Genomic DNA, 57,671 nt, shown 5'->3' with positions numbered 1-57,671 from the left:
CGGGTTCGCGATCATCAGGTGCGACTGCGCCGTGAGCCGCGGGTCCGGAGGCAGTGGGGCGGCCGCGGTGCCGTACTTGAGCTTGTGCAGCGCCGAGGCCAGGCCCAACGGGTCCCCGGTGAGCTCGGCCCCCGAGGCGTCGGCCTGGTACTCCCGCGACCGGCTGACGGCCATCTGCACCACGCCGGCCGCGATCGGGCCGAGGAGCGCGACCAGGATGATCGCGATCGGGTTCGGGCGGTCCTCGTCGTTGCCGCCGAAGATCGAGGCGAACATCGCGAAGTTCGCGAGGAACGACACCGCCGAGGCGAGCGCTCCGGCGATCGACGAGATCAGGATGTCGCGGTTGTAGACGTGGCTGAGCTCGTGGCCGATGACCGCGCGCAGCTCGCGCTCGTCGAGGAGGTGCAGCAGACCGGTGGTCACGCACACCGCTGCGTGCCGGGGGTTGCGGCCGGTGGCGAACGCGTTGGGTGCGTCGGTCGGGCTGATGTGCAGCGACGGCATGGGCTGGCGGGCCCGCTGGCTCAGCTCGCGGACGATCCGGAACAGCTGGGGGTACTCGGCCTCGGTGATCGGCTGGGCGTGCATCGACCGCAGCGCCATCTTCGCCGAGTTGAAGTAGGCCCACCCGTTCACCGCGAACGCGACGACCAGGGCGATGACCAGTCCGCCGCGGCCGCCGAGGACCCCGCCGATCGCGAGGATCAGGGCGCTCATCGCGCCGAGGAGGACGGCCGTCTTCAGACCGTTCATGTGGCTGTGCACGCCGGCGTCACCTTTCCGTGCGGTCCTGCTGGGGTCACCCTTCTCAACGGACGAACCGGGCAGCGCGTTCCCGGGTGTGACCCGGGCCCGGCCCGGGGCACCCGTCACGTGCGGGAGGCCGACCCGGCGTGGAAGAGTCGGGCCCATGAGCGACGGCGATGTCACGACAGAGGTCCGGACCGAGGTCACCGACGGTGTCGCGGTGCTCACCGTGTCGAACCCGGCACGACGCAACGCGCTGAACCTGGACCTGTCGCAGAAGCTCGTCGCCGCCGTCGAGACCGCGAACGCCGACGACTCGGTCGGCGCGATCGTCGTCACTGGGCAGGCGCCCGCGTTCTGCGCCGGCGGCGACCTCGCGGAGCTGCAGCGGGCCGACCCGGCGACGCTCAAGCGCGTCTACTCCGGGTTCCTCGCCATCGCCTCCTCCCCGCTGCCGACCCTGGCCGCGGTCAACGGAGCCGCCGTCGGCGCGGGGATCAACCTCGCCCTGGCCTGCGACGTCCGGCTGGCCGGCCCGACCGCACGGTTCGACGTCCGCTTCATGCAGCTGGGCCTGCACCCCGGCGGCGGCTACACGTGGATGGCCCAGCGCGCTCTCGGCGCCCAGGGCACCGCCGCGACGACCCTGTTCGGCGACGTCCTCGACGCCCGCGAGGCCGAGCGCGTCGGTCTGGTCTGGCGTGCCTACGACAGCGACGAGGACCTGATGGCCGGCGCCCGTGAGCTCGCGGGCCGGGCCGCCGCCGCGCCGCGGGACCTGATCGTCACGACCAAGGCGACGATGCGGATCACGTCCCGGCTCGACGCGCACGCCGACGCCACCGACATCGAGGTCCGCGCCCAGGCCGAGACCGTGCACTCCGAGGCGTTCGCGGAACGCGTCGCGGCGCTGCAGAAGAAGATCAGCAGGAAGTGACCCGCGGCACGAACGTGACGCGGGCCATGTGACGTGATCCCGGGTCTCCGGACAGGGGGACGAACCGGGAGTTAACCTCGATGTATCGAGGGACAATTCGACGCCGAACTGGGGACCATCAGCCCATGACGACCAGCGACACTCCCGTCGAGGCACGCCACTCCGAGGTCGTGCAGCGCGACCGGGTGGTCATCCGGTTCGCCGGCGACTCCGGTGACGGCATGCAGCTGACGGGTGACCGCTTCACCTCCGAGACCGCGAACTTCGGCAACGACCTGTCGACGCTGCCGAACTTCCCCGCGGAGATCCGGGCTCCTGCCGGGACGCTGCCGGGGGTGTCGTCGTTCCAGCTGCACTTCGCGAACTACGACATCCTCACTCCGGGGGACCGCCCGGACGTGCTGGTGGCGATGAACCCGGCGGCGTTGAAGGCCAACATCGGCGACCTGCCCCACGGCGGCGTGCTGATCGTGAACACCGACGAGTTCACCAAGCGGAACCTGACCAAGGTCGGGTACGCGGCGAACCCGCTCGAGGACGGCTCCCTGGAGCCCTACGCGGTGCACGGGGTCGCGATGGCGACCCTGACCCGGGGCGCGCTGGAGGAGACCGGGCTGTCCAAGAAGGACGCCGAGCGGGCGAAGAACATGTTCGCCCTGGGGCTGCTGTCGTGGATGTACCACCGCCCCTCGGAGTCGACCGAGCGGTTCCTGCGGGAGAAGTTCGCGAAGAAGCCCGACATCGCCGAGGCCAACATCCTGGCCTTCCGCGCCGGGCACGCCTACGGCGAGACGACCGAGGCGTTCGCGGTCACCTACGAGGTCGCCCCGGCCCGGCTGGCGCCGGGGACCTACCGGCAGATCACCGGGAACGTCGCGCTGGCCTACGGGATCATCGCCGCCGGGCGCACGACGAGCCTGCCGGTGTTCCTGGGCACCTACCCGATCACCCCGGCCTCGGACATCCTCCACGAGCTGTCCAAGCACAAGGCGTTCGGCGTGACCACCTTCCAGGCCGAGGACGAGATCTCCGGCGTCGGCGCCGCGCTGGGCGCGGCGTTCGGCGGCGCGCTCGGCGTCACCACCACCTCGGGTCCGGGGATCGCGCTCAAGGCCGAGACCGTCGGCCTGGCCGTGGCCCTGGAGCTTCCGCTGCTGGTGATCGACGTGCAGCGCGGCGGCCCCTCGACGGGGCTGCCCACCAAGACCGAACAGGCCGACCTGCTCCAGGCCTTGCACGGGCGCAACGGCGAGGCCCCGCTCCCGGTGATCGCCCCCTGCACCCCTGGCGACTGCTTCATCGCCGCGGTCGAGGCCGCCGCGATGGCCGTGCGCTACCGCACCCCGGTGATGTTGCTGTCCGACGGCGCGCTGGCCAACGGCTCCGAGCCGTGGAAGATCCCCGCCGTCGAGACCCTGCCGACGGTGGACCCGGGGTTCGCGACCGAGCCCAACGCCCCCGACGGGTCCGGGGAGTTCTGGCCGTACCTGCGTGACCCCGAGACCCTGGCCCGGCCGTGGGCGATCCCCGGCACCGCGGGTCTGGAGCACCGCGTCGGGGGGCTGGAGAAGGCCGACGGGCGCGGCTCGATCTCCTACGACCCCGACAACCACGACCGCATGGTCCGGCTGCGCCAGGCCAAGATCGAGGGCATCGAGGTGCCCGACCTCGCGGTCGACGACCCCGACGGCGACGCGGACTTCCTCGTCGTCGGCTGGGGGTCGACCTTCGGTCCGATCAACGCCGCGGCGCGGCGGGTGCGCAAGCTCGGCCACTCGGTCGCCACGGTGCACCTGCGCAACCTCAACCCGATGCCGGCCAACCTCGGCGAGATCCTGGGCCGCTACCGCACGGTGCTCTGCCCCGAGATGAACCTCGGCCAGCTCGCCATGCTGCTGCGCGCCCGCCACCTGGTCGACGTCAAGAGCTACACCAAGGTCGCCGGGCTCCCCTTCGGCGCCGAGGAGTTGCAGGACGTGTTCCTGGACTACCTCACCGGCAAGCACCCGGAGTCCGCGGCCGACACCACCCCACGGCCCGCCAACGAGACCACTGGAGCGCAGGCATGACCGCCACCGATCTCGGCCTGCCATCCATCGGCGGCCTCGACGGGGTCCCGACGACGGACGCGAAGCAGACCGCGAAGGACTACACCTCCGACCAGGAGGTCCGCTGGTGTCCCGGCTGCGGCGACTACGCCGTCCTCGCCGCGGTCCGCCAGTTCCTGCCCACCCTGGGCATCAAGCGCGAGAACACCGTGTTCGTCTCCGGGATCGGCTGCTCGAGCCGCTTCCCGTACTACCTCAACACCTACGGGATGCACTCCATCCACGGTCGCGCCCCGACCATCGCGACCGGGCTGGCGACCTCGCGGGAGGACCTGTCGGTGTGGGTCGTCACCGGTGACGGCGACGCCCTGTCCATCGGCGGCAACCACCTCATCCACGCGCTGCGCCGCAACGTCAACATCAAGATCCTGCTGTTCAACAACCGTATCTACGGCCTGACCAAGGGCCAGTACTCGCCCACCTCCGAGGTCGGGAAGGTCACCAAGTCCACCCCCATGGGCTCGCTCGACCACCCGTTCAACCCGATCTCGCTGGCGCTGGGCGCCGAGGCGTCGTTCGTCGGGCGCGCCCTGGACTCCGACCGCAAGAGCCTCACCGCCGTGCTGCAGGCCGCCGCCGAGCACCGCGGCTCCGCCCTGGTCGAGATCTTCCAGGACTGCCCCATCTTCAACGACGGCAGCTTCGACGTCCTGCGCCGCGGCGACAACGAGAACCGGCTCATCCCCCTCACCCACGGCGAGCCGATCACCTTCGGCGCCCCGGGTGAGGACGGCCGCGGCTCGCACGCGGTAGTCCAGGACGGGTTCGGCCTCGCCGTCGTCGAGACCGCGTCGGTCGACCCCGCGACGATCGTGGTCCACGACCAGGCCGACCACGAGCTCGCCTTCGCCCTGTCCCGGCTCTCGGACCAGGACCTCACCCACACCGTCACCGGGGTCTTCCGCAACACCGACCGCCCCACCTACGACGACGCCGCACGCGCCCAGGTCCAGGCCGCGAAGGACGCCGAGCCCGACGCCGACCTGCAGGCCCTGCTCAACGGCCGCGACACCTGGACCATCGTCTAGGTGTGATGTCCATGGACGTTGTTCCAGGTTGAGCTGATGACGGCCTGTCGCTGAGACAGGCGAGGACCCCCGGTTGTGAAGTGGAGCTGTCTAGGAACCGCTTCACCAACCGGAGGCCCTTGTGACCCACGCTAACGCTGCGCTGACTCCGCGTGCCCGGCTACGGCTGGCCCGTCTGATCGTCGACCAGGACTGGACCTGCTCCACCGCGGCCAGAATGTTCATGGTCGCCCCTCGCACCGCCCGAAAGTGGGCTGACCGCTACCGCGCCGAGGGCCCGCCCGGGATGGTCGACCGCAGCTCCCGACCACGGTCGATGCCGGCCAAGACCCCACCGAGGCTGGTGAAGCAGATCGTGCGACTGCGGTGGCACCACCGACTCGGACCAGTACAGATCGGCGGCCGACTCGCTCTCGCCGCCTCGACCGTGCACGCGGTCCTGCGCCGCTGCCGGATCAACCGGCTCTCCCACATCGACCGGGTCACCGGCGAGCCCCTACGCCGCTACGAACACCCACACCCCGGCTCGTTGATCCACGTCGACGTCACCAAGTTCGGCAACATCCCCGACGGAGGCGGACACCGCTTCGTCGGACGCCGACAAGGCGCCCTGAACAAGCGGTCCACTCCCGGACTGCCCAGGGGAACCGACTACTGGGCGTTCGTTCCACGCGATGAACCCGGCCGCCCGAGCGGCGCCCTCCGCGGTGAAGTAGAGGTCCGCCCGCGTACGGACGTAGTACGGCGACTCGGGCGGATGGAACCGCCGCGACCCGCTGTGCACCTTCACCCGGTGCGTCTCGGGCGGGTCGCCGCCGTCGGCGGGTGCGAGCACCGAGCCCGGGTACGAGCCGGGCCGCACGCCGAGGGGCAGCGGCTCGGACGCCGCGGACGGGCCGATGATCAGGGAGTCGAGCGCCGCCAGCGCCGAGCCACCGGCGGGCTGTCGCGTCCGCGACGGGATCGGCAACGGCGCGGGCGGGCCGTCGTCGTCCGACGCAGGGGCATGCTCGGGCAACGGGGCCGGTTCGACGTCGTCGCGCAGGGCGTGCCGGCCGGACGGCTCGTCGTCGTCCTCGGCCGCCGCGTCCTGCGGCGCGGGGTTGCTCTCGGGGCGGGGAAGGGGCACCGCGGGTGCCGTGGCACCGTCCGGTGCTCCGGCGCTGCGGTCCGGTTCCCCCTCGACCGGTGCGGCGGGGGCTGCCGCGCCGTACTGGGCCGCGCCGCCGTCGGCCGGGGCTTCCTCGGCCGACGCGTCCTCGGTCAGACCGCCCTCGGCCAGATCATCGCGAGCCGCGGCGACCTGGGCCGGGGCGTTGTGAGCCGCGCTTCCGTCGGCCGGGCCGTCCTCGGCCGGGGCCTCCTCGGTCGGACCACTCTCGGCCGGATCGCCCTCGGCCGACTCGTCCTGGGCAGCACTGTCCTGCCCGTGGGCCAGGTCCTCGTGGGCCGGGTTGTCGTGAGCCGGGGCGTCCCGGGCTACGGCAGCGGGTTCGTCCGTCGCGGGTCCGTCCGTCGCGGGTCCGTCCGTCGCGGGTCCGTCCGTCGCGGGTCCGTCCGTCGCGGTGGAGCCGGTCCCGCCCGCAGCGGCGGTCCCGCCCGCGGCGGCCGGCGGGGCACCGGGCACCTCGGAGCCGGCCGGCACGTCTCCGGTCACCCCGGGGCGGGCTGCCGGGGGGACGACCTGCTCCCCCGCACCATAGGCGACGGCGGACGGTGGCGGTGCGCTGTCCGGCGGCGGTGTGGTCGCCCCGGTCGCCCGGGCCGGGTCGGCCTCCCCGACGGGCTCGAACAGCCCCACGGTCCCGGGTCCGCTCCCCGGGCCGGGCCCGTCCGACGCCCCCACCGTGTCGGGCGCACCCGTGGCCTCCGGACCGTCCTCGACGGTCCCTGCGCGGCGGCGGGACACCAGCACCCCTGCCGCCACGAGTACCACGAGCACCGCCAGCAGTACCCACATCCAGCCCATGCCGGACCTCCGTCCGCCCGGGACCCTCCCGGACCGCTGTCGCCGTGCTTGGTATCACGGATCGTGCCCGCCTCGCCGTCACCGCGCGCGGTGGCACACCCGTACCGGATCATCGTGCCCGTGACCCACCACCCGAAGCGACCATGACCGCCGCCCGTTCCCCCGAACGAACCACACCCGAACGGAGTGAGCGGAACCCCGCCGGGCTCGCCGCGGGCGTCGGCGCGTACGTGCTGTGGGGCCTGTTCCCGGCGTTCTGGCCGCTGCTGGACCCCGCGGCGCCGCTGGAGGTCCTCGCCCACCGCGTGCTGTGGACCGCCGTGCTGATGGCGGTGGTGCTGACCGTGCTGCGCGGCTGGGGCGACGTGCGCGGGCTCGGTCTCCGCGGGTGGCTCGCGACGGCCGCGGCCGCGGTGTTCATCGCGGTGAACTGGGGTCTGTTCAGCTGGGGCGTCTCGGTGGGGCTGGTCGTCGAGTCCGCGCTCGGCTACTACATGACCCCGCTGGTCGGGGTGCTGTTCGGCGTCCTCGTCCTGCGGGAACGGCTGCGGCCCGCGCAGTGGGTGGCGCTGGGGCTGGCGGCGACGGCCGTCGTGGTCATCGCCGTCGGCAACGGCACGGTGCCGTGGCTGTCGATGGCCCTGGCCTGCTCGTTCGGGATCTACGGGCTGTTCAAGGCGACCGCGCCGCTGCCCGCCGCGGCCGGGCTGACCGCGGAGGGCCTCGTGCTCGTCGTACCGGCCGCGGTGTTCCTCGTCGTCCTGGAGCTCTCCGGCGGCGGCACGTTCACCGGGTACGGGCCGTGGCACCTGCTGCTCATGCTGTCCGCGGGTCCGGCGACGGCGCTGCCGCTGCTGCTCTACGGCGCCGCGGCGCGACGGCTGCCGCTCACGACCCTCGGGGTGCTGCTCTACGTCAACCCCACGCTGCAGTTCCTGTGGGGCGTGCTGGTCGTCGGACAGCCGATGGCCCCGGCCCGCTGGGCGGGGTTCGCCCTCGTCTGGCTGGCGCTGGTGGTGTTCACCGTCGATCTGCTGCGACGGCGACGCCCACCGGCGGCTCAGCCCACCCGCTCCACCGTGTAGTCGGTCAGCGTCCGCAGCGCCTCGATCGCCGGGCACGGCGGCAGCACCGCCAGCTCGGCACGCGCGCGGTCGGCGTACCCGGCGACGGTCTCGCGGGCCTTGACCAGCGCGTCACCGGAGCGGAGCAGCTCCAGCGCCTCGGCCACCTCGTCGTCGTCGCTGATCGGGGCGGCCAGCAGCTGCCGCAGCCTGCGCGCGTCGGCCGAGTCGTCGCCGTCGCGCAGGGCGTAGAGCATCGGCAGGGTGTGCACGCCCTCCCGCAGGTCGGTGCCGGGGGTCTTGCCCGAGTCGTCCGACGGCGACGCGATGTCGATGATGTCGTCGGAGATCTGGAACGCGGCCCCGATGACCTCGCCGAAGGTCCGCAGCGCCTCGACGTGCTCGGTCGGCGCACCGGAGAACATGCCTCCGTAACGGCCCGAGGTCGCGATGAGCGACCCGGTCTTCTCCGCGACCACCCGCAGGTAGTGCTGCACCGGGTCGTCCGACGCCTTGGGGCCCCGGGTCTCGCGCATCTGGCCGGTCACCAGCAGGGCGAACGTCTCGGCGATGATCCGCACCGCGTCCGGGCCGAGGTCGGCGACCAGCCGCGACGCGTGTGCGAACAGGAAGTCCCCGGTCAGGATCGCGACCGAGTTGTCCCAGCGCGAGTTCGCGGACTCCGCGCCCCGCCGCATGGACGCCTCGTCCATCACGTCGTCGTGGTACAGCGTCGCCAGGTGGATCAGCTCCACCACGGCGGCCGCCGTGATCACCTCGTCGCGTTCGGGATGCGGTCCCACCTGGGCCGCGAGCAGCGTGAACAGCGGCCGGAACCGCTTCCCGCCGGCCTCGATGAGGTGCAACGAGGTCTCGGTGACGAACTCGTAGTCGCTGTGCACCTCGCGGTGCAGCAGGTCCTCGACCCGCTTCAGCCCGTCCGCCGTGGCCTCGGCCAGGACCGGATCGGCCATCCGGATCCCGGCCACGCTCTGTGTCTCCACCCCCACAGCGTACGAATCTCAGCCCGCGAACGCGCCGCTGGCGGCCCATTCGAGGACAGGTGTGGGAAGAATCCCGAGAACGAGGGTCGCCAGCGTGCCCAGTGTGATGGCCACGGTGGTGAACGCCCCGGGCACGACGACGGCCGGACCGTCCTCCGCGGGCTCGGAGAAGTACATGAGCACCACGATGCGCAGGTAGAAGAACGCGGCCACCGCGGACGCGACCAGCGCGATCACCACGAGCGGCACCATGCCGTCCGCCGACGCCGCCGAGAACACCGCGAACTTGGCGGTGAACCCGCTGGTCAGCGGGATCCCGGCGAGCGCGAGCAACAGGAACGTCATGATCCCGGCCACGAGCGGGGACCGCTTCGCCAGGCCCGCCCAGGCCGCCAGCTCCGACGCCTCGCCGTCACCGGTACGGATCAGCGAGATGATCCCGAAGACCGCGACCGTCGTGAAGCCGTAGGCCAGCAGGTAGAACATCAGGCCCGCGGTGCCCTGCGGGGTCAGCGCCATCGCGCCGAGCAGGATGAACCCGGCGTGCGCGATCGAGGAGTAGGCGATCATGCGCTTCACGTCGGTCTGGGTGAGCCCCAGCACCGCGCCGACGACCATCGACACGACCGCGACCACCCACAGCACGCCGCGCCACTCCCACACGGTGCTGCCGAAGCCGACGTAGAGCACCCGGGCGATCGCGCCGAACGCGGCGACCTTCGTGCAGGCCGCCATGAACGCCGTGACCGGTGTCGGGGCGCCCTGGTAGACGTCAGGGGTCCAGGTGTGGAACGGGGCCACCGAGCCCTTGAACAGCAGTCCCACCAGCAGCAGCGCCAGACCAGCGAACAGCAGTGTGTCCGAGGCCAGGGTGCCCGCGGCGGCCTGCGAGATCGCCGAGAGTCGCACCGAGCCCGCGTAGCCGTAGAGCAGCGCGATGCCGTAGAGGAAGAACGCCGAGCCGAACGCACCCAGCAGGAAGTACTTGACAGCGGACTCCTGCGACAGCAGCCGGCGGCGGCGCGCCAGCCCGCACATCAGGTACAGCGGCAGCGACAGGACCTCGAGCGCGATGAACATCGTCAGCAGGTCGTTCGCCGCGACGAAGGCCATCATGCCGCCGAGCGCGAACAGCACGAACGGGAACGGCTCGGTCTGCATCGTCGGCGCCTCGTCGGGCGCCCCGTAGGAGCGGTCGACGTGCTCACCGCCGACCGGGGTGGCCGGGCCGCCGCCGGAGCGGACCGCGGCCCGCTCGGCGGCCGAGGCGACGAACACCCCACCCGGCTCCACCGACCGGTCCGCGATCAGCAGCAGGCTGGGGATCGCGAGGACGATCAACGTGCCCCACAGGAACAGCGACGGCGCGTCCACCGACAGGGCGGTGCCGAAGGTCAGCACGGCGGCCGGGGACCCGAGCGCGTACCCGGCCAGCGCGACGAGCGCCGCGACCAGGGTCAGGCCGGTCAGCAGAACCTGCACGGGCCAGCGCTGGTGCCGCGGGAGGAACGCCTCCAGCAGCACCGACACGCAGGCACCCGCGAACACGATCCACAGCGGCGCGGTGGCCGCCCAGTCGACCGCGGGCATCTCGATCGGGGCCACCTGGGCGGGGAGAACCAACGAGCTCATCGAGCGATCCCTCCAGCGACGACCGGGTCGGGCAGGCCGAGCTCGGTCATCGTCGCCGTCACCGACGGGTTGATCAGGTCGAGCACCGGGCCCGGGTAGAAGCCGAGCACCACGATCGCGACGATCAGCGGCGCGAGCACGCCGATCTCACGGGCCGTGAGGTCGGGGAAACCGGAGCCCGTGCGCTGCGCGGCGACCGCCGGGTCGATCATCGACCCCGGGCCGCCCGCGCCACCGCGCTCCAGCGCCGCCATGACCGCGGTGCCGCGCACCGGGCCCTGCATCGTGCGCTGGTAGAACCAGAGCACGTAGAGAGCGGCGAAGATGATGCCGATCGTCGCGATCACGGTGAACACCGGCCGGTTCGGGAACGACCCGACCAGCACCAGGAACTCCGAGACGAACGAGTTCGTGCCGGGCAGCGCCAGCGAGCTCATCCCGGCCAGCAGCAGGCAGCCCGCCATCACCGGCGCGATCTTCGCGACGCCGCCGTAGTCGGCGATCAGGCGCGAGCCGCCGCGGCTGATCAGCACGCCGACCATCACGAACAGCATGCCGGTCGAGAGACCGTGGTTGACCATGTACAGCGTCGCGCCGGCGAAGGCCTGGCTGGAGAACGCGAACACCCCGAGCGCGATGAAGCCGAAGTGCGCGACCGAGGTGTAGGCGACGAACCGGCCCATGTCGGTCTGGGCGACCGCCAGCAGCGCGGCGTAGACGATCCCGGCGACGGCGAGCACCAGCACCAGCGGCGCGAGGACCTGGCTGGCCTGCGGGAACAGCGGCAGCAGGTAGCGCAGGAAGCCGTAGGTGCCGACCTTGTCGAGCACACCGACCAGCAGCACCGCGCCGACGATCGGAGCCTCGGCACCCGCGTCGGGCAGCCAGGTGTGGAACGGCACCAGCGGCGCCTTGATCGCGAACGCGACGAAGAAGCCGAGGAACAGCCAGATCTGGGTCGACTCCGGCACGCTCGACGCCATCGCCTGCAGCTCGGCCCAGGTGAACGTGCCCTGGCCCAGCTGCTGCTCGCTCACGACGAACAGCCCGATCAGCGACGCCAGCATGATCAGGCCGCCGAGCAGCGAGTACAGGAAGAACTTGACCGCCGCGTACTGCCGTCGCGGCCCACCGAATCGGCCGATCAGGAAGTACATCGGGACCAGCATGGCCTCGAAGAACACGTAGAAGAGGAAGACGTCGGTGGCCGCGAAGACGCCGACCAGCGTCGCCTGGGTCGCCAGCAGCAGTGCGAAGTACCCGGCGGCCGAGCGGCCCTCGGGCAGCTTCTCCGCCCACGCGAACAGCATCAGCCCGGGCACCAGGAACGCGGTGAGCCCGATCAGGGCCAGCGCGATCCCGTCGACGCCGAACGCGATGTGCGTGCCGAACGCGGGGATCCAGGACATCGAGAACTCGAGCTGGAACCGGGCGCCGGCCTGCGCCGCGGGGATGGAGTAGAGCGCCCACGCGACGACGACGAGCACCAGCTCGAGCAGCGCCGTCGCCATCGCGACCGCCTTGGCGGCCCCGGTGTTGGCACGCAGCGGGTACATGACCAGCGCGCCGAGCACCGGCACCAGCAGCAGGACGATCAGGAACGGGTTGCCCCCGGAGCCGGGGACGATGGGAGCCGTGTCCAGGGGAGTCATGAGACGAACCTCACCGCCAGCATCGCGGCGACGACGATGACCGCCCCGCCGAGCATCGAGAGTGCGTACGACCGGACGAAGCCGGTCTGGAGCCGGCGCAGGCGGCCGGACCCGCCGCCGAACGCCGACGCGGTGCCGTTGACGGCCCCGTCGATGCCGCGGTCGTCGAACCAGGCCAGCAGCCGGGTCAGCGCGATGCCGGGCCGCTCGATGAACGCCTCGTTGAAGGCGTTCGCGCCGAGGTCCGCGCGGGCCGCGGCGACGACCGGCGACACCCGCTGCGGGCGCTGCACCGGCACCGGGGAGCGCCCGACGAACAGGTAGCCCGCCAGCACACCGAGCAGCGAGACCCCGACCACCAGCCACGGGATCACCGCGTGCGGCAGGGCACCGCCCTCGAGCTCGACGCGCTCCCCCACCACCGGGGCGAGCCACTCCGGGATCAGCCCGTAGAGCACGCCACCGCCGAAGACGGAGCCGACGGCCAGCACGATCATCGGGACGGTCATCGTCGCCGGGGACTCGTGCGGGTGGTAGTCGCGGCCGTCGGTGGACTGCACCGTGCGCCAGCGCTCCGCACCGAAGAACGTCATGATCATCAGGCGGGTCATGTAGAACGCGGTGAGACCGGCCGCGAGCGTCGCGAGCCCGCCGAACACCCAGCCCTGCCAGCCCTCCTGCGCGAACGCGGCCTCGATGATCGCGTCCTTGGAGAAGTAGCCGGACAGGAACGGGAAGCCGATCAGCGCGAGGTAGCCGAGGCCGAAGGTCACGAAGGTGACTGGCATCTTGCGCCACAGGCCGCCGAACCGGCGCATGTCGACGTCGTCGTTCATGGCGTGCATGACCGACCCGGCGCCGAGGAACAGCCCGGCCTTGAAGAAGCCGTGGGTCAGCAGGTGCAGGATGCCCAGTGCGTACCCGGCCGGCCCGAGCCCGACGGCGAGGATCATGTAGCCGATCTGGCTGACCGTGGAGTAGGCCAGGACCTTCTTGATGTCGTCGTAGGCGCAGCCGATGATCGCGCCGATCATCAGCGTGACGACACCGATGAGCGCGACGACCAGCCGTCCGGTCTCGGACAGGTTGTAGATCGGCGAGGCCCTGGCGATCAGGTAGACGCCCGCGGTGACCATCGTGGCCGCGTGGATGAGGGCCGAGACCGGGGTCGGGCCCTCCATCGCGTCCGGGAGCCAGGACTGCAGCGGGAACTGGCCGGACTTGCCGCAGGCGCCGAGCAGGAGCAGCAGCGTGATCGCCAGGACCGTGCCGCTGCCGACCTCGCCGATGCGTGCGAACACCTCCGTGTACTGCAGCGTCCCGAGCTCCAGCCAGAGCAGGAAGATCGCGATCGCCAGGCCGACGTCGCCGACCCGGTTCATCAGGAACGCCTTCTTCGCCGCCGTCGCCGCCGACGGCCGGTCCTGGTAGAAGCCGATCAGCAGGTACGACGCCAGACCGACGCCCTCCCAGCCGAGGTAGAGCATCACGAAGTTGTTGCCGAGGACCAGCACCAGCATGGCGGCGACGAACAGGTTCAGCTGCGCGAAGAACCGCCGCCGGTTCGGGTCGTGGCTCATGTAGCCCACCGAGTAGAGGTGGATGAGCGCCCCGACCCCGGTGATCAGCAGCACGAACGTCAGCGACAGCGTGTCGATTCGGAGCCCGAAGTCGACCTCCAGCGCGCCGGAGGACATCCAGGACCACAGCGACTGCTCGCGCAGCCGCTCGTCGGCGGGCAGACCGAGGGTCTGCAGGACGATCGCCACACCGACGACGAACGCGCCGACGACGGTCGCGACGCCGAGCCAGTGGCCCCAGGCGTCGGCCCGCCGTCCGGCGAGGAAGAGCACTAGGGCACCGGCCGCGGGGAGCGCGATCAGCAACCAGGCCAGCGAGGCGGCGCCGGTCGCCTGCGGGGCGGCCTGTGCGAGAAGGACGGTCACCTGCGCGCTCCTAGTACTTCAAGAGGTTCGCGTCGTCCACCGACGACGACTGGCGGGTGCGGAAGATGGCCGTGATGATGGCGAGCCCGACGACGACCTCACAGGCGGCGACGACCATCACGAACAGCGCCATCACCTGGCCGTCGAGGTTGCCGTTGATGCGCGAGAACGTGACCAGGGTCAGGTTCACCGCGTTCAGCATGAGCTCGATGCACATGAACACGACCACGGCGTTGCGCCGCACCAGGACGCCGACGGCGCCGATGGTGAACAGCAGCGCCGAGAGCAGCAGGTAGTACTCGGGCCTCATCGGTGCTCCCCGGTGTCGGCGACCTCACCGGAGGCGGCGGTCCGGTCGGGTGCCGGGCGGCCGGTCAGCGCGTGCGCGTCCGGCGTCGTCGTGTCGGGCACGTCGACCGCGACCGACTCGATGATCTCCGACAGCGACTCCGGGGCGATCGAGCCGTCGGGCAGGATCGCCGGGACCGCGACGGAGTTCGACGTCGCGTAGACGCCGGGGCCGGGCAGCGGGGAGATGCGGGCGTGCTCACCACGCAGCCGCTTCAGCACCGTCGCCCGCTGGCCGATCTTGGTGTGCTGGCTGCTCTGCGAGCCGGACAGCACCATCGCGCCGAGCGCGGCGACCATCAGCAGGGCCGCGGTCAGCTCGAACGCCAGCAGGTAGTCGGTGAAGATCAGCCGGCCGAGGCCGGGGACGTTGCCGTTCCACCCGAGCCCGCCGGCCGCCAGTCCAGCCGGGGTGACGCTGGTCAGGCCGCGGGCGAGCCCACCGACCAGCAGCGCGGCCAGCGCGACGCCGAACACGAGCGCCGCGGCGCGCTGCCCCCGCAGGACCTCGATGACCGAGTCCTTGGAGTCCCGTCCGACCAGCATGAGGACGAACAGGAACAGCATCATCACCGCGCCGGTGTAGACGATGATCTGCACGAACCCGAGGAACGGGGCGGACTGCACCAGGTACAGCACCGCGATGGAGAACATCGTCAGGACCAGCAGCAGCGCGGCGTGCACCGCGTGCCGGGCGAAGACCAGGCCGAGCGCGCCGGCCAGCGCCACCGGTCCGAGGATCCAGAACGCGACCGCCTCGCCGGTGCTCACCTCCCCGGCCGCCTGGGCCAGGACCGCGGTCGTCATCGGGCCTGCTCCTTGGTCTGGTCCTGGGCGGACACCTTCGCCAGCGTGGGCCCGGAGACGTAGTAGTCCTGCTCGTCGTCGCCGAGGCGCATGGGGTGCGGCGGCTGCTCCATGCCCGGCAGCAGCGGCGCCATCAGCTGCTCCTTGGTGTAGATGAGGTCCTGCCGGTTGTCGTCGGCCAGCTCGTAGAAGTTCGTCATCGTGAGCGACCGCGTCGGGCAGGCCTCGATGCACAGCCCGCAGCCGATGCAGCGCAGGTAGTTGATCTGGTAGATCGCGCCGTAGCGCTCACCCGGCGAGTACCGGGCCTCCTCGGTGTTGTCCCCGCCCTCGACGTAGATGGCGTCGGCCGGGCAGGCCCAGGCGCACAGCTCGCAGCCGACGCACTTCTCCAGCCCGTCCGGGTGCCGGTTGAGCTGGTGGCGGCCGTGGTAGCGCGGTGCCGCCGGCGGGAAGTCCTCGGGGTACTCCTCGGTGACGACCTTCTTGAACATCGTCGAGAAGGTGACGCCGAAACCCTTGAAGAAGTCGAACATCTAGCGCGCGTCCTTTCCTGCCGTGACGGCCTTCCGACGCTTCGGGGGTGAGTCGGGGACCACCAGGTTCATCGGCGGGACGGGGTAGTCCGACGCCGGTTCGACCGGTGGCGCCTCGGTCTGCCGGTCGGGCAGCAGGAACGCCACCGCCAGCACGACGGCCAGCACGAAGCCGATCAGCGCCAGCAGCAGCACGTAGTTGTCCGAGCCGGTGTTGACGAAGGCCCGGATGCCGAAGATCGCGACGATCCAGACCAGCATGACCGGGACCAGGACCTTCCAGCCCAGCTTCATGAACTGGTCGTAGCGGAACCGCGGCAGCGTCCCGCGCAGCCAGATGAACACGAACAGGAACAGCAGCACCTTGATGATGAAGGCGACGAACTGCATCCAGCCGTAGGCGTTGAGGAAGCTCAGCGGCCACGGCCACATCCCGCCGCCGAGGAACAGCGTCACCGCCATCGCCGAGACGGTCACCATGTTCACGTACTCGGCGAGGAAGAACAGCGCGAACTTCAGCGACGAGTACTCGGTGTGGAACCCGCCGACCAGCTCCGACTCGGCCTCGGGGAGGTCGAACGGGGCCCGGTTGGTCTCGCCGACCATCGCGATCACGAAGACCACGAAGCTCGGCAGCAGCAGCCAGAAGTACCAGCCCGACGCCTGCGCCCCGACGATCGTCGCGGTGGACAGCGAGCCGGAGTAGAGGACGACGCCGACCACGGCCAGGCCCAGTGCGATCTCGTAGGAGATGACCTGGGCGGCCGAGCGCAGCGCGCCCAGCAGCGAGTACGGCGAGCCCGATGCCCAGCCGCCGAGCACGATGCCGTAGACGCCGATCGAGGAGCAGGCCAGCACCACGAGCACGCCGACCGGGACGTCGACGAGCTGGAGCACCGTGGGCTCGCCGAAGATCGTGACCTCGCCGCCGAACGGGATCACCGAGAAGGCGACGAACGCCGGGATCGTCGAGATGACCGGGGCGATGAAGTAGACCTTCTTGTCGGCCATCGCCGGCATGATGTCTTCCTTGAACGCCAGCTTCAGACCGTCGGCGAGGCTCTGCAGCCAGCCGCCGGGGCCGGTCCGGTTCGGGCCCGGACGGTGCTGCATCCGGCCGACGACCTTGCGCTCCCAGTTGATCATGAACAGGGTCAGCACGACGCCGAGCGCGAACAGCCCGACGACCTTGATCAGGATCAGCCAGATCGGGTCGTCGGCGAGCAGCGCCTGGGTGTGCGTCAGCTGGTCCACCGGGGTGGGCGGCACCTGGATCGGGTTCACGACGCGCTTCCGTTCCCGGCCGGACCGACCGTCACGAGGTCACCGTGGCCCACCCCGAGAGTGGGGCGGACGTGCGAGCCGGGCGAGCAGGCCGGCAGCCAGACGACGCCGTCGGGCAGGTCGGTCAGCGCGACCGGCAGGGTGATCGCCCCGTGGTCGGTGCGTACCGTCGCCTCGGCACCCTCGACCAGCGCGAGCCGCTCCGCGGTGGCCGCGTTGACCTTGACGTAGGGCCGCCGCGCCGTGCCGGCGAGCGCGGGCTCGTCGATCTGGAGGCTGCCGTCGTCGATCATCTGGCGGGAGGTGGCGAGGACCGCCTGGCCGTAGCCGGGACGCCGGGCCTGGCCCGCCGTGTGGTCCGGCGCGGCGACGCCGGGGCGGCGCGAACCGAGCCGCTCCAGCTCCCCCGCCGCGGCGGCCGGGGTCTGGGTGAACAGGTCCGCGTCCATCTCGACGCCGAGGGTGTCGAGCACCCGGCAGTCCGGCAGCACGCCGGTCGCGTCGAGCGCGACGGCGAACTCGCGGCGGCGGCCCTCCCAGTTGACGTAGGCGCCGGAGCGCTGGGCGTCCGGGGCGACCGGGAGGACGACGTCGGCGAGTTCGGTGACCGCCGAGGTGTGGATCTCCAGGCTGACCAGGAAACCGACCTCGCGCAGCGCGGTGATCGCCGCCGTCGGGTCGGTCATGTCCTGCGGGTCGACCCCGCCCACCACCAGGGCCGCGAGCGCCCCGCTCGCCGCGGCAGCGAGGATCGCGTCGCCGTCGCGGCCGGGGGTGGCCGGCACGGGGGCACCCCAGACCTGCTCCAGCTCGGCGCGGGCGGCGGCGTCGGTGACGAGCCGGCCGCCGGGCAGCAGGGTGGGCAGCGCGCCCGCCTCGACCGCACCGCGGTCCCCGGCCCGGCGCGGCAGCCAGCCGATCGCCGCGCCGGTGCGGGTGGCGAGCGCGGACACCGCCGAGTACAGGCCCGGCGACTCCGCGGCCCGGTCCCCGACCAGAATCACCGCACCCGGCTGCTCCAGCGCGGCGACGACGTCGGCGCCCGGGTCGGCGACGACCGCCGCCTCCGCGCCGGGCACCGCGTGCAGCACGGTGGCGCCGGTCTTCTCCGCGCCGTAGCTGGTGAACGGGCCGACCTGGAAGTGACGCAGGCCCTTCTTCCGGTACGCCTTGCGCAGGCGGAGGAAGACGATGCCCGACTCCTCCTCCGGGTCGGTGCCGACGGTGAGCACGGCCGGGGCGTTCTCGATCGCGGTGAACGTGACCGAGTCCTCGGGCGTCCCGCCGACGACGTGCGCGGCGAGGAACTCCAGCTCCTCGTCCGAGTGCGGCCGGGCACGGAAGTCGATGTCGTTGGTGCCGGCGACGACGCGGGCGAACTTGGCGTAGGCGTAGGCGTCCTCGCCGGTCAGCCGCCCCCCGGGCAGGACGCCGATCCCGCCGGCCGAGCGGGCCGCGAGCAGCCCCTCCGCGGCGACGGCCAGCGCCTCGGTCCAGGAGGCCTCGGTCAGGGTGCCGTCCGTGCGCCGGACCAGCGGCCGGGTGATGCGGCCCTGGCTACCGGTGTAGCGGAAGGCGAACCGGCCCTTGTCGCAGAGCCACTCCTCGTTGACCTCCGGGTCGTTGCCGGCGAGGCGGCGCAGCACGGTCCCGCGCCGGGAGTCGGTGCGCATCGAGCAGCCGGAGCTGCAGTGCTCGCAGGTCCCCGCGGTCGAGCGCAGGTCGAACGGGCGCGACCGGAACCGGTAGGCGGCACTGGTCAGCGCGCCGACCGGGCAGATCTGGATGGTGTTGCCCGAGAAGTAGGACTGGAAGGGCTGGTCCTCGGCGATCCCGATCTGCTGCTTCGCCCCGCGCTCGAGCAGGTCGATGAACGGGTCTCCGGCGATCTCCTCGGAGAAGCGCGTGCAGCGCTGGCAGAGCACGCAGCGCTCGCGGTCGAGCAGCACCTGGCTGGAGATCGGCAGCGGCTTCGGGAAGGTCCGCTTCTTCTCCACGAACCGCGAGTCCGCCCGGCCGTGCGCCATCGCCTGGTTCTGCAGCGGGCACTCGCCGCCCTTGTCGCAGATCGGGCAGTCCAGCGGGTGGTTGATGAGCAGCAGCTCCATCACACCCTGCTGCGCCTTGTCGGCCCGCTCGGAGGTGTGCTGCGTCTTCACCACCATCCCGTCGGCGACGGTCATGGTGCAGCTGGCCTGCGGCTTCGGCATCGGCCGGCCGCCCATCTCCACCTCGACCAGACACTGGCGGCAGGCGCCGGCCGGGTCGAGGAGCGGGTGGTCGCAGAACCGCGGGATCACGATGCCGAGGCGCTCGCAGGTGCGGATCAGCAGCTCGCCCTTGGGGGCGTCGACGACCTGGCCGTCGATGGTGAGGCGGACGTGGCCCTCGGGGACGGGTGTCTCCTCGGTGGCGTTCCGCTCCGGTGTGAGGGTCATGCGCTCGCTCCGGTGAGTTCTGTGCCGTTGGTCCGTTCCGCGAGCTCCACGTCCGCCAGCTGCTCAGGGCGGTCCACATCGGGCTGCTCCGCGATGAGGTCCAGGAACTCCTGGCGGAAGTACTTGATGGCGCTGGTGATCGGGCTCGTCGCGCCGTCGCCGAGGGCGCAGAAGGAGCGGCCGAGGATGTTGTCGCAGACGTCGAGCAGGGTGTCGATGTCGGTCGAGGTGCCCTCGCCACGCACCATCCGCTGCAGCACCTGGACCAGCCAGTAGGTGCCCTCGCGGCACGGGGTGCACTTGCCGCAGCTCTCGTGCTTGTAGAACTCGGTCCACTTCATGACCGCCCACGGCACCGAGACGGTCTCGTTGAAGACCTGCACCGCGGTCGTCCCCAGCATGGAGCCGGCCTCGGCGGCGCCCTCGAAGTCCAGCGGGACGTCGAGGTGTTCGGCGGTGAACAGCGGTGTCGACGAGCCGCCCGGGGTCCAGAACTTCAGCGGGACCCCGTCCTTCATCCCGCCGGCGAGCTCCAGGAGCTCCCGCAGCGTGATGCCGAGCGGCGCCTCGTACTGGCCGGGCCGCTCGACGTGCCCGGAGACCGAGTAGATCTTCGGGCCGGGCGACTTCTCCCGGCCCATCGAGCGGAACCAGGCCGCACCGCCGTTGACGATGGCGGGGACGCTGGCGATGGTCTCGACGTTGTTGACGACGGTCGGGCAGGCGTAGAGCCCGGCGGTCGCCGGGAAGGGCGGCTTGAGCCGGGGCTGCCCGCGACGACCCTCGAGCGAGTCGAGCAGCGCCGTCTCCTCGCCGCAGATGTAGGCGCCCGCGCCGGCGTGCACCACGATCTCCAGGTCGAACCCGGAGCCGAGGATGTCGCGGCCGAGGTGGCCCTTCGCCTTCGCCTCGCGGACGGCGGCGCGCAGCCTGCGGATGCAGTGCAGCGCCTCGCCGCGGACGTAGATCGCGCAGAAGTTCGCGCGGATCGCGTAGCTGGTGACGATGCAGCCCTCGATGAGGGCGTGCGGGTCGGCCATCATCGTCGGGATGTCCTTGCAGGTACCCGGCTCGCCCTCGTCGGCATTGATGACCAGGTACTTCGGCTTCGCGCCGGGTCCCTTTCCGCTGCCGTCGTCCTGCGGGATGAACCCCCACTTCATGCCGGTGGGGAACCCGGCACCGCCGCGGCCGCGCAGCCCGGAGTCCTTGACCAGCTGAATGAGCTGGTCGGGGTGGGCGGCGAACGCGGTCCGCAGGGAGGTGTAGCCCTCCAGCTGCTCGTAGGTGTCGATCGACCAGGACCGCGGCGACAGCCAGCGCCTGGTCAGGACGGGCGTGATCGGGTCCGGCCGGCGCACGGGCTCGGTGGTGCTCATGCGATCACTTCTTCTCCGGTAGCGCGGGCATCGCCGGCGGCTCGTCGGGCAGCGCCGGAGCGGTCCAGCCGTTCTCCTGGGCCATCCGGGCCCCGCGCACCGACTCGATCGCGCCGGACGGACCCTCGACACGGGCCGTCGTGTCGACGCCTCCGGCGTCGTCGGTGAACCCGGCCAGCTCCAGCTCGACGGTCCGCAGGTCGGTCAGCGGCGCGCCGCGGGTGGGCTGCGGGCGCTCCCCGCGACGCAGTGCCTCGACGAGCTCCACAGCGGACTCGACGGTCTGGTTGTCGAAGTACTCGTAGTTGACCTGCAGCACCGGGGCGAGGTCGCATGCCGCGAGGCACTCGGCGTGCTCGAGGGTGATCGACCCGGTTGTGCCGGGCTCCCCCGCGGTCTCCTCGTGACCCAGCGGGCGGTCCTCGGTGCCCAGCTGCGTGCGCAGGCGGGCGTAGATGTCGTCGCCGCCCAGCGCCGCGCACAGGGTGTTGGTGCAGACGCTCACCAGGTGCTCACCGCAGGGGGAGCGCTTGTACATCGTGTAGAATGTCGCGACCGCGGACACCTCGGCCGTGGTGAGCCCGAGGGCCTCGGCGCAGTAGCGGACGCCGTCGGGGCTGACGTAGCCCTCGACCGACTGCACCAGGTGCAGCAGCGGTAGCAGCGCCGACCGGGACTCCGGGTAGAGGGAGATGATCTCCGCCGTGCGCTGCCGGGTCAGCTCGTCGAAGACCGGCGAGACCGGGCTCTTCTCCTGCGGGGGGACCGTCATCGGTCGCAACCTCCCATCACGGGGTCGATCGAGGCGACGGCCGCGATGACGTCGGCGACCTGGCCGCCCTCGCTCATCGCGGGCATCGTCTGCAGGTTCACGAAGCTGGGATCCCGGACGTGGATTCGGACCGGGCGGGTGCCGCCGTCGGACACGGCGTGCACCGCGAGCTCGCCGCGCGGGGACTCGACGGCCGCGTAGGCCTGCCCCGGCGGGACGTGGAACCCCTCGGTGACCAGCTTGAAGTGGTGGATCAGCGACTCCATCGACTGACCCATGATCTTGCGGACGTGCTCGAGGGTGTTGCCCATGCCGTCACTGCCGATCGACAGCTGCGCGGGCCAGGCGACCTTCGGGTCGTCGACCATGACGCGGCCCGGTCCCAGCTCGTCGAGCTTCGTCACCGCCTGCTCCATGATCTTGAGCGACTCGTGGATCTCGGCGACGCGCATCCGGTAGCGGGCGAAGCAGTCGGCCTCGGTGGCCGTCGGCACCTCGAAGTCGTACTGGTCGTACACCGAGTACGGCATGTGCTTGCGCAGGTCCCAGGCGAGCCCGGCCGAGCGCAGGATCGGGCCGGACGCGCCGAGGGCCAGGCAGCCGTCGACGGGCAGGTAGCCCACGCCCTCCAGGCGCTGGCGCCAGATCGGCTGGCCGGTGAGCAGCCGGTCGTAGTCGGGCAGCCGGGAGTTCATGACCTTCAGGAAGTCGCGGACCTTGTCCTGCCAGCCCTCGGGCATGTCCTGGGCGAGCCCGCCGGGCCGGATGAACGCGTGGTTCATCCGCAGTCCGGTGAGGAACTCCAGCAGGTGGAGCACCTCCTCGCGCTCCCGGAAGCCGGAGGTCATACCGGTCAGCGCGCCCAGCTCCATGCCGCCGGTGGCCAGCGCGACGAGGTGCGAGCCGATCCGGTTCAGCTCCCAGAGCAGCACCCGCAGGTGCTCGGCCCGCTGCGGGACCTCGATGCCCAGCAGCTTCTCGACGGCCATGCAGTAGGCGCCCTCGTTGAACAGCGGGGACAGGTAGTCCGCGCGGGTCACGAAGGTGACGCCCTGGGTCCAGGTCCGGTACTCGCAGTTCTTCTCGATACCGGTGTGCAGGTAGCCGATGACCGCGCGGCCCTGGGTGACGGTCTCGCCCTCCAGCTCCAGGACCAGGCGCAGCACCCCGTGTGTCGACGGGTGCTGCGGGCCCATGTTGATGACGATCCGGTCGTCGTGCTCGACCTCGAGCAGGTCGTCCCAGTCGCCGCCGGTGACGGTGTAGACCGTGCCCTCGGTGGTCTCCCGGCCGGGCGCGGCGTACGGGTCTGCGGTGGTGTCGGCGGTGGTGGGGTCGGCGTCGGTGCCGATGCTCGTTCCGCGTGCGCTGCTCTCGGTGGTCACGAGTAGGCCCTCCGCTCGTCGGGCGGGGGGATCTCCGCGCCCTTGTACTCCACGGGGATGCCGCCCAGCGGGTAGCTCTTGCGCTGGGGGTGGCCGTCCCAGTCGTCCGGCATGAGGATCCGGGTCAGCGCGGGGTGGCCGTCGAAGACGACGCCGTACATGTCCCAGGTCTCGCGCTCGTGCCAGTCGGCCGTCGGGTAGACGTCGACGACGCTGGACACGGTGGGCGGGTTCGCAGCGTCTCCGATGTCGAGGGCGACCTCCAGACGCACCCGGCGCCGGTAGGTCATCGACAGCAGGTGGTAGACGACGTGCAGCGGCCGGTCGACCAACGCACCGTCCGGCGCCGAGTAGTCCACACCGGACACCCCGGAGCAGAACTCGAAGCGCAGGCCCGGGTCGTCGCGCAGGGTACGGGCGACCTCGTGCAGCCGGGCGGGCTCGACGTAGAGGGTCATCTCGTCGCGGTCGATCGTGACCTGCTCGATCGCCGAACGCGGGATGCTGCGTTCGGCGAGGGCCGCGCCGAGCTCGTCGGCGAACTCGTCGAACCAGCCGCCGAAGGGCCGCTCGGCCGGTGCCGGGGCCCAGCCGGGCAGGCGCAGTCCGCCGTAGCCGGAGGTGTCGCCGGAGCCGCGGACGCCGAACATGCCCGAGCGCGTGCGGGTCTCGGTCATCTTCTGGGCAGGGCGGGCTCCGCCCAGCGCGTCGGACGGGGTGGCCGCGTCCTCGGGGCCGGCCAGGTCGCCGGGGGCCTCGCCGCCCGCCGCCCGCTGTTCCTCGGCCGCGGCGCCGCTCTCCTGCGACGACGAGTGCGCGCCGCCGGTGGGCTCGGTCCCGTCCTTGGAGGTGCCGGTCGGCTCGGTCACGTCGCGTCACCTCCGCGGGCGGCGTCGGCCAGCGACGGCAGCTCCACGGTCTCCCCCGGCGCGAGCGCGTTCGGGGCCGGCTTGGGCTGCGAGCCCGGCTCCAGGTAGTTCGGGACGTCGGGGGTGTGCGTGGTCTTCAGCGCCCCGAGCCGCTTGTGCTTCGGCGCGTACTTGACCGACGACGGCACCATCGGCGTCCGGTAGCCGGACTCGGCGAGCTCGGCGGCCCGCTTCGCGCCGAGCGGCTCGTCCATGATCTTGGCGTGGATCTTGAGGATCGCGTCGATCAGCATCTCCGGCCGCGGCGGACAGCCGGGCAGGTACATGTCGACCGGCACGACGTGGTCCACGCCCTGGACGATCGCGTAGTTGTTGAACATGCCGCCGGAACTGGCGCAGACGCCCATGGCCAGCACCCAGCGCGGCTCGGGCATCTGGTCGTAGATCTGGCGCAGGACCGGCGCCATCTTGTTGCTCACCCGGCCCGCGACGATCATCAGGTCCGCCTGGCGCGGCGAGGCCCGGAAGACCTCCATGCCGAAGCGGGCGAGGTCGTATCGCGGGGCGCCGGTGGTCATCATCTCGATGGCGCAGCAGGCCAGGCCGAACGTGGCGGGCCAGAGCGACGACTTCCGGGTCCAGTTGACCAGCTTCTCGACGTTGGTCAGCAGAACGCCGCTGGGCAGGTACTCCTCGAGTCCCATGACGGCCTCAGCTCCACTCGAGCCCGCCGCGACGCCACTCATAGGCGTACGCGAAGGCGATCGTGGCGATGTAGAGCGTGATGGCCACGAACCCGAAGACGCCCACCGCGTCGGCGACGACGGCGTACGGGTACATGAACACCAGCTCGATGTCGAACAGGATGAACAGCATCGCCGTGAGGTAGTAGGCGACCGGCACCCGACCGCCACCGACGACCGGCTGCGGCGAGGGCTCGATACCGCACTCGTAGGAGTCCAGCTTGGCCCGGTTGAACCGGCGCGGACCGATCAGCGGCGCGGACGCGACCGAGAACAGCGCGAAGCCCGCCGCCAACACGAACAGCAGGACGAGCGGGAGATAGGGATCGAGCATTCCTACACCTTCGTTGTCGCGGCGCCACCGTCGTTGGTGGTGATCGACGAGCCGGTCGCGGCGACCCTATGTCCGGCTCCCTGTGACCAAGAACCCAGGCGAGCCTTACCTGGCACGGGGTGCAGGTCACATGTGATCCGCATCCGTGCAGGTCGACGCGCTGCGGGCCGCGTGACCTCCACTACCCTTGTGAAAAAGTTCACGAACTGCGCGAGCAGTGTAGGACGGTGCCGCGGTGATCGCGTGGGCGGATCGGGCGATGCTCGGGGAGTCCTTGCGGCGCAACGGGGCTCGACGCGGTGTCACCGGGTGGTGACGATCGGTCCGCCCGGCCCGACGAGCCCCGGGGCGCCCCGCCGCGGCCCGGACCCGGCGCCCTACTACCGCGGTATTCGCTTACCCGGTAAGCGAATACCGGTCCCCTCCCCCTGCCGGGTTCCTCATCGCGATTCCTCGTCGGGTGGCCGGGTCGAGCACGACCGTCGCACGAGGTCCAGGGGAGTCCGGGGCCGCGATTCCGTGACGCGACTCGGTCGAGAGTCGGCCTGCGTCGGACCGGCCCCTGGGGCCGAGGGAGTGTCGGGAGAACTCGCTTACCGGGTAAGCGAATCCGTGGGTCCCGTCCTCAGACCCGGCCCCGGGGAGATGCCGGCTCCAGGGGCAGGCCGGCAGCGGGCGAGACGGCGGAGCGGGAACGGGGGCGGGCAGGACCGGCGGGGTCAGGCCGGCTTGTACGCCCGGTGCAGCGCGACGGCTCCGAAGGTCAGGTTCCGCCAGGCGGGGCGCTCCCAGCCTGCGTCGGCGATCTTGGCGGCGAGCGAGGGCTGGTCGGGCCAGTCCCGGATCGACTCGGCCAGGTACAGGTAGGCCTCGGGGTTCGACGAGACCGTCCGGGCGATCGCCGGGAGGGCGTGACCGAGGACCGCGTTCTGGTAGAGCACGCGGAAGGGGGTCCAGGTCGGCGTCGAGAACTCGCAGACGACCAGGCGGCCGCCGGGGCGGGTCACGCGGGCCATCTCGCGCAGGCCGGCGACGGTGTCGTTCACGTTGCGCAGGCCGAAGGAGATGGTGACGGCGTCGAAGCTGCCGTCGGCGAAGGGCAGGTGCAGCGCGTCGGCGGCGGCCTTCGGGACGTCCCGGCGGGCACCGGCCCGCAGCATGCCGAGGGAGAAGTCCGCGGCGACGCACCAGGCGCCGTCATTCGCCAGCTCGACGGTCGAGACCGCGGTGCCCGCGGCGAGGTCGAGGACCTTCTCTCCCGGGCGGAGCCCGAGGGCACGGCGGGTCTGGATCCGCCAGTAGCGGTCCTGGCCGCCCGACAGTGCGGTGTTGGTCAGGTCGTAGCGCCGGGCGACGCCGTCGAACATGCGGGCGACGTCGGTCGGGTTCTTGTCGAGCTCGGCGCGGGACACGGACACAGCTTAGGCGACCCGGCCGACCCTCACCGCTGACCGAACTGCTCGCGCAGCACCTCGCGCAGGCCCCTCAGGTACTCCGCGCGCACGCGGGCGGCGACGCCGGCCCACTCGGCCGACGGCGTGGCCACCCCGGTGCCGTCGCCGGTGAGGGCGCCCATGCCGTGCAGGGCGATCCAGCGGTGGTCGTAGTCGTGGGGCGCCGCCCGGTCCCAGGCGACGGCGCGGATCGCGGCGCGGCGGACCCGGGCCGGGTCGGCGAAGGCCCACCGGTTCACCGGCTCGCCGAACCGGTCGCGCAACACCGCCAGCGCCTGGGCCGCGGTGGTGTCGGTGCAGCGGCAGGCGTCGTAGCGGGCGCGCAGCTGGCCCGCGTAGAACCAGCGGGCGGCCTCGCCCATCTCGCCGTCGGCGACGACGGTTCTCCGACAGGGCGAACAGCACCGGCGGCATCTGCCGGTGCGGGGCGTCGAGGACCTCGGCGCGGGCGGCGGACCGGACCGTGGGCGCGGGGTCGAGGAGGTGGGACATCAGGCGGACGGCGGCGGAGGTGTCGACCGTGGCGAGCTCGCCACGGGGCGCGACGACGACGGTGCGGCTCATGGACCCACCGTCGCCGAACTGCCGTGTCCCCGGATCCGCACGACTACGGAGCCGGCCCGGTCGGGCCACGACGATCGGGCCGACGATCGGGCTGCGATGCGATCAGGCCCCGACGATCAGGCCGCGACGCGCTCCGGCGCCGCGGCGCGGAGCACCTCGCCGTAGTGGGCGAGCAGCTCGTCGCCGACCGCGGTCCAGGTGCGGCGCAGCACCGACTGGCGGGCGGCCAGGCCGAACTCCCGGTTGCGCTGCGGCTCGCACAGCGCCGCGACCGCGGCGACCAGCTCGCGGTCGGCGGCGTCGGTGGCCGGGTCGCCGGGCGCTCCGCCGTCCGGACGGGGTGCCACGAGGTAGCCGGTGCGGTCGGGCAGCACGAGGTCGCGCGGGCCGCCCGCGTCGGGCGCCACGACCGGGACGCCCGACGCGAGCGCCTCCTGCACGGCCTGGCAGAACGTCTCGGCCTGTCCGGTGTGGACGAACACGTCGAGGCTCGCGTAGATCTGCGCGAGCTCGTCGCCGCCGCGGTGCCCGAGGAACGCCGCCGACGGCAGCCGCTCGCGCAGCCCGTCGGCGCTGGGGCCGTCACCGACGACGACCAGCCGCGTCCCGGGCAGCTCACCCAGCACGGCGAGCCGCTCGACCTGCTTCTCCGGGGCGAGGCGGCCGACGAACCCGATGAGCCGCTCGCCGTTCGGGGCCAGCCGGCCGCGCAGTGCGTCGCTGCGCCGCGACGGGGTGAACCGGCGGGTGTCGACGCCGCGCGCCCACTGGTGCACCCGCGGGACGCCGCGCTCGCGCAGCGCCCCGGTCGCCCAGCTCGACGGCGCGAGGGTCCGGTCGGCCATGCCGTGCAGCCGGCAGGTCCAGCGCCACGCGGCCCGCGCGGTCAGCCCGAGCCCGTAGGCGGAGGCGAACCCGGCGACGTCGGTCTGGTAGACCGCGACCGTCGGCACGCCGAGGCGCCGCGCCGCCGCCAGCCCCCGTGCCCCGACGACGAACGGCGCCGCCAGGTGCACCACGTCGGGCCGGAACCGGCGCAGCGCGGTCAGGATCCGCCTGCTGGGCACCCCGACCGGCATCGAGTTCACCACCGGCAGCTCGACGGCCGGGATCCGCACGACCGGGATCCCCTCGTGGGAGTCCGGCTCGCCGGTACCCGGCGCGATCACCACGACGTCGTGACCCCCTGCCCGCAGGTGCTCGCACACCCGCAGCACCGAGTTGGTGACGCCGTTGACCACCGGCAGGAAGCATTCCGAGACGATTGCGACGCGCACGGCCGGAACGGTGACGGGGTCGGGACAGCGGGTCGGGTCCCTGGCGTGATCAACCACCCAACCCTGGGCGAACATCGGGTGGGCGGGTCACGAGTTGGCACGTCCGGCACAAGGTGGACACCCGCGCGTCGTCGCCGGGACATCACCCGCCCGGACACTCGGGTCGTATGACCGCCGTGCCCCACACCCCGCCACACACGGTGCCACCCCCGGTGCCGTCCCCCCGGCCGGTGGACCCGGCGCTGCTCTCCCGTGCCCTCGAGACCGCGGGCAGGCTGGCCAACGACGCCGCCGAGGTGATCACCGCGACGCTCGGTCGCGAGCACACCGGGTCCCTCGACGCCTCCGCCAAGGCCAACCCCTTCGACTGGGTCACCGACACCGACCGCACCCTGGAGCGGCACACCCGCCGGGTGCTGGCCGCGGAGTTTCCCGGCTGCCCGGTCGTCGGCGAGGAGTTCGGCGCCGACGTCGGTGCCGACACCGCGCCGCTGCGCTGGGTCGTCGACCCGGTCGACGGGACCGCGAACTACGTCGCGGGCCTGCCCTGGTGCGCCTACAGCCTGGCCCTGGTCGACGGCGACGGCCCGGCCGTGGGCGTCGTCGCCGACCCTGGGCGCGGGCAGATCTACGCCGCCGCCCGCGGGCGCGGTTTCCGGGCCAACGGCGTGCCGGTGCCGGAGCGGCGCACCGCCCGGGTCGCCGGGTCGCTCATCTGCGCCGAGGATCCCGAGCCCGGGTTCGTCGAGCGCGCCCGCGCCGCGCACGTCGGCGTGCGGGTGCTCGGCTCCGCCGCGCTGGCGATCACCCAGGTCGCGCTCGGCAACGCCGTCGCCGCGGTGCTGACCCGCTACCACGAGTGGGACATCGCCGGGGCGCTCTGCCTGGCCACCGAGGCCGGCGCGCTGGTGCTGGGCCGCGACGGCCGGTCGACACCGCTGCCCGAGGACGGGCTGCTCGTCGTCGCGCCGCAGGTGGCCGCCGAGGTCGGGGCGCTCTGGCGGGGCTGAAGCACGACATCGCTGCCCAACGCCCGACACGGCCGGGCGGCGCGGGCCGGGTCGGCGGCCTCAGACGGTGCCGGTGCGGGCCCGGCGGCGGCGCAGCCACACGTACAGCGGCCCGAGGAGGACCCAGCCGCCCGCGATCAGCCCGGCGATCGGGAGGATCCCGTCGACGGCGGTGCGACCCGCGACACGCACGTGCGTCGGGTCGGCGGTGTCGTACTCCACGTAGATGTTCTCGCCCGGGGTGAGCCCGACCGGGTAGGAGATGCCCGCGGCCGGGGTCTGCAGCCGGCCCTCGTCGTCGACGAAGCTGACCAGGGTGCGCCAGTAGTCCGAGCCCGGCAGGACGGTCGCGGCGGTGGTGCCGCGGTTGCCGTCGATCGCCGCGTCCTCCAGGAACGCACCGCCCAGCGCCGCCAGCGCGACCAGCGTCCACACCAGCGCGACGACCAGGACGATCTCGGGCAGGTGGTACCGCGTCCGGCGGAGCAGCCGGGCCGCGACGGCCGAGGTCTCGGTCAGCACATCGCCGGTGGGACGGCCGCTCGGACTGGTCACGGGACCCGATTCTAGGATCGCGCCGACACCCGGGGGTGTCCGGTGCCTCGCCCCCTCACGCCAGCCTCCCCGGCGGAGGTTGCCTACTCTCGAAGGGTGACCGTCGCACCGGCCAGCACCGCGTTGCGCGTCCGGACACGCCCCCTGCGACTCGACGGGCGGCTGCTGGACGTGCTGCCCGCCGACGCCGGGGCGCTGTCCTGGGTGCGCGACGGCGAGGGCGTGGTCGGCTGGGGCGAGGTCGCCCGGTTCACCGCGTCGGGGCCCGAACGCTTCACCGAGGCCGACCGCTGGTGGCGCCGTGTGGTCGACCGGCTCGACACCGGCGCCGGCTACGACGACGTCCGCCTCCCCGGCACCGGCGCCCTCGCGTTCGCCTCGTTCACCTTCGCCGACGGCTGCCCGGGCTCGGTGCTCGTCGTCCCGCGGGTGATCGTGGGACGGCGCGGGCACCGAGCCTGGATCACCGAGATCACCACCGCCGACGCCCCGGAGACTCCCGGCAGGCTGCCGGTCCCGTCGCCGGTGCGTCCCAGCGGACGGCTGCGCTACGCCGACGGCCAGGTCTCCGCGCACCGGTACCGGGCCGCCGTCGCCTCGGCGGTCGGGCGGATGCGCGACGGGGAGCTGGAGAAGGTGGTGCTCGCGCACGACCTGCTCGCCGTCGCCGACCGCCCGCTGGATCCACGGTTCCTGCTCCGCGGGCTGGCCCGGCGCTACCCCACGTGCTGGAGCTACGCCGTCGACGGCCTGGTCGGTGCCACCCCCGAGCTGCTGCTGCGGCTGCGCGGGCGCACCGTGGAGTCGCGGGTGCTGGCCGGCACGATGTGGCCCGGGTCCGGACCGGACGCCGACACCGCGGGCGCGCTGATCGGCTCGTCGAAGGACCGCCGCGAGCACACCTACGCCGTGGACTCCCTCGCCGAGTCGCTGCGCCCGCTGGTGGCCGAGCTGCACGTGCCGGACGCGCCGACGGTGCTCACCCTCCCGAACGTCTCGCACCTGTCCAGCGACGTGCACGCCCGCCTCGACCCGTCCCGGCCCGCGTCGCTGCTGACGCTGGTCGGCGCCGTGCACCCGACCGCCGCCGTCGGCGGCACCCCGACCCCGGACGCGACGGGGCTGATCTCCGAGATCGAGGGTCTCGACCGCGGCCGCTACGCGGGCCCGGTCGGCTGGGTCGACGCCGAGGGCGCCGGCGAGATGGGCATCGCGCTGCGCTGCGCGGAACTCCAGGGACGCACGGCACGGCTGTTCGCCGGGTGCGGGATCGTCGCCGACTCCGATCCCGACGGCGAGGTGCGCGAGGCCGCCGCCAAGATGCGCGCGGTCCGCGAGTCCCTGGAGGGCTGAGCCCAGACCGGCCGCGACGCGGGCCCGGAGGGCTCAGTCGAGCGCCGCGGCGAGCGTCCGGCGGAGCCCGGCGTGCGCGTCGCGCAGCCCGTCGCGGCGCGCCGCGACCCGGACCAGCCGCCGTCCCGAACCGGGCCGGGCCGCGAGCTCCCACGCGTCGCCGCCCCAGTCGGTCGCCGCCCAGCCCGCCGCCCGGGCCAGCGCGACGACGTCCGCCCCGGTCGGCGTGCCGAAGACCCGCTCGAAGGCGTGGGCGTGCGCCGGGCCGCCCTGTTCGAGCAGGTGGAAGATGCCGCCGCCGTCGTCGTCGAGGACGGTGACGGTCAGGTCCGGGGACGGCTCCCCCGGTCCGACGACCAGCCCGGTGGTGTCGTGCAGCAGCGTGAGGTCGCCGAGCAGCAGCGCCGTCGGGCCCGGGTGCGCGAGCGCGGCGCCGAGGGCCGTCGACACCGTCCCGTCGATGCCCGCGACGCCGCGGTTGGACCGCACGGTGAGCCCGGGGCGGGGCACGGCGGCCAACGCGACGTCGCGCACCGGGTTCGACGAGCCGAGGACGAGCTGCCCGCCGTCGGGCTGGGCGGCGACCAGGTCGCGGGCCAGCCGCAGGCCGGGCGCACCCGCGGCGGTACCGTCGTCGAGCGCGGCGTCGAGGGACGTGGCCGCGACCCGGTCCGCGTCGCGCCAGGACCGCACCCAGTCCTCGGACGGGGACAGCGCGGGCAGCGCGCCGACGGCCCGGACCGTGCCGGCGACGTCGGTCCACGGAGCGCCGTCCGGGCCGGGGTCGGCGAACACCGCCACCGACGGGTCGGCCAGCAGCGCGGCGACCCCCCGGTGCAGGGTGGGCCTGCCGAGCACGACGACCTGGGCGGGGCGCAGCCCGGGGCGGCCGAGCAGCCACGGGCCGGTGCGCAGCGTGTGCGGCCACCAGCGCGAGGACGGCTCCGCGACCAGCGGGGCCCCGCCGAGCAGCGCGGGGTCCGGCGCGGGCCCGCCCGCCCCGGCGACGACGAGCGTGCGCGCCCCCGGGTCCAGCTCCAGCGGCGGCAGCGTGCGGACCGGGCGGGACACCGCGGTCCAGGGCGCGCCACCGGGTCGCCCGGCGGGCAGGTCCGTGCCCGCCGGACCGGCGTCGTGCTGCCCGGTGCCCGGCCCGGCCGGGTCGTCGTCGGGCACGAGCGGGTCGGTGTAGGGCAGGTCCAGGTGCACCGGGCCGGGGGCACCCGCGCCGGCACCGGTGGCCGCGGCGAGCATCCGCGCGACGACCGCCCGCCAGCGCCGCGCCTCCGGCTCGGTGCTGCCCAACGGCACCGGCAGCGCGCCGGCCCAGCGCACCGCGCCGCCGTACAGGCCGGACTGGTCCACGGTCTGGCTGGCGCCGGTGCCGACCAGCTCCGGCGGCCGGTCCGCGGTCAGGACCAGCAGGGGGACCCCCGAGTGCGACGCCTCCAGCACCGCGGGGTGCAGGTTCGCCGCCGCCGTCCCGGACGTGACGACGACCGGGACCGGGCGGCCCGACGCCAGCGACAGGCCCAGCGCGAGGAAGCCCGCGGCGCGCTCGTCGATGCGCACGTGCAGCCGGACCGTGCCGCACGCGTCGGCCCGGGCCAGCGCGAACGCGGGTGGTGCGTTGCGGGATCCGGGGCACAGGACCGCGTCGGTGACACCGGCTCGCGCCAGCTCGTCGACGAGGACGCGCGCCTGCGCGGTCGAGCCGTTCACCCCATCACCCCTCGCGACGACGGTACCGGCGCGGTGACCGCGGTCCGCACCAGGCCGGTACCGATCCGGCCGGAACCGGTGAAACCATCCCACGAGGGCCCTACCGTGACGCAGGCGCAGAAGTCCGTCGATGGGGAGGGACCGTGTCCGAGCCCGGCAAGCCGGAACACCGCGGGTTCTGGGCGATCAGGACCGCGCCGCCCAGGACCTGATCCGGTACGTACCGCCCGAACCGCGTCGCGCTCGGGCGGACGCGGTTCGCCGGGCGTAGAACGGGGTCGACCCGTCGTTCATCACCGGGAGGCCGGAGAAATGTCGCGCACCGACTTAAGGATCAGCACCCCCGACGGCGACGCCGCCGCCTGGCTGCACACCCCCGACGGCGACGGCCCGTGGCCGGGCGTGATCCTCTACCCCGACGCCGGCGGTGTCCGGCCGGCCATCCACGACATGGCCGCGCACCTGGCGTCGCTGGGCTACGCGGTGCTGCTGCCCGACGTCTACCACCGGCACGGCGACTGGGCCCCGTTCGACTTCGCCACCGTGTTCTCCGACCAGCCCGAGCGGGAACGGCTGATGGGCATGGTGCGGTCGCTGACGCCCGAGCTCGTGGCGGCCGACGCCGAGGCCTGGGTGACCGCGCTGCTGGCGCGCCCCGAGGTCCACGGCAGGGCGGTCGGCACCACCGGCTACTGCATGGGCGGGGTGATGAGCCTGCGCACCGCGGCGACCCAGCCTGAGCGGGTCGCGGCCGCGGCGTCGTTCCACGGCGGCAACCTCGCCACCGACGACCCGGCCAGCGTGCACCGGCTCGCCGACCGCATCCGGGCCGAGGTGTACGTGGCCGGCGCGACCGACGACTCCTCCTTCCCCGACGAGCAGAAGCAGCGCCTCGCCGACGCGTTCTCCGCCGCCGGGGTGTCGGCGACCCTGGAGACCTACCCGGCCGCGCACGGTTTCGCGGTGCCGGACGCCCCCACCCACGACGACGACGCCGAGCATCGGCACTGGGAGGCCCTGCACCGCCTCTTCGGGGCGAACCTGTAGGGGTAGCGTCTGCGCTCGACATGAGCGCGACCCTTCACGTGACGGGCCTGGCCGCGGGCTACGGCGACCGACCCCTGTTCTCCGGGCTGGACCTCGTCGTCGCACCCGGCGACGTCATCGGGCTGGTCGGTGCCAACGGCGCCGGCAAGTCCACCCTGCTGACGGTGCTGGCCGGCTCGCGGCCCGCGGACGACGGGTCGCTGACCCTGGCCCCGCCCGACGCGACCGTCGGGCACCTGCCGCAGGAGCCCGACCGGCGTCCCGGGGAGACGGTCGCCGGGTTCCTGGCGCGCCGGAGCGGCGTCGCCGACGCGCAGGCGACGATGGACGCCGAGGCGGAGGGGCTGGCGTCGGGCACCCCCGGCGCCGACGACCGCTACGCCGCCGCGCTGGACCGCTGGCTGGCCCTCGGCGGCGCCGACCTCGACGAGCGCTCCGGCGAGGTGCTGCGCGAGGTGGGGCTGGCCGTCGGTCCGGACGCCCCGATGACCGGGCTGTCCGGTGGGCAGGCGGCGCGGGCGAACCTCGCCGCGCTGATGCTGTCCCGCTACGACCTGCTGCTCCTCGACGAGCCCACCAACGACCTCGACCTCGACGGCCTGGAGCGGCTGGAGCGGTTCGTGGGCGGCCTCGCCCGGCAGGGCACGCCGACCGTGCTGGTCAGCCACGACCGGGAGTTCCTGGCACGCACGGTGAACCGGATCGTCGAGCTGGATCTGGTCCAGCAGCGGATCGACGTCTACGACGGCGGTTACGAGTCCTACCTCGCAGAGCGCGAGGTGGCCCGGCGGCACGCCCGCGAGGACTACGAGGAGTACGCGGGGAAGCTCGGATCTCTCCAGCAGCGCGCCGTCATGCAGCGCAACTGGATGGCCCAGGGCGTGCGCAACGCCCGGCGCAGAACGAAGGACCCGGACAAGAACGTCCGCGCGCAGCGCCAGGAGTCCAGCGAGAAGCAGGCCGCGAAGGCCCGGCAGACCGAGCGGGCGATCGAGCGGCTGGAGGTCGTGGAGGAGCCCCGCAAGGAGTGGGAGCTGCGGATGGAGATCGCCTCCGCGCCCCGGTCCGGGTCGGTCGTCGCGCGGGCCGACGCCGCCGCGGTGCGACGCGGTGACTTCGCGTTCGGCCCGGCCACCGTGCAGGTGGGCTGGGCGGACCGGGTCGTCGTCACCGGTGCGAACGGGGCGGGCAAGTCGACGCTGCTCGGGCTGCTGCTGGGGCGGATCACCCCGGACTCGGGTTCGGCGGGTCTCGGCTCAGGGGTGCTGGTCGGCGAGATCGACCAGGCCCGCCGGGCGTTCCTCGGGGAGGCGACGCTGCTGCGCGCCTTCGGCGAACAGGTGCCGGACTGGCCGGAGTCCGAGGTGCGGACGCTGCTCGCGAAGTTCTCCCTGGGCGCCGACCAGGTGCTGCGGACGGCGTCGTCGCTGTCGCCCGGTGAGCGGACCCGCGCGGCGCTGGCACTGCTCCAGGCACGCGGGGTGAACCTGCTGGTGCTCGACGAGCCGACCAACCACCTCGACCTGCCCGCCATCGAGCAGCTGGAACGGGCGGTCGAGGAGTTCGACGGGACCGTCCTGCTGGTGACCCACGACCGGCGGATGCTCGACACGGTGCGCGCCACCCGCCGCTGGGACGTCCGCGAGGGGACCGTCACCGAACTCTGAGTCGCTCTGGGACGACCGTGGCCCCACCGGTGTCCGGTGGGGCCACGACGCGGTCGGGGCGGGGGGTCAGGTCTGCGGGGCGTCCGCGTCCTCGGACTGCTCGACGATCGCGAAGCGCAGCTCCTGCTCGCCCTGCTCGGTCGCGACGGGCTGGACGTCGAGGACCTTGTCGTCCAGCAACGCCGCCGCGGCCGGCTCGAGGAAGACGGTGATGCCCTCACCGCGCAGCACGGTGTCCTGCGCGTCGCCCGCCTGCGCGAGGGCCAGCTCCAGCCCCTGCGCCGGGTCCGGCGCGGAGATGCGCAGGCCCCCGTCCTCGGGCAGCTCGGCGTCGGTGCTCAGGGTCTTGATCGCCTCGGCGGCGTTCTCGGTGATCGCCAACATCGTCCCGACCGTACGGACGTGTGCGCCCACGTCCACCGGTTCGCCCCGGGTCGGGCCCCCGTCGGGTGACGACCGGCGCCGTGCCCACCGGAAACAGCTGGAGTGACACGCATCACTCTCCTCGCGACGACGGCCCGGCTCCCCTGCGCGAGGGGGCCGGGCCGTGGTGTCGTGGGGAGCGGATCAGCCGAAGTCGTCGGGGTCCGGGCCGATGCGCTCGCCGGTGTGGAGCTTCTCCACCGCGGCGATGTCGTCCTCGCTCAGCGCGAAGTCGAAGATCTCGAAGTTCTCCTTGATGCGCTCCGGGTTGTTCGACTTCGGGAACACGATGTTCCCGAGCTGGATGTGCCAGCGGAGCACGACCTGCGCGGCGGACTTGCCGACCCGCTCGGCGATCTCCGTCAGCTCGGGCGCCTCGAGCAGTCCCTTGCCCTGGCCGATCGGGCTCCACGCCTCCAGCGCGATGTCGTGCTGCTGGAGGTACTCGCGCAGCTCGCGCTGCACCAGGCGCGGGTGGAACTCGATCTGGTTGACCGCCGGGACCGTGGAGGTCTCCTTCGCCAGCCGGTCGAGGTGGTCGGTCTGGAAGTTCGAGACGCCGATGGACAGCGCCTTGCCCGCCTTCTGCGCGTCCTCGAGGCCCTGCCAGGTCTCGACGTAGCGGTCCTGCTTCGGCTGCGGCCAGTGGATCAGGTAGAGGTCCACGTGGTCGAGGCCGAGCTTGGTGAGGCTCTCGTCGAGCTTGCGGACCGCGGCCTCGCGGCTGTGCCCGTCGTTGTTCAGCTTGGTGGTGATCCACAGCTCATCGCGCGGGATGCCGGAGTCGGCGACGGCCTTGCCGACGCCTTCCTCGTTGCCGTACGTCTGCGCGGTGTCGATGTGGCGGTAGCCGAGGTCCAGGGCCGCCTTGACCTTGTCCGCGGTGTCACCGGGCTCGATCTGGAAGACACCGAAACCGAGCTGCGGGATCTGCCGGCCGTCGTTCAGCTTGATCGTGGGAACAGTCATGTCCGTCGGCTACCCGCACCGGCGAGCGCTCATACCGGCCCGTGGGATCCGTCTCCGGCGGGAATGCGGGCCCGGCTCAGCGCCAGACCCGTGCGACCTCGGCGGCGACGTCCGCCGCCTGCGCCCGGCCGGCCCGCGCCGACGCGGGACGGCGGGCCGGGTCGAGCGGGTTGCGGCCGAACGCCCGGCGCGAACGCCGGTCCGGCTCGACGACGGCGACCCGGGCCAGCGCGCCGAGCGCCTCGGCCTGCACCCGCGGCGTCCCGGCCCCGCCGAGCCCCAGGGAGAGCGGCGCGATGACGACGACGCGGGCGTACCCGGCGGCGAGGTCGGCGTTGGCGGCCGAGCGGGCCCCGCCGTCGATCCAGCGGGTGCCCGCGGCCGTGACCGGCGGCCACACGCCGGGCACCGCGCAGCTGGCGGCGACCGCGGTGGCGAGCTCGACGCCGTCGTCGCGGCCGAAGGCCCGGAACGCGCCGGTGTGGGCGTCGACGGCGGTCACCCGCAGGTCCCGGTCGGCAGGCCAGTCGGCGCCGTCGAGCCGGGACCGGATCACCGCGATCCGATCCGCCTCCGGCACCGTCTCGGCGTCGAGGGCGAGGCGGCCGATCCGGGCCCGCACCCGGGTCGCGTCGCGCGGGCCGGCGAGCGCGGCAAGGCCGTAGCGGACCGCGAGCCGCAGCCCGAGGGTCGCGGCGATCTCCCCGGACGGCGGGGCGAGCTGGGTCTGCGCGAGCGCGGCCGGGTCACGCCCGACCGCCAGGTTGGCGCCCACCACCGACCCCGCCGAGGTCCCGACGACGAGGTCGGCGTCCCGCAGGTCGACGCCGTCGGCGAGGAGCCCGGCCAGCAGCCCGTACATCCAGGCGATGCCGGTCAGCCCGCCGCCGCCCAGCACCAGCGCCCGTCGCTCGTCGGACATGGGTCCTCCTCGTCGGCGCCCTGCATGATCACCACGGGTGAGGGGTCCGGTGCCGGATCCGGCACCGGGCCCCTCACTCCCGACGATCACCCTCGCAGAGCGCGGTACGCGATCTGGGCCAGGTGCACCGGCTCCCGTTCGCCGGCCTGGCGGACCTGGGTGCGGCAGGAGTAGCCGTCGGCCAGCAGGGCCACGGACTCGTCGGCGGCCCGGACCGCGGGCAGCAGGGCCCGCTCGGCACACGCCATCGAGACGTCGTAGTGGCCGTCCTCGAAGCCGAAGTTGCCGGCCAGGCCGCAGCAGCCGGAGTCGAGCACGGTGGCGTCGACGCCGAGTGCCGCGAGCACCGCGCGGTCGGGCTCGGAGCCCAGCTCGGCGTGCTGGTGGCAGTGGATCTGCACCAGCGCCGCGCCGTTGCCCTCGCCCGCGACGGCGGACAGCTCGTCGGCGTGCCGGGCCAGCAGCTCGGCGAAGGTCGACACCTGGTTCTTCAGGGCCTTCACCCGGGGCTCGTCGGGCAGGAGCTCGGCGGCGTCGCTGCGCAGCGCGGCGGTGCAGGACGGCTCCAGCCCGACGACCGGGATCCCGGCGTCGAGCGCCGGGCCGATCGCGCGCAGGCTGCGCGCCAGCACCCGGCGGGCCGCAGTGACCTGGCCGGTGGAGGTCCAGGTCAGGCCGCAGCAGACGTTGCGCGGGGGCAGCTCAACCCGGTACCCGAGCCCGGTGAGCACCGCGACGGCGTCGGCGGCGACCTCCGGGTCGAAGTGGTCGGTGAAGGTGTCGGTCCACAGCAGCAGCGGGCCGCGGCTGCCGGGCGGAACACCGAGGTCCGGCACCGTCGACATGGGCAGCCCGCGGGCGGCCTGGGCGGTGTAGGTCTCCCGGGCGATCGGCGGGATGGCGCGGCGGGCGTCGATGCCGCCCGCCTTCTTCGCGACCTTCGCCAGGAACGGGACCTGCGCGAGCCGGTTCAGCCCGTCGACGGCCGCGGCGGGAAGCACCCCGACCGCGCGCAGCCAGCGCGGGAGCGCACCCATCGAGTAGTGCGTGCGCGGGCGCAGCTTCCGGTGGTAGCGGTTCGCGAGGAACTCGGTCTTGTACGAGGCCATGTCGACCCCGACCGGGCAGTCGGACTTGCAGCCCTTGCAGGACAGGCACAGGTCGAGCGACTCGGCGACCTCGTCGGACTGCCAGCCGTCGGTGATGATCTCGCCGTTCGCCATCTCGAACAGCAGCCGGGCGCGGCCGCGGGTGGAGTGCTTCTCCTCCTTGGTCACGTTCCAGCTGGGGCACATCACCCCGGAGCCGGTGTCGACGGCGCACTTGCCGACACCCAGGCAGCGCCGGGTCGCCCGGTGGAAGCTGCCGCGGTCGTGGCCGAAGGCCAGCTTCGGCTCGTCCGGCATGGTCGGCATGCCGAGCTGGACGCGCAGGTTCTCGTCCATCGTCGCCGGGCGCACGACGCGACCCGGGTTCATCCGGTCGTCCGGGTCCCAGATCCCCGTGAAGTCCTCGAAGGCGGTGATGATCTGCGGCGGGTACATCCGCGGGAGCAGCTCGGCGCGGGCCTGGCCGTCGCCGTGCTCGCCGGACAGCGACCCGCCGTGCGCGACGACGAGGTCCGCGGCCGCGATCATGAAGTCGCGGAAGTTCTGCACACCGGGCTTGGTGAGCAGGTCGAAGTCGATCCGCACGTGCAGGCAGCCGTCGCCGAAGTGGCCGTAGTAGATGCCCTTGCGGCCGTGGGACTCCAGGACCTTGTCGAACTCGCGCAGGTAGGCGCCGAAGCGCTCCGGCGGGACGGCGGCGTCCTCCCAGCCGGGCCAGGCCTCGCCGCCCTCGGGCGAGCGGGTCAGCAGCCCGGCGCCCTCCTCGCGCACCTTCCACAGCGCGGCCATCTGCTTCGGCTCACCGACGACGACGGCGCCGGTCGTGTAGGCCTTCATCGCGTCGACGACGGCCTGCGCGGCGGCCTCGGCCTCGGCGCGGGTGGCGCCGCCGGTCTCGACGTAGAGCCAGCCCTTGCCCTCGGGCAGCATCCGGCTGGTCGTCTCGTCGGGGCGCAGCGCCCGCAGCGAGGCGATCAGCCCGGCGTCCATGCCCTCGATGGTCAGCGGCTTCTGCTCGCGGACGATCATCACGTTGTCCGCGGCGTGGTAGGCGTCCGGGAAGCCGAGCACGGCCAGCGCGCGGGCGGGCGGGGACTCGACCAGGTCGACGGTCGCGGACAGGATCGTCGCGCAGGTCCCCTCGGTGCCGACCAGTGCCTTCGCCAGGTTCACGTTCCCCGGCACGAGCTGGTCGAGGTTGTAGCCCGACACCCGCCGGGTCAGCTCGGGCACGTGCTTCTCGACGTCGCCGGCGACCCTCGTGCCCAGTGCGCGCAGCGCGTCCGGGATCGCGCCGGTCTCGGTGCCCTCGCCGCCGAGGACGATCCGCTCGCCGCGGTAGGTGAGGACCTCCAGCTCGCGGACGTTGTCGACGGTCTTGCCCCAGGCCACCGAGTGCGAGCCGCAGGCGTTGTTGCCGATCATGCCGCCGATCGAGCAGCGGTTGTGCGTCGACGGGTCCGGGCCGAACGTCAGCCCGTGCGGCTTGCCGACGTCGCGCACGGCGTCGCAGACGGCGCCGGGCTGCACGGTCGCGGTGCGGGCGTCGGGGTCCACGGACAGGATCGCGTCCATGTGCGTGCGGAAGTCCACGGCGACCGCGGTGTTGACGGCCTGGCCCGCGATGGAGGTGCGGGACCCGACCGGCATGACCGGGACGTCGTGCGCGCGGCACACGGCCATGGCGGCCTCGACGTCGGCGGCGTCGCGCGGGGCGATCACTCCGATCGGGACGCCCCGGTAGTTCGAGGCGTCCGCCGACCACATCGCACGGCTGCCCGCGTCGAACCGGACCTCCCCGCCGATGGCGGCACGCAGGTCGTTCTCCAGGGCGCGGTACGCGGTGGTCGAACGCGATCCGCCTTCGCTCCTCGCGGTGGTGGGACGCGCGGCGCTGTCGGTGGTCACGGGGCTCCTCTCGGCGCAGACTCCGGCCCGTGCGACGGGTCGGGGCTGGGAGCCGACGCTACCCCGCGGTCCCCGGGTCGCTCCCGTCGACGGGAACCCGGTTGCGGTGATCCGGATCGCCTCGGCACGCTGCGCCGATGCCCCGTGACGAGCTCGCCGACACCGTGGTGCGTACCTGGGGCCCGGCGGGCGCGACCTGGCTGGCCGCCCGGGACCGGCTGCTCGGCGACCTCGCGGGCGAGCTGGGCCTGGAGCTCGGCGCGACGCTGCCGCAGACCTTCCACACGGTGCGCGCGGTGACCTGCGCGGACGGCACCCCGGCCGTGCTGAAGGCCGGTGTGCCCGACGGCCACCTCGACGCCGAGACCGCCGCGCTGCGCGCCTGGGACGGCGACGGCGCGGTCCGGCTGCTGTGGGCCGACCCGGCCCGCGGCGCGCTGCTGCTGGAGCGCGCCGAGCCCGGCACCGAGCTCACGGCCGTGCCCGACGACCGGGCCGTCGAGGTGATCGGCGGGCTGCTCGCCCGGCTGCACCGCGCGCCCGTCCCGGCGGGGCTCGACCACGTCGCGGTCGAGCGGGCGGCGTTCGACGCGCACCTGGCCCGCCCCGACGCGGTTCTGCCCCGGCCGCTGGTGGAACGGGCGGCGGCCCTGTGGACGCAGCTGTGCGGCTCCGCGGAGCGCGAGGTGCTGCTGCACGGGGACCTGCACCAGCACAACGTCCTGGCCGCGACCCGCGAGCCGTGGCTGGCGATCGACCCGCACGGCCGGGTCGGCGACCCCGGCTACGACTGCGGGCAGCTGCTGTACAACCCCCTGGACGCCGACCCGGCCGAGCTGGCCCGCCGCGCCCCGGGTCGGCTGGAACGGCTCGCCGACGCCGTCGGGATCGAGTGGGACCGCGCGGTGGCATGGGGGTTCGCGGTGTGCGTGCTGTCGGAGGTCTGGGACGCCGACGGCGACGCCGGGTGGACCGGCCCCGGCCCCGCGCTCGCCGTCGCACAGCGGCTGGCGCCGCTCGTCGCCGACTGATTCCCTACAGTGCGGCCATGACCGTCTCCGAGACCTTCGATCCGGACGCGTGGACACCGGTCGACGGGTTCGACTTCCGCGACATCACCTACCACCGCGCCCGCGACACCGGCGCGGTCCGGATCGCGTTCGACCGCCCCGAGGTCCTCAACGCCTTCCGGCCGGGCACCGTCGACGAGCTCTACCGCGCCCTGGAGCACGCCCGGACCAGCTCCGATGTCGGCGCGGTCCTGCTGACCGGCAACGGCCCCTCCCCCAAGGACGGCAAGCGCGCCTTCTGCTCCGGCGGCGACCAGCGCATCCGTGGCCGCACCGGCTACCAGTACGCCTCCGGGGACACCGCGGAGACCGTCGAGCAGGGTCGGGCGGGGCGGCTGCACATCCTGGAGTGCCAGCGGCTGATCCGCTTCATGCCCAAGGTCGTCATCGCCGTGGTCAACGGCTGGGCCGCCGGGGGCGGGCACTCGCTGCACGCCGTCGCCGACCTCACGATCGCCTCCCGCGAGCACGCCCGCTTCAAGCAGACCGACGCCGACGTCGGCTCCTTCGACGGCAGCTACGGCTCGGCCTACCTCGCCCGCCAGGTCGGCCAGAAGTTCGCCCGGGAGATCTTCTTCCTCGGCCGGACCTACAGCGCCGAGCAGATGCACCACATGGGCGCGGTCAACGCCGTGGTGGACCACGCCGAGCTGGAGACCGAGGCCCTGCAGTGGGCCCGGGAGATCAACGGCAAGTCGCCGCAGGCCCAGCGGATGCTGAAGTACGCGTTCAACCTCGCCGACGACGGCCTGGTCGGCCAGCAGCTCTTCGCCGGCGAGGCGACCCGGCTGGCCTACATGACCGACGAGGCGGTGGAGGGCCGGGACTCGTTCCTGGAGAAGCGCGCCCCGGACTGGTCGCCCTTCCCCTGGCACTACTAGGTCCTCACTCCGCAGTCGGGCGCGGCCGGGGCACGGGGACCGGCCGCGCCGCGACGCCCCGCGGACCGCTCTGCCGCGGGACCACGACCGCCGGGCGCTGCGGCACCGGGACCCGGACCGGCGCCGAGGCCGGGGCGGGGCCGGAGGGCCGACCGGGCCGGCGGGCAGGTCGAAGGCCAGTGCCGCGAGCTCGCCGGCGTCCGCACGGTGCCCGGAGCCGGCGGGCCGACGGCAGCGCAGCGAGCGCGGGCTCCCGGTCGGGGACGCGTCGGCGGAGGCGGTGTACGGCATGGTGAGCTCCTTCGAACCCGTGACCGGCGGGCGGGTGCGCCGCCGCTCTCACCCCCTGAGTCGGGCGGGAGGCCGTCCGCGTTGCACGTGCCTTACACCGTTCCCCGAATCTGATGAAAGAGGCCGTTCGGACGCTGCTTCCGGTTGCGTGCGTCACGGCAGACAGGGTTGACAGCATGACTGTGCGTGCACTTCCGGTGGACGGCTCCGCGGAGTCGGTGACCCGGCTGGCCGCCGCGCTGCGGGCCGCCCTCGACGGTGCGGGGCCCGCGGTGCTGCCCGTGCGATCCGGGCCCGGCCCGGAGGCGGGCACCGGGCGGGCCGACACGAACCGGCCCGGCACAGGGCAGGCCGACACTGCGCAGGCCGCCGCGCTGCCGGGGCCGGTGGCGCGGGCGGCAGCCGCCGGGGAGCTGCCCGACGGGCTGGTCGCCGTCGTCGCCACGTCGGGATCGACCGGGGAGCCCAAGTACGTCGCACTCACCGCGGACGCTCTGCGGGCCTCGGCCGCGGCGACGCACGCCCGTCTCGGCGGCCCGGGGTCGTGGCTGCTCACGCTGCCCGCCGAGCACGTCGCCGGGGTCCAGGTGGTGCTGCGCGCCCTGCTCGTGGACACGGCCTGTGTGGTCCAGGACGTCCGCGACGGCTTCCGGCCCGACGGCCTGGCCCGCGCGACCAGGCGGATGGCGCACGGCACCCGTCGTTACACCAGCCTCGTCCCGACCCAGCTGGCACGAGTCCTCGAGCACGGCGCCGCACCGCTGTACGCCCTGGCCGGGTACGACGCCGTGCTCGTCGGCGGGGCGGCGCTGGACCCGCGGCTGCGCGAGCGCGCGCTCACCGCGGGGGTGCGGGTGGTCACCACCTACGGGATGAGCGAGACCTGCGGCGGCTGCGTCTACGACGGCGTCCCGCTCGACGGCGTCGAGGTCACCCTCGACCCGGCCGACGGTCGGGTGGTGCTGGGCGGGCCGGTCGTCGCCGGCGGGTACCTGGGGGCGCCGGAGGCGACCGCGGACGCCTTCGTGTCCGACGGGGGCGTCCGCCGGTTCCGGACCGGGGACCTCGGCGCGCTCGCACCGGACGGGACGCTGACCGTCCTGGGCCGGGCCGACGACGTCGTCAACACCGGGGGCGAGAAGGTCGCACCGGCCGCGGTGGAGCGGGCGCTCCTGGCGGTCGACGGCGTCCGCGCGGCGTGCGTCGTCGGCCTTCCCGACGACGAGTGGGGCCAGATCGTGGCCGCGCTCGTGGTGCCCGCCGCGGCCGCCCCGGACGATCACGCCCTGCGCGCCGCGGTCCGCGCGGCCTGCGGTCGGGCCGCCGTACCGCGGCTGCTGCTGCGGGCCGACACCGTGCCCGAGCGCGGGATCGGCAAGCCCGACCGCACCGCCGTCACGGAGCTCCTGATGCGGGCACGCTCCGCCTGACCGCTCACCCAGCGGAGTTGTCGGTCACGTTCAGCAGTGGGATCGCACCGTTGCGTCACGGTCTCGATCACCTGATCCGCGTACACACCTTGGAGTTGGTTCACACAGAGTGCGTTGCGCGCGGCCCTGAAATCGACTGTGCTACGACCACTGGCGACTCAGAACCCACACCCATCACAGGGTTCCCCGTCGTCACACGAGTCACAGCTATCAGCGGGGGTTATCCATGCGCAGCATCACGCGGGCCGGGCTGCGGGCCATCGGTCTGCTCGCCGCGACCGGCGCGCTCTGTGCCGCCGCCACGGTCCCGGCGATGGCCGGCGAGCCGGGCACGACGTGGCAGCCGGAGCTGAGCGAGGGCACCGGCAAAGGTGTCGTCGTCTCGCCCGACGGGGCCCGGTTCGACCGGTCGACGGCCTTCGGGGCCCCGGCGGACGAGGGGGACACGGAGTCCTCCGCGGACCCGGCCGAGGTCGTCCCGACCGGGCTGCTGACCCTCGCGCCGCACACCCTGGACACCCCGACCCGCGAGGTCGACTCCCTGCTGGTCGCGGACACCCCTCCCGGTTCGACGGCGTCGGTCGACGTCCGGGGCAAGCGGGCAGGCGGCGGCTGGACCGAGTGGATCCCCGCCGAGGGCTCCCGCACCGAGCTGCCGGAGGCCGTCACCGAGGTGCAGGGACGCCTGGTCCTCACCGCCACCGGGGCGGCCGATCCGACCGTCCGGGAGGTCACCCTCACCGCGACGCCCAACGCCGGCGCCGAGGGCGAACCGCTCACCGAGGCCGCTCCGCGCAGCTACTCGGTGTTCGCGACCCGCGAGGGGCTCGTCGGCGGCACCACCGCGAACGGCCACAAGATCGTCAACCGGGACCGCTTCGTCGCGCTGCCGTCGCGTCGGGCGCTCTCGGCCAACGGCAAGACCGACTACTCGGTGAAGGTCTGCGCCCCCAACGGCCGCTGCGCGATCGCCCCGGTGTGGGACATCGGCCCGTGGAACACCAAGGACGACTACTGGAACCCGTCGGACCAGCGGGAGATGTGGAAGGACCTGCCCCAGGGTGTGCCGCAGGCCGCGGCCGCGCGCAACGGGCACAACGGCGGCAAGGACCAGTTCGGCCGCAGGGTCGCCAACCCGGCGGGCATCGACCTGGGCGACGGCATCTTCTGGGACGTCCTGGGGCTGAAGGACAACTCGCAGGTCCAGGTCGACTACCTGTGGACCGGGTCGCAGCGGCTGTCCGCGATCCGCACCGAGGGCGCCCCGGACGTGCAGATCCTCGCCCGTCCCGAGGCCGGCGCGGAGTCGGTCGGGATCGCCGTCGACGCCACCGAGGTGCCGGTGCAGTGCGCCTCCGGCGCGTTCGTCCGGATCGGCGACGGCCAGTACCTCCCGACGACGGCGTTCGCCGGGCTGCCGGGCGACGTCCCGGCCTGCGACGCCCCGGCAGCGCCCGCCGCACCGGCTCCGTCCGACTCCTCCGCCGCCGGGCCCACGCCCGCTGCGCCGTCCGCGCCCGGCGCCTCGGCTGCGCCCGGTGACTCCGCCGTTCCCGCCGCGTCCGGCGGCTCCACCGCTCCCGCGGCGTCCGCCGGGTTCGCGACCTCCCCGGCACCCAGCGGGTCCGCCGGGGCGGCCGGCTCACCGGCTCCGGCCACCACCTCCGCCCCGGCAGGCACCGCTCCGGCCTCCCCCGCACCGTCGCCCTCCTGGGCGGACCGGCCGGGCACCGGTGCTCCGGCCGCCGGCGGATCCACCCCCACGCCAGCGCCCACGAGCGACGTCCCCGACGGCGCCAGCCAGGCCGCCCGCGTGACACCCGGCTCGGCCCGACGGGCACCCTCCGGCACCCCCTGACCTCCCGGGTCCGCAGCCACACCCTGGGCCGGTCCTCACACCTGTTGCAGCGGGTGTGGCGACCGGCCCAGGGTGTGGCTGTGAGGTGGGACGGTTCCGGCGGGACGGCGGCGCGGCGGGATAGGTTTCCGGGGTGGCCACCACGGCAGAGTGGGTCGAGGGCGCGCGGCCGCGCACCCTTCCCACCGCGATCTCGCCCGTCCTCGTCGGGACCGGCGCCGCGCTCGGCGCGGGCGCCGTCGCTCCCGGCTCCGCACTGCTCGCCCTCCTGGTGGCGGTCGCGCTGGTGATCGGGGTGAACTTCGCCAACGACTACTCCGACGGCATCCGCGGCACCGACGACGAGCGCGTCGGCCCCCAGCGCCTGGTCGGCTCCCGGGCCGCCGAGCCGGCCACCGTGAAGACCGCGGCGTTCGCCTGCTTCGGGATCGCGGCCGTCGCCGGGCTGGTGCTCACGGCGGTCTCGGGCCAGTGGTGGCTGCTGCTCGTGGGGGCCCTGTGCATCGTCGGGGCCTGGTACTACACCGGCGGATCGCGGCCCTACGGCTACGCCGGGCTCGGCGAGGTCGCGGTGTTCGTGTTCTTCGGCCCGGTCGCGGTGCTGGGAACCATGGTGACCCAGGCCGGGCGCGTCGACGCCGCCGCCGTCGGGGCCGCGGTCGGTGCCGGACTGTTGACCTGCGCCGTGCTGGTCGCGAACAACCTGCGGGACATCCCGGGCGACCGGGGCGTCGGCAAGCGCACCCTCGCGGTGCGACTCGGGGATCGCGGCACCCGGCTGCTCCATCTCGCGCTGGTACTGGTGCCGTTCGTCGTCGCGGTCGGTGCCGCGTTCGACCGGCCCGGCGTGCTGCTGGCGCTCCTCGCACTGCCCGCAGCCGTGCGGCCGGTGCGGATCGTGCTCGGCGGGGCACAGGGCCCCGCGCTCATCCCCGTCCTCAAGGACACCGGCCTGCTCCTGCTGGCCTGGGGCGTGGCCGTGGCGGTCGGGCTCGCGTTCGGCTGAGACCGGTCCCGGCGCCGCCGGCGGGGCGATCCGGCACGACAGTGCTGCCCGCGGTCCCCGGACCGAGGCGCGCCGTCCGCACGTCGGAGTACGGCGGTCGGCCGTACCGGGGCGATCCGTCCCGGGAAGGGGCCCGCGGGCCCACACGTCGGGGCGCAACCGGCCGGCGAGCCGGGGCGTCCGGCCGTCAGCGGGCCGGGCCGTCGGCCGCCGACGGGGCCGGGTCGACCCCGGCGGACGCCTCAGGGCCGGCAGCGCCGTCCGGGCCGTCCGGGCCGTCAGCGACCGACTGCGACGCGGCAGACGGAGAGGCACCGGACGGGGACGCGGTGGACGATGCTCCGGTCGCCGACGGGGACGTGTCGGCCGACGGGGACGCCGGCTCGGTGGGTGCGACCGGGGTCGGCGGCGGGCCGACGTCGCCGCGCAGCTGGGCACGCAGCGACTCCCGCTCCGACGACCGGCGGGCCGTCGACGCGGCGATCGCCCGGTCCAGCCGCTCCCGCAGCCCGCGGAACAGCACCATCGACAGCGGCAGTGCGACGACGAGCGCCACGAGCAGCGCGACGAGCCACGGCACACCGATCAGCGCGAGAACGACCGTCATCACGGCGAGCAGACCGAGCCGCGCGAGCGTGTAGAGCGCCACCGTGGTGGCCAGCCCGGGCTCACCGGCACGCTCCCGCGCCGCGGCCTGCGGCGGGGTCGGAGACGTCATGGCCACCAGGGTACGGGCCGGACCGGCCGGGCCGCGGCTGCCCGGTTCCGCCCGGCCCGGCACGGACGTCCGGATCGCCGCCACCCCACCGGGTGGCGGTCCCTCCCCGGATGCCCCCGGCTGTCCGGTTCGAGTCGTTCACCGGCTTTGCCCTTTAAGAACCCTTTACCCACACAACACCGTTCGAGTACCCGGGGTCTGTGGTGTCACGATGGCCCGGAAAGAGAGAGAGCGGTACCCGGCCGGATGCCTCCGGCGAGCACCGTGACACATACTCCACGTGCACTTCGGGAGGATCCCCATGGCAGCTCCGACTCAGGCACCCGAGCGACTTCTCACCCCGGGTGAGGTGGCCACGCTCTTCCGCGTCGACCCCAAGACCGTGACCCGCTGGGCGTCGGCCGGGCGGATCGGCTCGATCCGTACGCCGGGCGGACACCGCCGGTTCCGCGAGTCCGAGGTCCGTGGCCTGCTGGCCGACCTCACCAGCGAGGCGAACAGCGGCCTGCGCTGATCCGGACCACGCACATGGGGTGAGGGTCTCGACTTCACCCGTACGTCAGGCCACCTTCGCTAGGCTGGACAGCGGAGGTGGCCTGATGTTGTTCTTCCTTATCCTTCTCGTCGGCGCGGCCGTGGTCGCGGTGCTGCTCGTGCGGACCCTGCGGTCCGAACAGGTGGTCTCCGACCGCATCCCGCGCGCGGAGTTCCCCTGGTCATCGGGCCAGCGGCCCGAGAAGCCACGGGCGACCGGCCCCGACGACGACCCCGACTTCCTGCGTGAGCTCGACGAGAAGGTCCGCGACCAGGAGGACCCGCCCGAGCGTCCCTGAGCGGGTTCGCACGGCCGGCACCTCCCCCAAGACGCCCTTACCGAAGGTCGGTCCTCCCGACCGGGCGGACCCCCCTTCGGTGTCTCCGCTCACATGTCGGGCGTCGCCAGGCCCGTCCGTGGCCCGGGATCAGACCGGGAAGCCGTCGGCGACGGCCGCCGCCAGCTCCAGTAACGCCGTGCGGGTCGCCTCCTCCAGGCGGTCCAGGTCGATCTCCGCGCCCTCCTCCAGGTGCGGGTCGAACGGCACCTTGACCACGGCCCGGCACCGTCCCGAGAAGTGCTCGGCGACGCGGTCGAGGTCCACCCCGCCACCGGTCCCCCGCCGGTAGACGGTGTTGATGACGACGACGGCGTTGCGCACCAGCGCCCCGTAGCCGTGCGCGTCGAGCCAGTCCAGGGTCGCCGAGGCACTGCGGGCCCCGTCGATCGAGCCCGACGACACGACCACGATCTGGTCGGCCATCCCCAGCACGCCGTACATCGCGGAGTGCATCAGGCCGGTGCCGCAGTCGGTCAGGACGAGGTTGTAGAAGTGCTCCAGCAGGTCGACCGCGCGCCGGTAGTCGTCCTCGCTGAACGCCTCCGACACCGCCGGGTCCTGCTCGCCGGCGAGCACCTCGAGCCGGGACACACCCTGTGAGGTGTAGGCCCGGACGTCGCTGTAGCGGCGGACCCGGTCGGCGTCGCGCAGCAGGTGGCGGACGGTCGCGGTGGTCTCCAACGGGATCTTCTGGCTCAGCGTCCCGCGGTCGGGGTTGGCGTCGACGGCCACCACCCGGTCGCCGCGGTGCGACGCGAACGTCGCACCGAGGGTCGCGGTGACCGTCGTCTTCCCGACCCCGCCCTTGAGGCTCAGCATCGCGATCTTGTGCGAGCTGATCAGCGGGCGGTTCGCCCGGGCCACGAGGTCGCGCCGGTGCAGCTCCGCGGGGCTCTCCCCCGGGTTCACCAGGCCGCCGGTGAGCACGTAGACCCAGCGACGCCATCCGCTCGTCGGCGGACGCCCCGCGCCGCCGTGCCCCATGCGCGACGGCGCGAGGTCCAGCCCGCCGTGCGGCTCGTCGCTGCGGCGGTGCTGCGCGGCCCGGGCCTCGATCGCCTCGGGGGCCGTCCAGCGGGGCCGCTTCACCCCCGTCTGCGGGCGGCCGCGCGGCGGGGTCAGGGTGCGCTGGGGTCCGGTCTCCGCGGACTCGTCGTCCCACGCCGCGCGCCAGGGACGGTCCGCCTGGCGGGGGCGGTGGTCGTCACGGGAACGGTCGTCACGGGAACGCTCCGTCCGTGGGGTCCCGGGCCGGGCGGGGGGCGTCGGGGCGGTTCCGGCGGGCTCCCGTGTCCCCTCGGTGGGAGCCGCGGCACCACGTCCGGGTGCGGCCGGCTCGGCGTACGGCTGATACCCGCCCCGCGCCGCGCGGCCACCGCTCTCCGTGGGGTCCGCGGGTCCCGGACCCGCAGGATCCGTGGGCGCCGGACCCGCGGGACCCGGGAGCGACCGAGCCGTGGGATCCGGGTGCGACCGCCCCGTGGGATCCGGGTGCGCCACGGCGGCGGGCACGACCGGTTCGTCGTACCCGGCGGGCGCGGAGCGGTCCGAGGAGTCGAGTGCGGCGACCGATGAGCGGTCCGGGGAGTCGGGCACGGCCGCCGAGGAGCGGTCCGGGGAGTCGGGCGCGGCCGCCGAGGAGTCGTCCCCGGACGTCGTGGCGCGGTCGACGGCGCCGGCGGCCGTGCGCCCCCCGGACCGGTCGGCACGCCAGATGAGGTCCGCGTCGGGGTCGTCGTCGGGCACCGCGGAGGCGGGCACCGCCCACCACGGCTCGGAGTCGGTGCCCGCGGCCCGGTAGAGGCCGGTGTCGTCGGGGCCGTGGTCGTGAACGCCCGGGTCCGGGGAGGCGTCGTCGCGCCGGTGCCGGGGGTCGCCCGCGGAGGCCTGGGCGAGCTCCTCCTCGGCGTCCGCGGCCGCCGCGGTGCCGGCGGAGGAGGTCGGGCGCGGGGTCTCGCGCAGGGCGGACAGGTCCATCCCGTGCGGCGGGGTGGACGGGTCTATCTCGTCGACGAGGTCGTCGTCGATCTCGGGAAGCTCGCTGCCCCACGCCGAGCCCGCCGGCGGGGTCTGCGTCCCGATGGCCGCGCGGCCCGGGGCGGGCGCCGACGCGGCGCGCTCGGCGGCCGTCGGGGTCCGCGGCGGCGTGTCACCGGGCTCGGCGGCCGGCTCCGCAGCGTCGTCACCGCCGGTCCGCCTGCGCCGTCCGAAGGACCGGCCGGGGGACTCCGTCGTGGCCCAGCGCTCCCGCACGTAGCGGCCCACCGACCCGTCGGGCTGCTCGCCGGAACCGTTCTCACTCACGGGAAACGACGGTAGCCGGGCGGAACCCGGTGGTCGAGGCGCCTCACACCCCCGCGTACGAGTGCAACCCGGCGACCACCATGTTGATGAAGAACAGGTTGAACACGATCGTGGCGAAGCCCGCCGTGTTGATCCACGCCGCGGCGCCGGAGTTCTTCCACCCCGCCGTGGCCCGGGCGTGCAGGTAGGCGGCGTAGAGCACCCAGGCGACGAAGGCGACGGTCTCCTTCGGGTCCCAGCCCCAGAACCGGCCCCAGGCCGCCTCGGCCCACACCGCGCCGGTGATGATCCCGAAGGTGTAGAGCGGGAACGCGAGCACCGTCACGCGGTACGCCAGCCGGTCGAGCGACTCCGCCGACGGCAGCTTCGCGGCCCACGACGCCGGCTTCCCGTTCCGCTTGACCAGGAACAGCAGGCTCGCCACACCGGGGACGAGCAGCAGGCCGGAGGCCAGCGTGATCGTCGTGACGTGGATGATGATCCAGTACGACTGCAGGGCCGGGACGACCGGCGCCGCGTCGAGGTAGAGCACGGTGCCGGTGACGAACATCAGCAGCACGACCGGCGTCAGCACGAACACCCCGGCCGGGCGCAGCCCCGGGTGCCGGCGCACGAGCACCAGCCACGCCCCGACGGCCATCAGGCACAGCGCCGAGGTGAACTCATACATGTTGCCCAGCGGCCACCGGTAGGCGGCGAAGCCGCGCAGCACGATCGACCCGAGGTGGGTCAGGAACGCCAGCACCATCAGCGAGATGCCGATCCGGCCGTAGCGGTCGGCGCGGGAGCGGCGGCCGTCGTCGGACGGGGGCTCCTCGGGCGCGGCGACCGCCGTGGACCCGGCCCCGACCGGGGCGGGCTCCGACTGCCGGGCAGAGGCCCTGGCGACGCGGCGGGCCGCGTACTCCAGCGACGCGAACACCAGCGCCAGCAGCAGCACGACGAGCGTCGCCTGGAACAGGCGGTCGCTCCACATCGCGGTGATCGGGTCGACGAGCATCTCCGGTTAACCGTCCTTCTTGTCCGTCGGGTCGAGCAGCTCGGTCGCGAGCCGGTCGAACTCCTCGCCGTAGCCTGCCCGGTCGGTCCGGGCCAGACCACCGAGGGCGATGCGCGCGCCCCTGCCGTCGCACGGGGTCACCCGCACCCAGAACCGGCGACGCGTGACCGACAGCGACAGCGCGAGGCCGCCGACCATCAGCACCGCCGCGACCAGCACCCAGGACTGGCCGGGGTCGTGGCCCACCTGCAGGTTCACCCACGGGGTGACGCCGTCGAACCGCACGACCGTGCCGTCCGGCAGCCGGGTGCTGTCGCCGATCCCGAGCCGCGCCGTGGCGACGGAGCGCAGCTCGCCGTCGTCGATCTTGCTCTGGTCGACGCTGAAGATCGACTGGCCGCGGCCGTCGTCGATGCCGAGGTCGCCGAGGAGCACGTCGACGTCGGCGGTCGGCGACCGCACGTCCGGGTGCACCGACACCAGCCTGCCCTCGGGGTCGACCGCGCCGGTCGGCGCGAACGTCCCGGTGACGGCGAGCTGCGTGGTGCGCCGCTGCTCCGGGTCGGTGATGCCGGGGCGCTCGAACTTCGTCGCCCCCTCCGACAGCTGGGTGCCGGACTGGTCGACCGGACGCCACTGGACCTCGCCGGTGCGGCTCTGCCCGTCCGGCCAGGTCACCGTGAACTCCGGGGCGTAGCCGTATCCGGTCAGGTAGACGCGGTCGCCGTCGGTGCGCAGCGGGTGGTTGACCGCGATCTCGTCGGGACGCCAGGTGCTGACGCCGTCACGGACGTCCTGCCCGGTCTGGTACCCGACCGAGGCACCGAAGGTCGACGGCTGGCCGTTCGGCAGCCAGGTGCCGTCGAACCGGTCGACCTTCACGCAGAAGTCGTTGAGGTCGGTGCCGTCGACGCGCAGCCCGGCGCGGAAGCTGTCGTAGCCGAGGATCGAGCTGTTGCAGAACTCGCTGCCGTCGGCGCGCACGATGACGTCGCCCTCGTAGCCGTACATCTTCCCGCCGGCCAGGCCGAGCAGGATGCCGATCAGGCTGAGGTGGAACACGAGGTTGCCGGTCTCGCGCAGGAACCCCTTCTCCGCCGAGATCGTGCGGGAACCGTCGTCCTCGGTGCGCTCGACGGTGCGCCAGCCGCGCAGCAGCCGCCGGGCCCTGGCCAGCTCGTCGTCGACGCCGGCGGTGGTGGTGTCGCCCTCGGCGTGGTGCGGCAGCCGCGCCAGGTTGCGCGGGGTCATCACCGGGGGTTGGCGGACCGAGCGCAGGTACTCGCCGGTGCGCGGGAACACGCAGCCGACCAGCGAGATCATCAGCAGCAGGTAGATGGCGGCGAACCACGGGCTCGCGAACACCTCGAACCCACCGACCGCGTCGATCACCGGCGCGATGGTCGGGTTGTCGCGGTAGAAGTCGTCCACGAGGAAAGCGTTCAGCGAGCGCTGCGGCAGCAGGGCCCCGGGCATCGCCGCCAGCGCGAGCAGGAACAGGAGCACCAGCGCGGTGCGCATGCTGGTCAGCCCGCGCCAGGTGTTGCGCAGGAACGACAGCGCGCGGACCAGCGGCCCGGGCCGCTGCGACGGCGGCGGTCCGCCGTCCGGTGTCGACACGGACGGCTGCGGCGGGGAGCTCATCAGATCGGCGGGGTGAACCCGGCGATCGAGACCTGCAGCGCGACCAGCCACTGGGACCACAGACCGGACACCAGCAGCGCCCCGACCGCGACCAGCAGCGCTCCCCCGGCGATCTGCACCGCCCGGGTGTGGCGGCGCAGCCAGCCCAGTGCGCGCACCGCCCGGGTCGCGCCCAGCGCGATCAGCACGAACGGGATCCCGAGCCCGGCGCAGTAGGCCAGGATCAGCACGATCCCGCGCACCGAGCCGCCCCCGGTGCCCGCGGCGACGGCGACGACCCCGGCCAGCGTCGGTCCGATGCAGGGCACCCAGCCCAGGCCGAAGACCGCGCCCAGCAGCGGGGCGCCCGCGAGGCCGACCCGCGGCGTCCAGTGCGAGCGGTACTCGCGCTGGAGCGCGGGGATGGCCCCGGCGAACGCCAGCCCCATCACGATCATCACGACGCCGCCGATGCGCTGCAGCAGCGCCTCGTTGTCGATGAGGACGTCGGACAGCCACACGACGCCGACCATGATCGCGCCGAACACGACGGTGAACCCGCCGACGAACAGCAGCGCGGCCCCGGCGACCCGCCAGCGGCCGTCGTCCCGGGCCGGTGCGACGGCGGCGGCCACGGCGCCGTCCTGCCCGCCGTCCCGGGGCACGGTCGCGGTCCCGCCCCGGCGGGCGGCGGTGCGGTCGCCCGCCTCGGCCGGGGTGACCGGCGGGGACTGCGCACCGACGAGCCCGGCGAGGTAGGCGAGGTAGCCCGGGACCAGCGGGACGACACAGGGCGAGGCGAAGCTCACCAGGCCCGCGGCGACCGAGACCAGCACTGCGAGCAGCAGCGGCCCCGAGATCGCCAGCGTCGTCGTCGCGTCCATCGCATCCCAGGGTAGAAGCCCTGCTCGGGGTGCCGCGCGGCGGGTTCTACAGCGTGTAGTTCACCGGGCGGCGCGCGACCGGCCGGTCACCCGGGGTCAGCGGGACGAACCGGCCCGCGGCTCGGCGGCCAGCCGCGTGATGAGCGGCAGCAGGTCGGAGCTGCCGACCGGGACCAGGAACACCGCGGCCACCCGGGAGTCGCGGTCGAGCACGATCGTCGAGGGGACGACGTTGCGCGGGTAGCCGTCGAGCCGGGCCAGGGTGCGGCCGGGCGCGTCGTAGATCGAGTCGTAGGTGATGCCGCGGTCGGTGACGAAGTCCAGGGCGGCCTGCCGGTCGTCGCGGACGTCGATCCCGAGGACGACGGCCTTGCCCATCGCCGCCTCGGCCACCGCCTGCAGCTCGGGGGCCTCGGTCCGGCACGGGCCGCACCAGGAACCCCAGATGTTGATGACCCGAACCGTGTCGGGGAAGTCGCCGATGCCGACCTGGGTGCCCTCGCGCAGCAGGCTCTCGCCACGCAGGTCGGTGATCGTCTGACGGCTCTCCGGCGGGTCGTAGGTGATGCGCACCTGGCCGCCAGGAGCGACGAACTGGAAGTCCTGGCCCGGTCCCCCGCCCGCGGCGTCGCGGCCGACACCGCACCCGGCGACGAGCACCAGCAGTCCCAGCAGGGCGGGCAGCAGGCGGCTCATGCGCCGGTCACCATCGCGCCGCTCGGGCCGGCCGGCTCGGCGTAGCGCAGCCCGGTCATCCGGGTGCCGGTGAACTCGATGCTGGTCAGCGAGGCCAGCGCGCACTGGCGACGGCGCGGGTCGTGCCAGAGCCGCTGGCCCATCAGGTAGCGGCGCAGCGTCCAGATCGGCAGCTGGTGCGACACGCACACGACCTCGCGGCCGGGGGCGAGCGCCCGTGCGGCGTGCACGGCGCCGAGCATCCGGTGTGCGATCGCGAGGTAGGGCTCGCCCCAGGACGGGGTGAACGGGTCGCGCAGCAGCCGCCACACCTGCGGGCGCTTGAGCGCGCCGTCGCCGACGCCGAACCGCTTGCCCTCGAAGAGGTTGCCGGACTCGATCAGTCCCTCGTCGGTGTGGATGTCGACGCCGTGGGCGTCCGCGATCGCGCGGGCGGTCTCCTGCGCGCGCTGCAGCGGCGACGCGACGACGGCGGCGACGTCGTTGCCGTCCAGGTACGCGGCGACGGTCTTGGCCTGGGCCCGGCCGTGGTCGGACAGGTGGTAACCGGGGATGCGGCCGTAGAGGACGCCCTCGGGGTTGTGCACCTCGCCGTGGCGCAGCACGTGCACCACGGTCACCGGTCCCGACGCGGGCGGGCTGGTCCGGTCACCCATGGTCAGACCCCGTCCGGTCGGGTGGCGGCGGCCGCGGCGCCCGCGGCGGCGGCGAGGCCGGTCTCGATCCGCTCGAAGGCCTCGTCGTCCAGCGCGGTGGAGACGAACCAGCCCTCGAAGGCGCTGGGCGGCAGGTAGACCCCGTGGTCGAGCATGGCGTGGAAGAACGCCGGGTAGCGCCAGGTCTCGGCGGCCTTGGCACGCGCGTAGTCGGTGACCGGGTCGGCGGTGAAGAAGGGGGAGAACATGGTGCCCGCGTACTGGATCATGTGGGCGACGCCCTCCCGGTCCAGCGCCGCGGTCACCATGGCGCCGATCCGGTCGGCGTTGGCCGCCAAGGTGGCGTAGACCGCCTCGTCGGCGTGGCGCAGCGTGGTGAGCCCGGCGGCGACGGCGACGGGGTTCCCGGCGAGTGTGCCCGCCTGGTAGACCGGCCCCGCCGGGGCCAGGTACGACATGTGCTCGGCGGACCCGCCGAACGCGGCGGCGGGCAGGCCGCCGGACATGACCTTGCCGAAGGTGTAGAGGTCCCCGGCGACGCCGTCGCAGCCGAACCAGCCCTGACGCGAGGCCCGGAAGCCGGTCATGACCTCGTCGATCACCAGCAGCGCGCCGTGCTCGTGCGCGAGGTCGCGCAGCGCCGCGTTGAACCCGGGGACCGGCGGGACGACCCCCATGTTCCCCGCGGCGGCCTCGGTGATCACGCAGGCGATCTCCGGGCCGCGCTGCTCGAACACGGTGCGGACGGCGTCGAGGTCGTTGTAGGGCAGCACCACGGTGTCGGCGGCCTGGGCGCCGGTGACGCCCGGGCTGGTCGGCAGGCCGAGGGTGGCGATGCCGGAGCCCGCGTCGGCGAGCAGCGCGTCCACGTGGCCGTGGTAGCAGCCGGAGAACTTCACGATCACCGTGCGACCGGTGATGCCGCGGGCGAGCCGGATGGAGCTCATCGTCGCCTCGGTGCCCGAGTTGACCAGGCGGACCTGCTCGACCGGGGTGCGGTCGACGATCTCGGCGGCGAGATCGATCTCGCCCGGGGTCGGGGTGCCGAACGACAGCCCCTGCGACGCCGCGGACCGCACCGCCTCGACGACGGCCGGGTGCGCGTGCCCCAGGATCATCGGCCCCCAGGAGGAGACGAGGTCGACGTAGGTGGCGCCATCGGCGTCGGTGAGGCGGCAGCCCTCGCCCGAGACCATGAACCGCGGGGTGCCGCCGACCGAGTTGAACGCCCGCACCGGGGAGTTCACCCCGCCGGGAATCAGCTCGGTCGCCCGCTCGAAGAGGCGGGCCGACTCCTTCGGTTCCGGGTTGCTCACGGTGGTCCCTGCGCTTCCGGTGCTCACGGGCCCAGTCTCGCAGCCGGTGTCAGGACCGGCTCGCGGCCCCGAGCTTGCGGGCGGCGTACCACTCCTTC

At 73.6% G+C, this 57,671-nt stretch carries 49 protein-coding genes and 1 pseudogene (2 of these 50 only partly in view); 16 read left to right on the top strand and 34 right to left on the bottom strand.

The window, feature by feature from the left end:
* A protein-coding gene (gene htpX / locus XF36_RS00745) for a zinc metalloprotease HtpX (RefSeq protein WP_060710492.1) crosses the window boundary here: on the bottom strand, positions 1-768 show its 5' portion. The gene continues 93 nt to the left of window position 1, outside the view; the window shows 768 of its 861 coding nt (coding positions 1-768); its start codon is at positions 766-768; the stop codon falls past the left edge of the window.
* Between the two features lie 145 nt (positions 769-913).
* On the opposite strand from htpX, the gene XF36_RS00740 reads away from it, so the two are divergent.
* The 5 genes and pseudogenes from XF36_RS00740 (at position 914) to rarD (ending at position 7,877) form a co-directional block, all read left to right on the top strand.
* Positions 914-1,687, top strand: a complete 774-nt coding sequence (locus XF36_RS00740) for an enoyl-CoA hydratase (protein WP_060710491.1) — start codon at positions 914-916, stop codon at positions 1,685-1,687.
* A 125-nt stretch (positions 1,688-1,812) separates the two neighbouring features.
* Positions 1,813-3,756: a 2-oxoacid:acceptor oxidoreductase subunit alpha gene (locus XF36_RS00735; RefSeq protein WP_060710490.1), complete on the top strand. Its 1,944-nt coding sequence runs from the start codon at positions 1,813-1,815 to the stop codon at positions 3,754-3,756.
* A complete protein-coding gene (locus XF36_RS00730) occupies positions 3,753-4,823 on the top strand; it encodes a 2-oxoacid:ferredoxin oxidoreductase subunit beta (RefSeq protein ID WP_060710489.1) in 1,071 nt (356 codons plus the stop codon). Before XF36_RS00735 ends, XF36_RS00730 begins: the two co-directional genes overlap by 4 nt.
* Positions 4,824-4,944: 121 nt before the next feature.
* Positions 4,945-5,478: pseudogene (locus XF36_RS29780) on the top strand (leucine zipper domain-containing protein); the annotation flags it as partial.
* Between the two features lie 1,457 nt (positions 5,479-6,935).
* Positions 6,936-7,877 carry an EamA family transporter RarD gene (gene rarD, locus XF36_RS00720; protein ID WP_060710487.1) on the top strand — a complete coding sequence of 314 codons (942 nt, stop codon included), beginning with the start codon at positions 6,936-6,938 and terminating at the stop codon, positions 7,875-7,877.
* Here rarD and XF36_RS00715 read toward each other — a convergent pair.
* The 18 genes from XF36_RS00715 to XF36_RS00625 form a co-directional block, all read right to left on the bottom strand.
* A complete protein-coding gene (locus XF36_RS00715) occupies positions 7,853-8,830 on the bottom strand; it encodes a polyprenyl synthetase family protein (RefSeq protein ID WP_051050104.1) in 978 nt (325 codons plus the stop codon). The two genes, rarD and XF36_RS00715, sit on opposite strands and share 25 nt — an antisense overlap.
* 48 nt (positions 8,831-8,878) lie before the next feature.
* Positions 8,879-10,492, bottom strand: a complete 1,614-nt coding sequence (gene nuoN, locus XF36_RS00710) for an NADH-quinone oxidoreductase subunit NuoN (RefSeq protein WP_060710486.1) — start codon at positions 10,490-10,492, stop codon at positions 8,879-8,881.
* Positions 10,489-12,144: an NADH-quinone oxidoreductase subunit M gene (locus XF36_RS00705; protein ID WP_060710485.1), complete on the bottom strand. Its 1,656-nt coding sequence runs from the start codon at positions 12,142-12,144 to the stop codon at positions 10,489-10,491. The genes nuoN and XF36_RS00705 overlap by 4 nt, the downstream gene beginning before the upstream one ends.
* Complete coding sequence (gene nuoL / locus XF36_RS00700; protein WP_060710484.1) at positions 12,141-14,090, bottom strand: NADH-quinone oxidoreductase subunit L; 1,950 nt, start codon at positions 14,088-14,090, stop codon at positions 12,141-12,143. The genes XF36_RS00705 and nuoL overlap by 4 nt, the downstream gene beginning before the upstream one ends.
* Before the next feature lie 10 nt (positions 14,091-14,100).
* Positions 14,101-14,400: an NADH-quinone oxidoreductase subunit NuoK gene (gene nuoK, locus XF36_RS00695; RefSeq protein WP_060710483.1), complete on the bottom strand. Its 300-nt coding sequence runs from the start codon at positions 14,398-14,400 to the stop codon at positions 14,101-14,103.
* Complete coding sequence (locus XF36_RS00690) at positions 14,397-15,245, bottom strand: NADH-quinone oxidoreductase subunit J (RefSeq protein WP_060710482.1); 849 nt, start codon at positions 15,243-15,245, stop codon at positions 14,397-14,399. The genes nuoK and XF36_RS00690 overlap by 4 nt, the downstream gene beginning before the upstream one ends.
* Positions 15,242-15,781, bottom strand: coding sequence for an NADH-quinone oxidoreductase subunit NuoI (gene nuoI / locus XF36_RS00685; RefSeq protein ID WP_060710481.1), 540 nt, complete (start codon positions 15,779-15,781; stop codon positions 15,242-15,244). Before nuoI ends, XF36_RS00690 begins: the two co-directional genes overlap by 4 nt.
* Complete coding sequence (gene nuoH / locus XF36_RS00680; RefSeq protein WP_060714312.1) at positions 15,782-17,026, bottom strand: NADH-quinone oxidoreductase subunit NuoH; 1,245 nt, start codon at positions 17,024-17,026, stop codon at positions 15,782-15,784.
* A 35-nt stretch (positions 17,027-17,061) separates the two neighbouring features.
* Complete coding sequence (locus XF36_RS00675) at positions 17,062-19,503, bottom strand: NADH-quinone oxidoreductase subunit G (protein WP_060710480.1); 2,442 nt, start codon at positions 19,501-19,503, stop codon at positions 17,062-17,064.
* Entirely contained in the window at positions 19,500-20,882 is a 1,383-nt protein-coding gene (gene nuoF / locus XF36_RS00670; protein WP_060710479.1) for an NADH-quinone oxidoreductase subunit NuoF, read from the bottom strand. Before nuoF ends, XF36_RS00675 begins: the two co-directional genes overlap by 4 nt.
* A 4-nt stretch (positions 20,883-20,886) precedes the next feature.
* Positions 20,887-21,654, bottom strand: a complete 768-nt coding sequence (nuoE, locus tag XF36_RS00665; RefSeq protein ID WP_020628046.1) for an NADH-quinone oxidoreductase subunit NuoE — start codon at positions 21,652-21,654, stop codon at positions 20,887-20,889.
* Positions 21,651-23,039, bottom strand: coding sequence for an NADH-quinone oxidoreductase subunit D (locus XF36_RS00660; RefSeq protein ID WP_060710478.1), 1,389 nt, complete (start codon positions 23,037-23,039; stop codon positions 21,651-21,653). Before XF36_RS00660 ends, nuoE begins: the two co-directional genes overlap by 4 nt.
* Positions 23,036-23,782, bottom strand: a complete 747-nt coding sequence (locus tag XF36_RS00655; protein ID WP_238589265.1) for an NADH-quinone oxidoreductase subunit C — start codon at positions 23,780-23,782, stop codon at positions 23,036-23,038. Before XF36_RS00655 ends, XF36_RS00660 begins: the two co-directional genes overlap by 4 nt.
* Positions 23,783-23,904: 122 nt before the next feature.
* Positions 23,905-24,612, bottom strand: a complete 708-nt coding sequence (locus XF36_RS00650; protein WP_060710476.1) for a NuoB/complex I 20 kDa subunit family protein — start codon at positions 24,610-24,612, stop codon at positions 23,905-23,907.
* A gap of 7 nt (positions 24,613-24,619) precedes the next feature.
* Entirely contained in the window at positions 24,620-24,985 is a 366-nt protein-coding gene (locus XF36_RS00645) for an NADH-quinone oxidoreductase subunit A (RefSeq protein ID WP_020622119.1), read from the bottom strand.
* Positions 24,986-25,704: 719 nt separating this feature from the next.
* The gene (locus tag XF36_RS00640) at positions 25,705-26,397 is read right to left on the bottom strand and encodes a demethylmenaquinone methyltransferase (RefSeq protein WP_060714311.1); all 693 of its coding nucleotides are present in this window, start codon (positions 26,395-26,397) and stop codon (positions 25,705-25,707) included.
* A 29-nt stretch (positions 26,398-26,426) separates the two neighbouring features.
* Positions 26,427-26,801 (bottom strand): hypothetical protein, encoded by a 375-nt coding sequence (locus XF36_RS00635; RefSeq protein ID WP_060710475.1) that lies wholly within the window; start codon positions 26,799-26,801, stop codon positions 26,427-26,429.
* A 318-nt stretch (positions 26,802-27,119) separates the two neighbouring features.
* Positions 27,120-28,280 (bottom strand): glycosyltransferase family 4 protein, encoded by a 1,161-nt coding sequence (locus XF36_RS00625; protein WP_060710473.1) that lies wholly within the window; start codon positions 28,278-28,280, stop codon positions 27,120-27,122.
* Positions 28,281-28,447: 167 nt separating this feature from the next.
* Between XF36_RS00625 and XF36_RS00620 the strand changes: the two genes are divergently transcribed.
* Positions 28,448-29,290: an inositol monophosphatase family protein gene (locus XF36_RS00620; RefSeq protein WP_060710472.1), complete on the top strand. Its 843-nt coding sequence runs from the start codon at positions 28,448-28,450 to the stop codon at positions 29,288-29,290.
* Between the two features lie 60 nt (positions 29,291-29,350).
* Here the strand turns inward: XF36_RS00620 and XF36_RS00615 are convergent, their stop codons facing one another.
* Positions 29,351-29,845, bottom strand: a complete 495-nt coding sequence (locus XF36_RS00615; RefSeq protein WP_145981217.1) for a DUF3592 domain-containing protein — start codon at positions 29,843-29,845, stop codon at positions 29,351-29,353.
* A gap of 96 nt (positions 29,846-29,941) precedes the next feature.
* On the opposite strand from XF36_RS00615, the gene XF36_RS00610 reads away from it, so the two are divergent.
* Positions 29,942-31,198 carry an isochorismate synthase gene (locus XF36_RS00610; RefSeq protein ID WP_060710471.1) on the top strand — a complete coding sequence of 419 codons (1,257 nt, stop codon included), beginning with the start codon at positions 29,942-29,944 and terminating at the stop codon, positions 31,196-31,198.
* A gap of 33 nt (positions 31,199-31,231) precedes the next feature.
* Here the strand turns inward: XF36_RS00610 and menD are convergent, their stop codons facing one another.
* Positions 31,232-32,920, bottom strand: coding sequence for a 2-succinyl-5-enolpyruvyl-6-hydroxy-3-cyclohexene-1-carboxylic-acid synthase (gene menD, locus XF36_RS00605; RefSeq protein ID WP_060710470.1), 1,689 nt, complete (start codon positions 32,918-32,920; stop codon positions 31,232-31,234).
* Positions 32,921-33,232: 312 nt separating this feature from the next.
* Here menD and XF36_RS00600 point away from each other — a divergent pair, with 312 nt between their 5' ends.
* Positions 33,233-33,967 carry a dienelactone hydrolase family protein gene (locus XF36_RS00600; protein WP_060710469.1) on the top strand — a complete coding sequence of 245 codons (735 nt, stop codon included), beginning with the start codon at positions 33,233-33,235 and terminating at the stop codon, positions 33,965-33,967.
* A gap of 20 nt (positions 33,968-33,987) precedes the next feature.
* Positions 33,988-35,634 (top strand): ABC-F family ATP-binding cassette domain-containing protein, encoded by a 1,647-nt coding sequence (locus XF36_RS00595; protein ID WP_060710468.1) that lies wholly within the window; start codon positions 33,988-33,990, stop codon positions 35,632-35,634.
* A gap of 66 nt (positions 35,635-35,700) precedes the next feature.
* Here the strand turns inward: XF36_RS00595 and XF36_RS00590 are convergent, their stop codons facing one another.
* From XF36_RS00590 to XF36_RS00575, 4 genes are all read right to left on the bottom strand, one after another.
* Positions 35,701-36,018 (bottom strand): adhesin, encoded by a 318-nt coding sequence (locus XF36_RS00590; protein ID WP_060714309.1) that lies wholly within the window; start codon positions 36,016-36,018, stop codon positions 35,701-35,703.
* 183 nt (positions 36,019-36,201) lie between these two features.
* Positions 36,202-37,026, bottom strand: coding sequence for an aldo/keto reductase (locus XF36_RS00585; protein WP_060710467.1), 825 nt, complete (start codon positions 37,024-37,026; stop codon positions 36,202-36,204).
* 76 nt (positions 37,027-37,102) lie between these two features.
* Positions 37,103-37,948 carry a patatin-like phospholipase family protein gene (locus XF36_RS00580; RefSeq protein WP_060710466.1) on the bottom strand — a complete coding sequence of 282 codons (846 nt, stop codon included), beginning with the start codon at positions 37,946-37,948 and terminating at the stop codon, positions 37,103-37,105.
* Between the two features lie 86 nt (positions 37,949-38,034).
* Positions 38,035-40,965, bottom strand: a complete 2,931-nt coding sequence (locus XF36_RS00575; protein WP_238589056.1) for an FAD-binding and (Fe-S)-binding domain-containing protein — start codon at positions 40,963-40,965, stop codon at positions 38,035-38,037.
* A gap of 137 nt (positions 40,966-41,102) precedes the next feature.
* On the opposite strand from XF36_RS00575, the gene XF36_RS00570 reads away from it, so the two are divergent.
* From XF36_RS00570 to XF36_RS00550, 5 genes are all read left to right on the top strand, one after another.
* Positions 41,103-41,996 (top strand): aminoglycoside phosphotransferase family protein, encoded by an 894-nt coding sequence (locus XF36_RS00570; protein ID WP_060710465.1) that lies wholly within the window; start codon positions 41,103-41,105, stop codon positions 41,994-41,996.
* A gap of 17 nt (positions 41,997-42,013) precedes the next feature.
* Positions 42,014-42,916: a 1,4-dihydroxy-2-naphthoyl-CoA synthase gene (locus XF36_RS00565; RefSeq protein ID WP_060710464.1), complete on the top strand. Its 903-nt coding sequence runs from the start codon at positions 42,014-42,016 to the stop codon at positions 42,914-42,916.
* Between the two features lie 467 nt (positions 42,917-43,383).
* Entirely contained in the window at positions 43,384-44,637 is a 1,254-nt protein-coding gene (menE, locus tag XF36_RS00560; protein ID WP_193393995.1) for an o-succinylbenzoate--CoA ligase, read from the top strand.
* A 226-nt stretch (positions 44,638-44,863) separates the two neighbouring features.
* Complete coding sequence (locus tag XF36_RS00555; protein ID WP_060710462.1) at positions 44,864-46,495, top strand: hypothetical protein; 1,632 nt, start codon at positions 44,864-44,866, stop codon at positions 46,493-46,495.
* Positions 46,496-46,628: 133 nt separating this feature from the next.
* Positions 46,629-47,501, top strand: a complete 873-nt coding sequence (locus tag XF36_RS00550) for a 1,4-dihydroxy-2-naphthoate polyprenyltransferase (RefSeq protein WP_060710461.1) — start codon at positions 46,629-46,631, stop codon at positions 47,499-47,501.
* A gap of 187 nt (positions 47,502-47,688) precedes the next feature.
* Here XF36_RS00550 and XF36_RS29400 read toward each other — a convergent pair whose 3' ends face one another.
* Complete coding sequence (locus XF36_RS29400; protein WP_082375719.1) at positions 47,689-48,219, bottom strand: DUF4229 domain-containing protein; 531 nt, start codon at positions 48,217-48,219, stop codon at positions 47,689-47,691.
* Positions 48,220-48,520: 301 nt separating this feature from the next.
* Between XF36_RS29400 and XF36_RS00540 the strand changes: the two genes are divergently transcribed.
* Together XF36_RS00540 and XF36_RS00535 are read left to right on the top strand one after the other, a co-directional pair.
* Entirely contained in the window at positions 48,521-48,733 is a 213-nt protein-coding gene (locus XF36_RS00540) for a BldC family transcriptional regulator (protein WP_043276768.1), read from the top strand.
* Between the two features lie 85 nt (positions 48,734-48,818).
* Complete coding sequence (locus tag XF36_RS00535) at positions 48,819-49,052, top strand: hypothetical protein (RefSeq protein ID WP_202968461.1); 234 nt, start codon at positions 48,819-48,821, stop codon at positions 49,050-49,052.
* A gap of 129 nt (positions 49,053-49,181) precedes the next feature.
* Here XF36_RS00535 and XF36_RS35395 read toward each other — a convergent pair whose 3' ends face one another.
* The 8 genes from XF36_RS35395 to XF36_RS32870 form a co-directional block, all read right to left on the bottom strand.
* Entirely contained in the window at positions 49,182-51,398 is a 2,217-nt protein-coding gene (locus tag XF36_RS35395; RefSeq protein ID WP_414706212.1) for a MinD/ParA family ATP-binding protein, read from the bottom strand.
* Between the two features lie 43 nt (positions 51,399-51,441).
* Positions 51,442-52,398 (bottom strand): c-type cytochrome biogenesis protein CcsB, encoded by a 957-nt coding sequence (gene ccsB, locus XF36_RS00525; protein ID WP_020625495.1) that lies wholly within the window; start codon positions 52,396-52,398, stop codon positions 51,442-51,444.
* 6 nt (positions 52,399-52,404) lie between these two features.
* Positions 52,405-54,042 carry a cytochrome c biogenesis protein ResB gene (resB, locus tag XF36_RS00520; protein WP_082375077.1) on the bottom strand — a complete coding sequence of 546 codons (1,638 nt, stop codon included), beginning with the start codon at positions 54,040-54,042 and terminating at the stop codon, positions 52,405-52,407.
* Positions 54,042-54,905: a cytochrome c biogenesis CcdA family protein gene (locus tag XF36_RS00515; protein ID WP_060710459.1), complete on the bottom strand. Its 864-nt coding sequence runs from the start codon at positions 54,903-54,905 to the stop codon at positions 54,042-54,044. Before XF36_RS00515 ends, resB begins: the two co-directional genes overlap by 1 nt.
* Positions 54,906-55,001: 96 nt before the next feature.
* Positions 55,002-55,601 carry a TlpA family protein disulfide reductase gene (locus XF36_RS00510; protein WP_060710458.1) on the bottom strand — a complete coding sequence of 200 codons (600 nt, stop codon included), beginning with the start codon at positions 55,599-55,601 and terminating at the stop codon, positions 55,002-55,004.
* On the bottom strand, positions 55,598-56,257 hold the full coding sequence (locus XF36_RS00505) for a histidine phosphatase family protein (RefSeq protein ID WP_060710457.1): 660 nt from the start codon (positions 56,255-56,257) through the stop codon (positions 55,598-55,600). The genes XF36_RS00510 and XF36_RS00505 overlap by 4 nt, the downstream gene beginning before the upstream one ends.
* A 2-nt stretch (positions 56,258-56,259) precedes the next feature.
* Positions 56,260-57,573 carry a glutamate-1-semialdehyde 2,1-aminomutase gene (hemL, locus tag XF36_RS00500; protein WP_060710456.1) on the bottom strand — a complete coding sequence of 438 codons (1,314 nt, stop codon included), beginning with the start codon at positions 57,571-57,573 and terminating at the stop codon, positions 56,260-56,262.
* Between the two features lie 49 nt (positions 57,574-57,622).
* On the bottom strand, positions 57,623-57,671 hold the final stretch of the coding sequence (locus XF36_RS32870) for a hypothetical protein (protein ID WP_193393994.1). 812 nt of this gene lie beyond the right edge of the window; the window shows 49 of its 861 coding nt (coding positions 813-861); the start codon falls outside the window, past its right edge — the gene reads right to left on this strand; it ends in the stop codon at positions 57,623-57,625.

The organism is Pseudonocardia sp. HH130629-09 (genome assembly GCF_001294645.1).
Taxonomy (GTDB): Bacteria; Actinomycetota; Actinomycetes; order Mycobacteriales; family Pseudonocardiaceae; genus Pseudonocardia.
Note: the sequence above shows the minus strand (reverse complement) of the source record. Positions and strands in the feature narration are given on the sequence as shown.

Bases quoted from the DNA above. Each gene is read 5' to 3' on its own strand.
- XF36_RS00740 (WP_060710491.1), top strand. From the start codon at position 914: ATGAGCGACGGCGATGTCACGACAGAGGTCCGGACCGAGGTCACCGAC.
- XF36_RS00735 (WP_060710490.1), top strand. From the start codon at position 1,813: ATGACGACCAGCGACACTCCCGTCGAGGCACGCCACTCCGAGGTCGTG.
- XF36_RS00730 (WP_060710489.1), top strand. From the start codon at position 3,753: ATGACCGCCACCGATCTCGGCCTGCCATCCATCGGCGGCCTCGACGGG.
- rarD (WP_060710487.1), top strand. From the start codon at position 6,936: ATGACCGCCGCCCGTTCCCCCGAACGAACCACACCCGAACGGAGTGAG.
- XF36_RS00715 (WP_051050104.1), bottom strand. From the start codon at position 8,830: ATGGCCGATCCGGTCCTGGCCGAGGCCACGGCGGACGGGCTGAAGCGG.
- nuoN (WP_060710486.1), bottom strand. From the start codon at position 10,492: ATGAGCTCGTTGGTTCTCCCCGCCCAGGTGGCCCCGATCGAGATGCCC.
- XF36_RS00705 (WP_060710485.1), bottom strand. From the start codon at position 12,144: ATGACTCCCCTGGACACGGCTCCCATCGTCCCCGGCTCCGGGGGCAAC.
- nuoK (WP_060710483.1), bottom strand. From the start codon at position 14,400: ATGAGGCCCGAGTACTACCTGCTGCTCTCGGCGCTGCTGTTCACCATC.
- XF36_RS00690 (WP_060710482.1), bottom strand. From the start codon at position 15,245: ATGACGACCGCGGTCCTGGCCCAGGCGGCCGGGGAGGTGAGCACCGGC.
- nuoI (WP_060710481.1), bottom strand. From the start codon at position 15,781: ATGTTCGACTTCTTCAAGGGTTTCGGCGTCACCTTCTCGACGATGTTC.
- XF36_RS00675 (WP_060710480.1), bottom strand. From the start codon at position 19,503: ATGACCCTCACACCGGAGCGGAACGCCACCGAGGAGACACCCGTCCCC.
- nuoF (WP_060710479.1), bottom strand. From the start codon at position 20,882: ATGAGCACCACCGAGCCCGTGCGCCGGCCGGACCCGATCACGCCCGTC.
- nuoE (WP_020628046.1), bottom strand. From the start codon at position 21,654: ATGACGGTCCCCCCGCAGGAGAAGAGCCCGGTCTCGCCGGTCTTCGAC.
- XF36_RS00650 (WP_060710476.1), bottom strand. From the start codon at position 24,612: ATGGGACTCGAGGAGTACCTGCCCAGCGGCGTTCTGCTGACCAACGTC.
- XF36_RS00645 (WP_020622119.1), bottom strand. From the start codon at position 24,985: ATGCTCGATCCCTATCTCCCGCTCGTCCTGCTGTTCGTGTTGGCGGCG.
- XF36_RS00635 (WP_060710475.1), bottom strand. From the start codon at position 26,801: ATGGGCGAGGCCGCCCGCTGGTTCTACGCGGGCCAGCTGCGCGCCCGC.
- XF36_RS00620 (WP_060710472.1), top strand. From the start codon at position 28,448: ATGACCGCCGTGCCCCACACCCCGCCACACACGGTGCCACCCCCGGTG.
- XF36_RS00600 (WP_060710469.1), top strand. From the start codon at position 33,233: ATGTCGCGCACCGACTTAAGGATCAGCACCCCCGACGGCGACGCCGCC.
- XF36_RS00595 (WP_060710468.1), top strand. From the start codon at position 33,988: ATGAGCGCGACCCTTCACGTGACGGGCCTGGCCGCGGGCTACGGCGAC.
- XF36_RS00590 (WP_060714309.1), bottom strand. From the start codon at position 36,018: ATGTTGGCGATCACCGAGAACGCCGCCGAGGCGATCAAGACCCTGAGC.
- XF36_RS00585 (WP_060710467.1), bottom strand. From the start codon at position 37,026: ATGACTGTTCCCACGATCAAGCTGAACGACGGCCGGCAGATCCCGCAG.
- XF36_RS00580 (WP_060710466.1), bottom strand. From the start codon at position 37,948: ATGTCCGACGAGCGACGGGCGCTGGTGCTGGGCGGCGGCGGGCTGACC.
- XF36_RS00570 (WP_060710465.1), top strand. From the start codon at position 41,103: ATGCCCCGTGACGAGCTCGCCGACACCGTGGTGCGTACCTGGGGCCCG.
- XF36_RS00565 (WP_060710464.1), top strand. From the start codon at position 42,014: ATGACCGTCTCCGAGACCTTCGATCCGGACGCGTGGACACCGGTCGAC.
- menE (WP_193393995.1), top strand. From the start codon at position 43,384: ATGACTGTGCGTGCACTTCCGGTGGACGGCTCCGCGGAGTCGGTGACC.
- XF36_RS00555 (WP_060710462.1), top strand. From the start codon at position 44,864: ATGCGCAGCATCACGCGGGCCGGGCTGCGGGCCATCGGTCTGCTCGCC.
- XF36_RS29400 (WP_082375719.1), bottom strand. From the start codon at position 48,219: ATGACGTCTCCGACCCCGCCGCAGGCCGCGGCGCGGGAGCGTGCCGGT.
- XF36_RS00540 (WP_043276768.1), top strand. From the start codon at position 48,521: ATGGCAGCTCCGACTCAGGCACCCGAGCGACTTCTCACCCCGGGTGAG.
- XF36_RS00535 (WP_202968461.1), top strand. From the start codon at position 48,819: ATGTTGTTCTTCCTTATCCTTCTCGTCGGCGCGGCCGTGGTCGCGGTG.
- ccsB (WP_020625495.1), bottom strand. From the start codon at position 52,398: ATGCTCGTCGACCCGATCACCGCGATGTGGAGCGACCGCCTGTTCCAG.
- resB (WP_082375077.1), bottom strand. From the start codon at position 54,042: ATGAGCTCCCCGCCGCAGCCGTCCGTGTCGACACCGGACGGCGGACCG.
- XF36_RS00515 (WP_060710459.1), bottom strand. From the start codon at position 54,905: ATGGACGCGACGACGACGCTGGCGATCTCGGGGCCGCTGCTGCTCGCA.
- XF36_RS00510 (WP_060710458.1), bottom strand. From the start codon at position 55,601: ATGAGCCGCCTGCTGCCCGCCCTGCTGGGACTGCTGGTGCTCGTCGCC.
- XF36_RS00505 (WP_060710457.1), bottom strand. From the start codon at position 56,257: ATGGGTGACCGGACCAGCCCGCCCGCGTCGGGACCGGTGACCGTGGTG.